This window comes from Burkholderia sp. AU33423 (assembly GCF_002223135.1).
Classification (GTDB): Bacteria; Pseudomonadota; Gammaproteobacteria; order Burkholderiales; family Burkholderiaceae; genus Burkholderia; species Burkholderia lata_D.
The window spans coordinates 281035-336838 of record NZ_NKFH01000005.1; the positions used below are offsets into that span (position 1 = coordinate 281035).

The 55804-nt window shown below is 65.6% G+C and carries 58 protein-coding genes (2 of these 58 running past the window's edge); 25 read left to right on the plus strand and 33 right to left on the minus strand.

The window, feature by feature from the left end:
• The 3 genes in view from tnpC to tnpA are tightly spaced (at most 29 nt apart) and all read right to left on the minus strand, a layout consistent with a single transcriptional unit that may run on beyond the window.
• Positions 1–744 carry the beginning of an IS66 family transposase gene (tnpC, locus tag CFB50_RS13795; RefSeq protein ID WP_089445533.1) on the minus strand. The gene continues 819 nt to the left of window position 1, outside the view, so 744 of the gene's 1563 nt are visible here — the first part of the coding sequence; its start codon is at positions 742–744; its stop codon lies off the left edge, out of view.
• Positions 745–773: 29 nt separating this feature from the next.
• On the minus strand, positions 774–1121 hold the full coding sequence (tnpB, locus tag CFB50_RS13800) for an IS66 family insertion sequence element accessory protein TnpB (protein ID WP_089445532.1): 348 nt from the start codon (positions 1119–1121) through the stop codon (positions 774–776).
• On the minus strand, positions 1118–1513 hold the full coding sequence (gene tnpA, locus CFB50_RS13805; protein ID WP_089445531.1) for an IS66-like element accessory protein TnpA: 396 nt from the start codon (positions 1511–1513) through the stop codon (positions 1118–1120). Before tnpA ends, tnpB begins: the two co-directional genes overlap by 4 nt.
• 112 nt (positions 1514–1625) lie before the next feature.
• On the opposite strand from tnpA, the gene CFB50_RS40620 reads away from it, so the two are divergent.
• Entirely contained in the window at positions 1626–1943 is a 318-nt protein-coding gene (locus CFB50_RS40620) for a DUF4760 domain-containing protein (protein WP_089446249.1), read from the plus strand.
• A 102-nt stretch (positions 1944–2045) separates the two neighbouring features.
• Here CFB50_RS40620 and CFB50_RS13815 read toward each other — a convergent pair whose 3' ends face one another.
• Positions 2046–2954: an AbiTii domain-containing protein gene (locus CFB50_RS13815; RefSeq protein WP_089446250.1), complete on the minus strand. Its 909-nt coding sequence runs from the start codon at positions 2952–2954 to the stop codon at positions 2046–2048.
• A gap of 488 nt (positions 2955–3442) precedes the next feature.
• On the opposite strand from CFB50_RS13815, the gene CFB50_RS13820 reads away from it, so the two are divergent.
• Positions 3443–4018: a recombinase family protein gene (locus CFB50_RS13820; RefSeq protein WP_013699112.1), complete on the plus strand. Its 576-nt coding sequence runs from the start codon at positions 3443–3445 to the stop codon at positions 4016–4018.
• Between the two features lie 583 nt (positions 4019–4601).
• Complete coding sequence (locus tag CFB50_RS39505) at positions 4602–4769, plus strand: hypothetical protein (RefSeq protein WP_166893520.1); 168 nt, start codon at positions 4602–4604, stop codon at positions 4767–4769.
• A gap of 42 nt (positions 4770–4811) precedes the next feature.
• On the opposite strand, the gene CFB50_RS13825 is transcribed toward CFB50_RS39505, so the two are convergent.
• Complete coding sequence (locus tag CFB50_RS13825; protein ID WP_089446251.1) at positions 4812–5714, minus strand: LysR family transcriptional regulator; 903 nt, start codon at positions 5712–5714, stop codon at positions 4812–4814.
• Between the two features lie 119 nt (positions 5715–5833).
• On the opposite strand from CFB50_RS13825, the gene CFB50_RS13830 reads away from it, so the two are divergent.
• Both CFB50_RS13830 and CFB50_RS13835 read left to right on the plus strand, forming a co-directional pair.
• A complete protein-coding gene (locus CFB50_RS13830) occupies positions 5834–6571 on the plus strand; it encodes an SDR family oxidoreductase (protein WP_089446252.1) in 738 nt (245 codons plus the stop codon).
• A gap of 45 nt (positions 6572–6616) precedes the next feature.
• A complete protein-coding gene (locus tag CFB50_RS13835; protein WP_089446253.1) occupies positions 6617–7516 on the plus strand; it encodes an SDR family oxidoreductase in 900 nt (299 codons plus the stop codon).
• 30 nt (positions 7517–7546) lie between these two features.
• Here CFB50_RS13835 and CFB50_RS13840 read toward each other — a convergent pair whose 3' ends face one another.
• Complete coding sequence (locus CFB50_RS13840; RefSeq protein WP_089446254.1) at positions 7547–8437, minus strand: alpha/beta fold hydrolase; 891 nt, start codon at positions 8435–8437, stop codon at positions 7547–7549.
• Positions 8438–8543: 106 nt separating this feature from the next.
• Here CFB50_RS13840 and CFB50_RS13845 point away from each other — a divergent pair, with 106 nt between their 5' ends.
• Positions 8544–9440: a LysR family transcriptional regulator gene (locus CFB50_RS13845; RefSeq protein WP_089446255.1), complete on the plus strand. Its 897-nt coding sequence runs from the start codon at positions 8544–8546 to the stop codon at positions 9438–9440.
• 40 nt (positions 9441–9480) lie between these two features.
• On the opposite strand, the gene CFB50_RS13850 is transcribed toward CFB50_RS13845, so the two are convergent.
• The 4 genes from CFB50_RS13850 to copC form a co-directional block, all read right to left on the minus strand.
• Positions 9481–10410: a LysR family transcriptional regulator gene (locus CFB50_RS13850; protein WP_089446256.1), complete on the minus strand. Its 930-nt coding sequence runs from the start codon at positions 10408–10410 to the stop codon at positions 9481–9483.
• Positions 10411–10576: 166 nt separating this feature from the next.
• The gene (locus tag CFB50_RS13855; protein ID WP_039368119.1) at positions 10577–11350 is read right to left on the minus strand and encodes an SDR family oxidoreductase; all 774 of its coding nucleotides are present in this window, start codon (positions 11348–11350) and stop codon (positions 10577–10579) included.
• Between the two features lie 186 nt (positions 11351–11536).
• Positions 11537–12037 (minus strand): DinB family protein, encoded by a 501-nt coding sequence (locus CFB50_RS13860; RefSeq protein ID WP_089446257.1) that lies wholly within the window; start codon positions 12035–12037, stop codon positions 11537–11539.
• Between the two features lie 63 nt (positions 12038–12100).
• On the minus strand, positions 12101–12475 hold the full coding sequence (gene copC / locus CFB50_RS13865) for a copper homeostasis periplasmic binding protein CopC (protein WP_089446258.1): 375 nt from the start codon (positions 12473–12475) through the stop codon (positions 12101–12103).
• A 114-nt stretch (positions 12476–12589) separates the two neighbouring features.
• On the opposite strand from copC, the gene CFB50_RS13870 reads away from it, so the two are divergent.
• Positions 12590–13306, plus strand: a complete 717-nt coding sequence (locus CFB50_RS13870; RefSeq protein WP_089446259.1) for a pseudouridine synthase — start codon at positions 12590–12592, stop codon at positions 13304–13306.
• 106 nt (positions 13307–13412) lie between these two features.
• Positions 13413–13601, plus strand: coding sequence for a hypothetical protein (locus CFB50_RS13875; protein WP_089446260.1), 189 nt, complete (start codon positions 13413–13415; stop codon positions 13599–13601).
• On the opposite strand, the gene CFB50_RS13880 is transcribed toward CFB50_RS13875, so the two are convergent.
• Entirely contained in the window at positions 13584–14621 is a 1038-nt protein-coding gene (locus CFB50_RS13880) for an NAD-dependent epimerase/dehydratase family protein (RefSeq protein WP_089446261.1), read from the minus strand. The genes CFB50_RS13875 and CFB50_RS13880 overlap by 18 nt on opposite strands.
• Before the next feature lie 107 nt (positions 14622–14728).
• On the opposite strand from CFB50_RS13880, the gene CFB50_RS13885 reads away from it, so the two are divergent.
• The 3 genes from CFB50_RS13885 to CFB50_RS13895 all read left to right on the plus strand — a co-directional run bounded on the left by CFB50_RS13885 (position 14729) and on the right by CFB50_RS13895 (position 17707).
• Positions 14729–15760, plus strand: coding sequence for a CDP-6-deoxy-delta-3,4-glucoseen reductase (locus CFB50_RS13885; RefSeq protein WP_039368138.1), 1032 nt, complete (start codon positions 14729–14731; stop codon positions 15758–15760).
• A 293-nt stretch (positions 15761–16053) separates the two neighbouring features.
• Complete coding sequence (locus tag CFB50_RS13890) at positions 16054–17238, plus strand: acetylornithine transaminase (RefSeq protein ID WP_069248649.1); 1185 nt, start codon at positions 16054–16056, stop codon at positions 17236–17238.
• A 13-nt stretch (positions 17239–17251) separates the two neighbouring features.
• A complete protein-coding gene (locus CFB50_RS13895) occupies positions 17252–17707 on the plus strand; it encodes a GNAT family acetyltransferase (RefSeq protein ID WP_046544599.1) in 456 nt (151 codons plus the stop codon).
• Between the two features lie 24 nt (positions 17708–17731).
• Here the strand turns inward: CFB50_RS13895 and CFB50_RS13900 are convergent, their stop codons facing one another.
• The 9 genes from CFB50_RS13900 to CFB50_RS39985 all read right to left on the minus strand — a co-directional run bounded on the left by CFB50_RS13900 (position 17732) and on the right by CFB50_RS39985 (position 25065).
• Entirely contained in the window at positions 17732–18403 is a 672-nt protein-coding gene (locus tag CFB50_RS13900) for a DUF2278 family protein (protein ID WP_089446262.1), read from the minus strand.
• A 273-nt stretch (positions 18404–18676) separates the two neighbouring features.
• Complete coding sequence (locus CFB50_RS13905) at positions 18677–19393, minus strand: ABC transporter ATP-binding protein (RefSeq protein WP_069248651.1); 717 nt, start codon at positions 19391–19393, stop codon at positions 18677–18679.
• Positions 19393–20169: an ABC transporter ATP-binding protein gene (locus CFB50_RS13910; RefSeq protein ID WP_069248652.1), complete on the minus strand. Its 777-nt coding sequence runs from the start codon at positions 20167–20169 to the stop codon at positions 19393–19395. The genes CFB50_RS13905 and CFB50_RS13910 overlap by 1 nt, the downstream gene beginning before the upstream one ends.
• Before the next feature lie 23 nt (positions 20170–20192).
• On the minus strand, positions 20193–21362 hold the full coding sequence (locus CFB50_RS13915; protein ID WP_069248653.1) for an ABC transporter permease subunit: 1170 nt from the start codon (positions 21360–21362) through the stop codon (positions 20193–20195).
• Positions 21363–21380: 18 nt separating this feature from the next.
• Positions 21381–22331, minus strand: coding sequence for a branched-chain amino acid ABC transporter permease (locus CFB50_RS13920; protein WP_006488946.1), 951 nt, complete (start codon positions 22329–22331; stop codon positions 21381–21383).
• A gap of 211 nt (positions 22332–22542) precedes the next feature.
• Positions 22543–23286: an amino acid-binding protein gene (locus CFB50_RS13925; RefSeq protein ID WP_179254191.1), complete on the minus strand. Its 744-nt coding sequence runs from the start codon at positions 23284–23286 to the stop codon at positions 22543–22545.
• A 203-nt stretch (positions 23287–23489) separates the two neighbouring features.
• Positions 23490–24470 (minus strand): 4-hydroxy-3-methylbut-2-enyl diphosphate reductase, encoded by a 981-nt coding sequence (gene ispH / locus CFB50_RS13930; protein ID WP_011352949.1) that lies wholly within the window; start codon positions 24468–24470, stop codon positions 23490–23492.
• A 2-nt stretch (positions 24471–24472) separates the two neighbouring features.
• Entirely contained in the window at positions 24473–24928 is a 456-nt protein-coding gene (locus CFB50_RS13935) for an FKBP-type peptidyl-prolyl cis-trans isomerase (RefSeq protein WP_046544593.1), read from the minus strand.
• Between the two features lie 11 nt (positions 24929–24939).
• Positions 24940–25065: a hypothetical protein gene (locus CFB50_RS39985; RefSeq protein ID WP_256979042.1), complete on the minus strand. Its 126-nt coding sequence runs from the start codon at positions 25063–25065 to the stop codon at positions 24940–24942.
• Between CFB50_RS39985 and radC the strand changes: the two genes are divergently transcribed.
• From radC to nadB, 4 genes are all read left to right on the plus strand, one after another.
• On the plus strand, positions 25064–25837 hold the full coding sequence (radC, locus tag CFB50_RS13940) for a RadC family protein (RefSeq protein WP_069248655.1): 774 nt from the start codon (positions 25064–25066) through the stop codon (positions 25835–25837). The two genes, CFB50_RS39985 and radC, sit on opposite strands and share 2 nt — an antisense overlap.
• A 237-nt stretch (positions 25838–26074) precedes the next feature.
• Positions 26075–26308, plus strand: coding sequence for a 50S ribosomal protein L28 (rpmB, locus tag CFB50_RS13945; RefSeq protein ID WP_004186391.1), 234 nt, complete (start codon positions 26075–26077; stop codon positions 26306–26308).
• Positions 26309–26325: 17 nt separating this feature from the next.
• Positions 26326–26493, plus strand: a complete 168-nt coding sequence (rpmG, locus tag CFB50_RS13950) for a 50S ribosomal protein L33 (RefSeq protein ID WP_006478046.1) — start codon at positions 26326–26328, stop codon at positions 26491–26493.
• Positions 26494–26653: 160 nt separating this feature from the next.
• Positions 26654–28240: an L-aspartate oxidase gene (gene nadB / locus CFB50_RS13955; protein WP_046544591.1), complete on the plus strand. Its 1587-nt coding sequence runs from the start codon at positions 26654–26656 to the stop codon at positions 28238–28240.
• Positions 28241–28331: 91 nt separating this feature from the next.
• Here nadB and nadC read toward each other — a convergent pair whose 3' ends face one another.
• The 6 genes from nadC to purN form a co-directional block, all read right to left on the minus strand.
• Positions 28332–29216: a carboxylating nicotinate-nucleotide diphosphorylase gene (nadC, locus tag CFB50_RS13960; RefSeq protein WP_089446264.1), complete on the minus strand. Its 885-nt coding sequence runs from the start codon at positions 29214–29216 to the stop codon at positions 28332–28334.
• Positions 29213–30349, minus strand: a complete 1137-nt coding sequence (gene nadA / locus CFB50_RS13965; protein WP_059816346.1) for a quinolinate synthase NadA — start codon at positions 30347–30349, stop codon at positions 29213–29215. Before nadA ends, nadC begins: the two co-directional genes overlap by 4 nt.
• Positions 30350–30690: 341 nt before the next feature.
• A complete protein-coding gene (locus tag CFB50_RS13970) occupies positions 30691–31884 on the minus strand; it encodes a DesA family fatty acid desaturase (protein ID WP_069248656.1) in 1194 nt (397 codons plus the stop codon).
• Positions 31885–32099: 215 nt separating this feature from the next.
• Positions 32100–33464, minus strand: a complete 1365-nt coding sequence (locus CFB50_RS13975; RefSeq protein ID WP_089446265.1) for a mechanosensitive ion channel family protein — start codon at positions 33462–33464, stop codon at positions 32100–32102.
• 18 nt (positions 33465–33482) lie between these two features.
• Positions 33483–34748, minus strand: coding sequence for an RsmB/NOP family class I SAM-dependent RNA methyltransferase (locus tag CFB50_RS13980; RefSeq protein WP_089446266.1), 1266 nt, complete (start codon positions 34746–34748; stop codon positions 33483–33485).
• Positions 34745–35407 carry a phosphoribosylglycinamide formyltransferase gene (gene purN / locus CFB50_RS13985; protein WP_089446267.1) on the minus strand — a complete coding sequence of 221 codons (663 nt, stop codon included), beginning with the start codon at positions 35405–35407 and terminating at the stop codon, positions 34745–34747. The genes CFB50_RS13980 and purN overlap by 4 nt, the downstream gene beginning before the upstream one ends.
• Before the next feature lie 123 nt (positions 35408–35530).
• Here purN and CFB50_RS13990 point away from each other — a divergent pair, with 123 nt between their 5' ends.
• The 5 genes from CFB50_RS13990 (at position 35531) to dut (ending at position 41749) form a co-directional block, all read left to right on the plus strand.
• Positions 35531–36523: a bifunctional riboflavin kinase/FAD synthetase gene (locus tag CFB50_RS13990; protein ID WP_089446268.1), complete on the plus strand. Its 993-nt coding sequence runs from the start codon at positions 35531–35533 to the stop codon at positions 36521–36523.
• A gap of 104 nt (positions 36524–36627) precedes the next feature.
• Complete coding sequence (gene ileS, locus CFB50_RS13995; RefSeq protein ID WP_089446269.1) at positions 36628–39465, plus strand: isoleucine--tRNA ligase; 2838 nt, start codon at positions 36628–36630, stop codon at positions 39463–39465.
• 2 nt (positions 39466–39467) lie between these two features.
• A complete protein-coding gene (gene lspA / locus CFB50_RS14000; protein WP_069248662.1) occupies positions 39468–39968 on the plus strand; it encodes a signal peptidase II in 501 nt (166 codons plus the stop codon).
• Positions 39969–40035: 67 nt separating this feature from the next.
• Positions 40036–41247 carry a bifunctional phosphopantothenoylcysteine decarboxylase/phosphopantothenate--cysteine ligase CoaBC gene (gene coaBC / locus CFB50_RS14005; RefSeq protein WP_069248663.1) on the plus strand — a complete coding sequence of 404 codons (1212 nt, stop codon included), beginning with the start codon at positions 40036–40038 and terminating at the stop codon, positions 41245–41247.
• Positions 41248–41302: 55 nt separating this feature from the next.
• Complete coding sequence (gene dut / locus CFB50_RS14010) at positions 41303–41749, plus strand: dUTP diphosphatase (protein ID WP_021160741.1); 447 nt, start codon at positions 41303–41305, stop codon at positions 41747–41749.
• A 53-nt stretch (positions 41750–41802) separates the two neighbouring features.
• Here dut and CFB50_RS14015 read toward each other — a convergent pair whose 3' ends face one another.
• The 4 genes from CFB50_RS14015 to clpS all read right to left on the minus strand — a co-directional run bounded on the left by CFB50_RS14015 (position 41803) and on the right by clpS (position 46806).
• A complete protein-coding gene (locus CFB50_RS14015; protein WP_089440848.1) occupies positions 41803–42573 on the minus strand; it encodes a COG4705 family protein in 771 nt (256 codons plus the stop codon).
• A 137-nt stretch (positions 42574–42710) separates the two neighbouring features.
• Positions 42711–44090, minus strand: coding sequence for an amino acid permease (locus tag CFB50_RS14020; RefSeq protein WP_059709661.1), 1380 nt, complete (start codon positions 44088–44090; stop codon positions 42711–42713).
• A 104-nt stretch (positions 44091–44194) separates the two neighbouring features.
• Entirely contained in the window at positions 44195–46495 is a 2301-nt protein-coding gene (gene clpA, locus CFB50_RS14025; protein ID WP_069248665.1) for an ATP-dependent Clp protease ATP-binding subunit ClpA, read from the minus strand.
• Entirely contained in the window at positions 46492–46806 is a 315-nt protein-coding gene (gene clpS, locus CFB50_RS14030) for an ATP-dependent Clp protease adapter ClpS (RefSeq protein WP_006398529.1), read from the minus strand. The genes clpA and clpS overlap by 4 nt, the downstream gene beginning before the upstream one ends.
• 544 nt (positions 46807–47350) lie before the next feature.
• On the opposite strand from clpS, the gene CFB50_RS14040 reads away from it, so the two are divergent.
• Complete coding sequence (locus tag CFB50_RS14040; protein ID WP_006478030.1) at positions 47351–47554, plus strand: cold-shock protein; 204 nt, start codon at positions 47351–47353, stop codon at positions 47552–47554.
• A gap of 183 nt (positions 47555–47737) precedes the next feature.
• On the opposite strand, the gene CFB50_RS14045 is transcribed toward CFB50_RS14040, so the two are convergent.
• Positions 47738–49345 (minus strand): multicopper oxidase family protein, encoded by a 1608-nt coding sequence (locus CFB50_RS14045; protein ID WP_089446270.1) that lies wholly within the window; start codon positions 49343–49345, stop codon positions 47738–47740.
• 677 nt (positions 49346–50022) lie between these two features.
• Here CFB50_RS14045 and CFB50_RS14050 point away from each other — a divergent pair.
• Positions 50023–50247 carry a hypothetical protein gene (locus CFB50_RS14050; protein WP_069248666.1) on the plus strand — a complete coding sequence of 75 codons (225 nt, stop codon included), beginning with the start codon at positions 50023–50025 and terminating at the stop codon, positions 50245–50247.
• A 123-nt stretch (positions 50248–50370) separates the two neighbouring features.
• Here CFB50_RS14050 and CFB50_RS14055 read toward each other — a convergent pair whose 3' ends face one another.
• Both CFB50_RS14055 and icd read right to left on the minus strand, forming a co-directional pair.
• The gene (locus CFB50_RS14055) at positions 50371–52599 is read right to left on the minus strand and encodes an NADP-dependent isocitrate dehydrogenase (RefSeq protein WP_089446271.1); all 2229 of its coding nucleotides are present in this window, start codon (positions 52597–52599) and stop codon (positions 50371–50373) included.
• 279 nt (positions 52600–52878) lie between these two features.
• Entirely contained in the window at positions 52879–54135 is a 1257-nt protein-coding gene (icd, locus tag CFB50_RS14060) for an NADP-dependent isocitrate dehydrogenase (protein WP_006478026.1), read from the minus strand.
• Between the two features lie 277 nt (positions 54136–54412).
• Between icd and CFB50_RS14070 the strand changes: the two genes are divergently transcribed.
• The 3 genes from CFB50_RS14070 to CFB50_RS14080 all read left to right on the plus strand — a co-directional run.
• Complete coding sequence (locus tag CFB50_RS14070; RefSeq protein WP_089446272.1) at positions 54413–54991, plus strand: pseudouridine synthase; 579 nt, start codon at positions 54413–54415, stop codon at positions 54989–54991.
• 281 nt (positions 54992–55272) lie between these two features.
• Positions 55273–55488: a hypothetical protein gene (locus CFB50_RS14075; RefSeq protein ID WP_011352970.1), complete on the plus strand. Its 216-nt coding sequence runs from the start codon at positions 55273–55275 to the stop codon at positions 55486–55488.
• A gap of 163 nt (positions 55489–55651) precedes the next feature.
• A protein-coding gene (locus CFB50_RS14080) for a DUF192 domain-containing protein (protein WP_069248670.1) crosses the window boundary here: on the plus strand, positions 55652–55804 show its beginning. Its footprint extends 348 nt past the window's final position; only the first 153 of its 501 coding nucleotides appear in the window; the start codon lies at positions 55652–55654; the stop codon falls past the right edge of the window.

Below are 55804 nucleotides of genomic sequence, written 5' to 3' on the forward strand. Positions count from 1 at the left end.
TGCCATCACATGCAGGCGCAGCGCATTGACCAGCGGTTGCAGTAGCTTGGCACTGTGCCCCACCCATTTCGCCAGCAACGAGCGATCCAGTTCCACGCCTTCTCGGGCGTAGATCGCCGACTGGCGGTACAACGGCAGGTGATCGTTGAACTTCGCCACGAGCACATGCGCAAGTAGTCCCGGGCCGGCCTGACCCCGTTCGATGGGGCGGCTTGGCGCTGCCGCCTGTGCGATCTGATCGCAACAGGTGCAGGCCAGTTTCGGTCGAACATGGCGAATCACACGGAAGCTGGCCGCCACGTATTCCAGTTGCTCGGACACGTCTTCGCCGAGCGGCTTCATCTCGCCACCGCACGCCGTGCAGGTTTCGTCGGACTCCGGCAGGTACATTCGTATGTCGCGCGGCAGATACTCCGGCAGCGGCTTGCGTTGTATCTGTTCCGGTACCGTGCGCGGTGCCTTGGGAATCTCGATGGGCGCAGCGCCTTCGTCGGCTTCGAGATCTTCCAGTTTCAGTTCGAGCTGCTCGATCTGGCGATCCAGTTTCTCGGAACTGCGCCCGAATGCCATACGGCGCAGCTTCGCGATCAACAGCTTCAGGTGCTCGATCTCGGCCTTGCCCGTGGCCACCACGGCTTCGTGTGATTCGACCAGATCTTCCAGATGACCGATGCGCGCATCGCGCTCAAGCAACAAGGCTTTGAGCGCTTCGATGTCATCCGGATAGGCGTTGGCCGTGGTCATGCCCACAGTTTACGCGGGCGCCGGTAGGTTTACAACGCCGAACTCGGCTCGGTCGTACGCACCGGCTGCCGCCAGTCGATGCCTTCGAGCAGCATCGATAACTGGGCCTGACTCAGGCAGACCACGCCGCCATCGGCGCGCGGCCAGATGAAGCGCCCACGCTCCAGGCGTTTCATCAGCACACACATGCCGTCGCCGCTCCACCATAGCACTTTGACCAGATCGCCCCGCCGGCCACGAAACACGAACACGTGCCCGCTGAACGGATCTCGCTCCAGCACGGTCTGGACCTTAGCCGCCAGGGTGTTGAACCCGCAGCGCATGTCGGTCACGCCTGCAGCCAACCAGACGCGAGTTCGACTCGGCAAACCGATCACGCTGCCATCCCCGGCATGCCGCGCAACATGTGCAGCACCAGCGTCAACGTACTCTCGTCCGGAGCGCCTTCGATGCGGACATGGGCGTTGCCTACGTTGATCTCAATCGCGCCGGTCGGTATCGTGGTCGGCGCCGACACCGGCACCAGCGGCGTAGTCTCGGCAAGCGGCGTCTCCACTTTCACCGGTAGCAGTCCAGCCGAATCGTATTCGCCGGCCCGCAACGAACGGCGCCATTTGAACACCAGATTCGCATTCAGGCCGTGCTCCATTGCCAGGCGCGCGACCGACACGCCGGGCTCGCATGCCAGCCTGGCCATCTCGCGCCGGAATTCGAGTGGGTGATTCGGGATGCCTTTGCGGCCAATCCTCTTTGGTGCTTCTGTTGTCAAAGTAGTCCCCGCTACTTGAAGTGGTGGGCACTACTCTGGCAACTTCCGGTCACGCCGTCGAGACGGTGCTGGAGACTCGCTTACGGCTAAACGGGCGCGTGCTGCCAAAGCGTTGCAAACCCAACCTCGCGAAGGGACCGCGGATATCGACGCAATACTGGATTTCTTCGAGGGGGTCGCGCTTTATGAGCGGAGCGGTGCAATCGAAACCGAATTCGTGTGGCACGGGTTTTACATGTGGTTTTCCTACTACTACCACCTGACGAAGTCGTACCGTACGGAAGTCCGTCAAGACGACTCAGAGACATGGGCTGATCTGGAAAGCCTGTACCAGCGGCTAAGCGCGTTCGAAGGCACTGCTCAACCACAGTACCCTACGCCCGCAGAGATGGCAGAATTTCTTAACGATGAGACTGCGCTGGCAGATTGAGGCAAGGCACTCCCGCAAACAACTGAGGCAACAAAGGAGACAGAAAAAGACCGCGCGTGCTGAGCAGAGCTTCCGCTAGACGTACTCATTAAGTGCTTTCTATCACTTGATACCGTAATGTGCGCCAAGAGCATCCGCAAGCAGCTTGCCCCCTGCTGACAGGCCGATACTCCATGTGCCGTCAATGGCCTTGCCGGTCATCTTCGCCATCCACGCCCTGACCTTTGGCCCGAACTGGCTATCCTTGGCAACGGTGGCGACGTCGTCGTGCTGTATAGCTGTCTTCAATTCATCCACGTCTGCATCATCAACCCCAGCTTTCTTCAGTGTATCCGCCAGTGAGTTGAAATCGCCTTTGGTGACCTTGTTGACGACAGTGGCTACGTTGTGCTGACCTACTATAACCGTAGTGTTGTCCCCGAAAACTGCCGACGCGAACATCCCTTCGGCGTCGACCCCCTTTGCAGCTTCCTTCATTTGATCCTCCGGAACATCACCGAGCTTTTCCTGAAGGCTCAGCACAAAATCCAGCAACCGCGAGCGCACCTGAGCAAGTCCGTTCATGATCTGGGTGGGCTCCATTTGAGTCCATGCGTTATCGACCCAGAATCCGTCGAGCGCTTCGCCAAGCTTTGCGTACAGTTCCGGAGCCACGGGATGAATCAAATGCCCGTCGGACCGCGACGCAAGTTCTTCGAGCACATGGATGGACTGCCGCAGTTCGTCACGCGAAAATTCCTTTTGGAGCTTTTCCGACAGATGAGCGGTGGGAAGCGTTTGATTCGAATAAACGTAAGCGATATTTCGCAGATTGCCGACAAGACGCACCGGAATCACGCGATACTCGGGAACGGTCTTCTCTTTGCTGTATCCATCCAGTTCGTCGTTCAGCCAGGCCGCCACCTCTTTGTGGCCGATCTTATGCATAAGGACTTTGGTCTTCAGCATAGCATCGGTAAGCGAACCGGCCTTGTCGCTGAGTAGATCAACGATGTCGTTGAATAGCATCATGCTTCCCCCGCAAATACTTTTGATGATGTGCCCCGGACCAATTCTAGGGGATTACGCGGGCCGACACCGAAAACTGAGGATTTCCCCCGACCACGCCAGAAACCCTTCGGAGCTTCGGCGACCTCTGGCTACGGTCGGGTTCAGGCAACGTAGCAACGCCACCCTGAGCCCTGGCTGTCTAATGACAGCAATGGCCGATGACTTGCCGACTAACCCGGCGCAGCGAGCTTCCGCTGCACCCATAAAGCTGTCATAGCGGCATCCGGAGTCTGAACGGCAACTCAGGGTCGGTTGTCGTCGTTCGAATAGGCACCTTCTGGTCTGTCCCTGCGACCGACCAGAAGGCAATCGGCCTCCAATCAAATGCGCCTGTCCAAAACCGATCCCTTTCGGACAACCCCTTTCCCCCTGTCCAAAAATAAGGGTTGAAGTATTTTGGACAGGCGTCTATATTCGGACATCTATTTCGTACAGATCGAGTGCCCGATATGTCCCGAACCTTCGCTTATGCCCGCGTCAGCACGTCCGACCAGACCACCGCGAACCAGTTACGCGAGATCGAGGCGGCCGGCTTCTCCGTCGACAAGCGCCGCGTCGTATCGGAAAGCATCTCAGGTAGCGTGAGCGCCGATCAGCGGCCGGGCTTCGCAAAGTTACTTGACCGGATGGAAGAAGGCGATGTGCTGATCGTGACGAAGCTCGATCGGCTCGGCCGCAATGCAATGGACGTGCGGGCCACGGTCGAGGGTTTGGCCGAGCGCGGTATCCGGGTTCATTGTCTCGCCTTGGGCGGCGTCGATCTGACGAGTGCGGCCGGCCGGATGACGATGCAGGTGTTGAACGCGGTGGCCGAGTTCGAACGCGATCTGCTGATCGAACGAACGCATGCCGGCATCGCTCGCGCTAAAGCAGAAGGCAAGGCGATGGGACGGCCGTCCGCCCTGTCGGACCAACAGCGGGCGGAGGTGCTGCGCGAGCTGGACGCGGGGGCGAGCGTGGCCGCGCTCGCCCGACAATTCGGCACGAGCCGCCAGACAATCATGCGGGTACGCGACGCGGCGTAACGCCTCTCCTACCAAATTCACTTTTCACGGGCCGCAAGGCCCGTTTCTGTTTCTGCGCGCGGAGGAGTGGCGGCACGGGAGATTCTTTGCGCGCAGCGTCCCAGACGGCGGGGCAATTCCCGAGCTGGTCGACGTGGCTCGATGCATTCGACGCTTATCTCCAAACTTATCTCCAGAAAAATAGGTGTCTTGGAGATACACTTGGAGATGACCAAAGCCCCGCCAGATAAGGCAGACAAGCCGAGTTGAGCCGTTATCTCCAACTCTCCAGAAAATTTCGCGTCTGGCGAGGCAAGAATGGACCTTGATCTCTTCGTATAGTGGCTGCGCCGGCAGCGCGGGGGCAACTCCGGGGGCAACTCCACAACGCCCTCCAAGCAATCCCCTTACAATACGGGCCTCACAACGAATAATTTCATTCCGGCCCTGGCACCAGCATTCTCGCAGCGTGACGCGCTGCGCCTCCCGAAACCCGCGCAAGCTCGCCGCTTCGCGGGTTTTTTGTTTTTGCCGTGCGCGCCGCAACGCGTGCCCCCGCGCAACAGTCCAAGCATCATGAGGATGCGCGGCACGGAGGCACGCCATGTCCATGCGCACGATTTCATCTCCGCTCTGCCGCCGCGCGCTCGCCGTGGCGCTGTCGCTCATGCTGGCCGGCTGCGACATACTGACCGCGCCGCCGGTGCCTGACTGGCCGGGCCCGCACGCGCCCTACCCGTTCCCGGACAGCATTCCGCATCGCACCGAATGAATGGACGGGAGGGCCGCCGGCGGCACGTCGTCGAGCTCAGGCTCAGGCCATCAACGCCCGCACGAAATCGAGAAACACTCGCACCTTCGCGGAAACGAGGTTGGACGCGTGGTGATACGCGTAGAGCGGAAACGTCTCGTCCGCCCATTCCGGCAGCAGCAGCACCAGCCGCCCGTCGGCGAGGATGTCGCGCGCATAGAGTTCCAGCAGCTGGGCAATCCCCGCGCCGCCCAGGCACGCGCCGAGCAGCATGCCCGTGTCGTTGACCATCAGCCGGCCGGCGGCATCGAACGGCACCACCTCCTTGCCGCGATGAAACTCCCATTCGAACGGCCGCCCCGTCACCGGATCGCGGATCAGCACGCAGCGATGCCCGCTCGCGAGATCCCGCGGGTGCCGCGGTTCGCCGTGACGCGCGACATAGGCCGCCGACGCGCAGGTGAGCACGCGCGTTTCCAGCAGCAGGCGCGCACGGTATGACGACGATTCCGGGATGCCGAACCGCACCGCCACGTCGAACCCGTCGGCAACGAGGTCGCCCATCCGGTCGCGCACGCTGATCTCGACAGACAGATCGGGAAAGCGGTCGAGAAACTCCGCCAACTTCGGCGCCAGCACGTAGTGGCCGAAAGTCGCGTCGACATTGACGCGCAGCCGCCCCCTGACACGCGCCTTCGACTGTCCGGCGTCGATCGCCGCGTCCTCGATGCCGGCCAGCAGCGGCGCGACCGCTTCATAGAAACGCCGCCCTTCGTCGGTCAACGTGATCGCACGGGCCGTGCGGTTGAAGATCCGGATGCCGACGCGCTCTTCCAGCCGGGCGACGGCACGGCTCACCGCGGGCTGCGTCAACCCCATCGCCTCGCCGGCGCGCGCGAAGGTACCGGCCTCGATCACCGCCGAGAGCACGCCGATCCCGCTCAAAAGCCTGCTGTCGAATGCCATGAGACATACTTTTAGTCATTCTTGAGCTGATCATTATTCATTATTTTTATTGATCGAGGAAGCCTACATTAGTCCTGTCGCCGGATCGCACGGCACTCAACCCCTACCAGGAGCAGGACATGAACACATCTGAACAGGTCGCACTCGTCACGGGTTCGTCGCGCGGCATTGGCGCGGAAATCGCCCGCCATCTCGCCCGGGACGGCTTCCGGGTCGTCGTCAACTATGCCGGCGGCGCCGGGCCGGCGCGCGAAGTCGTCGATGCGATCATCGGCGACGGAGGCCACGCCGTCGCAGTGCAAGCGAACGTCGCCGATCCCGTCGCCGTGGCCGCGCTGTTCGATACGGCGCGCGACACGTTCGGCGGACTCGACGTGGTGGTCAATTCAGCGGGCGTCATGAAGCTCGCCGCGATCGCCGAGTTCGATGACGCGGTGCTCGACGAAACGCTCGCCATCAACGTGAAAGGCACGTTCAACGTCTGTCGCGAAGCGGCGAAGCACGTGCGCGACGGCGGATGCATCATCAATCTGTCGACCAGCGTGATCGGCATGCGCATGCCGTCTTACGGCCTGTACGTCGCGAGCAAGGCGGCGGTCGAAAGCCTGACGCAGGTGCTCGCGCAGGAAATGCGCGGGCGAGGCGTCCGCGTGAATGCCGTCGCGCCGGGACCGGTCGCGACCGAGCTGTTCCTCGCGGGCAAGAGCCCCGAACTCGTTGACCGGCTCGCGAAGCTCAATCCGCTCGAGCGGCTCGGCCAGCCCGACGATATTGCGCGCGTCGTCGCCTTCCTCGCCGGCCCGGACGGCGCGTGGATCAACGGCCAGATCCTGCGCGCCAACGGCGGCATGTGCTGACGGACCGCTCGCTGCCGCCCCCATCTTTCCGCCAGGAGATCGATCATGAAGGAAGTCATTCTCGTCACGGGCGCGTCCAGCGGCTTCGGCCTGCTGACGGCCCAGGCGCTCGCCCGCGCCGGTCATACCGTCTACGCGTCGATGCGCGAAAGTACCGGCCGCAACGCGCCGCGCGTCGCCGCCATCGCCGCCTACGCGCAGGAACACGGCGTCGACCTGCGCACCGTCGAGCTCGACGTAGGCGACGACGCGTCCGTCGGTGCCGCCATCGATCGCGTGATCGCGGACAACGGCCGCCTCGACGTCATCGTCCACAACGCCGGCCACATGGTGTTCGGCCCGGCCGAAGCGTTCACGCCCGAGCAGATCGCCCAGCTCTACGACATCAACGTCGTGTCGACCCAGCGCGTCAACCGCGCGGCGCTGCCGCACTTGCGCCGCCAGGGGCGCGGGCTGCTCGTCTGGGTGTCGTCGTCGTCCGCGCGCGGCGGTACGCCGCCGTTCCTCGCGCCCTACTTCGCCGCGAAAGCTGCGATGGATTCGCTCGCGGTGTCCTATGCGGCCGAACTGACCCGCTGGGGGATCGAGACGTCGATCGTCGTGCCGGGCGCCTTCACCCAGCGCACGAATCACTTCGCCCACGCAGGCAAGCCGGCCGACACGGCCATTCAGGCCGCCTACGTCGACGGCCCCTATGCGGGTGTCGCCGAGCAGGCGCTTCAAGGCCTCGCCGCGCTCGAACCGGCGGACGCCAATGCCGGCACCGTCGCGACGGCGATTGCCGACATCGTCGCCGCCCCAGCCGGCAAGCGCCCGTACCGCGTGTTCGTCGATCCGTCGCAGGACGGCGCGGAGGAGGTGTTCCGCGTCGGCGATCGGATTCGCCGCGAGATGTTCAGGAACATCGGCCTCGCCGACCTGCTCGCGGCCCGCATCGGCGGCTGATCCACCGTGCGCCGGCCACGCCGGCGCGCCTCAGCCTGGCTCGCAGAACCCGAGGATCGCGTCGGCGACCGCCGCCGGCGCCTCACGCTGCGGAAAGTGGCCGACGCCGTCCAGCACCTGCCGCGCGTAGCGCCCTGCAAAGAACCGCTCGCGCCCGGCCGAGCTGTCCGGATGATTGCAGGTGTCCGCGCCGCCGTGCAGCACGAGCGTCGGCAACGCCAGCACCGGCGCGGGATTCAGCCGCGCATCGTCGTCGGCATAGGCCGGCGTGCCCGGTACGAATCCCCATCGATGCCGGTACGAATGCAGCACGACGTCGATCCAGTCGGGCCCGTCGAACGCGGCGGCGGCCGCCTCGAAATCGCTGTCGCGATACCAGCCCGGCGGCGACCACGTGTCCCACATCAAGCGGGCAAACGCGCGGCGATCGTCGCGCAACGCCTGTTCGCCACGCGGCGTCGCCATGAACCAGTGATACCAGTAGTTGCGTGCCTGCTGCAGCGACAGCGGCTGCCCCGGATCGTTGGTGCCGTACCCGACCGACAGCATCACGAGATGCGATGCGGCGCCGTCGCGCAGCCCGCACGCGTTCGCGGCCGCCCGCGCACCCCAGTCGTGCCCGACCAGCACGGGCCGCTCGATGCCGAGCGCATCGACGAAGTCGAGCAGGTCGCGCCCGAGCGCCGCGAGCTGGCCGCTGCGCGGCACGGACGCATCGCGAAAGCGGGTCGGCGCAAAACCGCGCAGCGCGGGCGCGAGCACGCGGTAGCCGCGCGCGGCGAGCATCGCCGCCACCGCGTCCCAGCCGACCGGGCTGTCCGGCCAGCCGTGCAGCAGCACGGCCACGCGCTCGCCGCGCGGGTTCCACTCGAGATAGGCAATGTCGAGCGACGCGGTCGTCGCATGCGCATAGGTCGTCATCGTGCACTCCGTCAGATCGATCCGAATGCACGATGGTAGGCCGGCCTTTCATCACGATTCACGGAGTATCATTGTTCATTCTTCGAGTATCGCGTTGAATTAATCCATGGAACCGCTGACCGATCCCGCGTCGACCTCGCTCGACATCACGCTGCTGCGCACCTTCCTCGAAGTCGTCGACAGCCGTGGGTTCGCGCCGGCCGCGGAACGGCTCGCGCTGACGCCGTCCGCCGTCAGCGGCCACATCAAGCGGCTCGAACAGGCGGCCGGCACGGTGCTGCTCGCGCGCACCACCCGTCGCATCGCGCTCACGCCGGCCGGCGACACGCTGTACGCGTACGCGCGCAACATCGTCGACATGGAGCGCGAAGTGCGTGCGAGGCTGCGCGGCGCGCCGGCGCACGGGCCGCTGCGGGTCGGCGCATCGGAAGATTTCGCGGGTGCGTGGCTGCCGCACGTGCTGCGCACGTTCCGCGATCGCCACCCGCGCACGTCGATCGAGTTGAAGGTGGGGATCACCGCGTCGCTGCTGCGCGAGCAGACGCTCGGCCGGCTCGACGTCGTGTTCGGCAAGCAGTGCCGGCAGGTCGACACGCCGGGCGAACTGCTGTGGGAAGAACCGCTCGTGTGGGCGTTCGCGTCGGATCGCACGCTCGACGCCGGCGGCGACGTGCCGCTCGCGCTGTTTCCGCAGCCATGCGTCTATCGCGAAGCCGCCGTCGCGGCACTCGCCGCTGCGCTGCGGCCGTTTCGCGTGCTGTTCGAGAGCAGCAGCATGGCCGGCTGCGTGTCAGCCGCGCTCGCGGGCTTCGCGGTCACCGCGCTGGCGCGCAGCCAGCTGCGCGACGGCCTGCGCGAATGCGGCCCGCAGGACGGCCTGCCGGCGCTGCCGGCCGCGCGTTTCTACGCGTTCACGGCGAAACCGGACGGCGCCGGCGCGGCGCTGATCGATGCGGTGCGGGAAACCGGCCGCAGCCGCCAGTTCGCGGTGCTGCCCGGCTGAAACAGGCACGACGGCACGTGACGCGATCCGGCCGTGGCGGTCAGTCGCCCTCCGCCCCCTCCGTGCCATGCGTCAGCGCGCTCGCCATCAGTTCGCCGAACCATTCGATGAAGGCATTGAGCCGGCGCGAACGATGGCGCCGGTGCGGGTACACGGCCGACACGTCCATCGGCGCGGCGCGGTGGCCGGGCATCACGTCGACGAGCGCGCCGCTGTCGAGCAGATGCTGGACGTCGAAGCGCGGAATCTGGATCAGCCCCATCCCGGCGATGCAGCTGGCGATATAGGCTTCGGCATTGTTGACGATCACCCGGCTCGGCAGCATGAGCGTGTGCCGCTGGCCGTCCACGCAGTATTCCCAGTCGAGTTCGCGCCCGGTCGTCGGCGACGCATAGCCGATCGCCCAGTGTCCGTGTGCGAGCGCATCCGGATGCTCGGGCACGCCGCATGCGCGCAGGTAGTCGGGGCTCGCGCAGTTGATCAGCGTGAACTGCCCGAGCGGCCGCACGACGAGGCTGCTGTCCGCGAGCCGCCCCACGCGGATCGCGCAGTCGACGCCCTCCTGCACCAGGTCGATCGAACGATCGGTCGAGCCGAGCGACAGTTGCAGCTTCGGGTAACGGTGAAACAGCGACGGCAGCGCGGGCGCCACCATGCGGCGCGCGATCCGGCTCGGCACGTCGACGTTCAGCCGGCCGATCACGTCGCGGTCGCGCCGGCGGAACAGGCGGTCGAGTTCGTCGGCCTCCGCGAGCAGGCGCCGGCCGCGTTCGAGCAGCAGCGCGCCGTCGGCGGTCAGCTGCACCTGGCGTGTGGTGCGGTGCAGGAGACGCGTGCCGAGCCCCGTCTCCAGTTGCTGGACGGCCGCCGACACGGTCGCGCGCGGCACGTCGAGCGCATGTGCGGCCTTGATGAAGCTGCCCATCTCGGCAACCTGCAGGAAGATTCTGACCTGATCCAGCTTGTCCATCGGCAGGGAACGTGGGTTCGGACGAACGCCGCCGCCGGCCGTCGCGCGTCACGGCCAGGTCCGGCGGCACAGAAAAAACGGGCACGCAGCCGCGAGGCCGCGCGCCCGTCCATTGTCCACGCAAACGCGCCATTGCAGTGCGCCGCGCGGCCCGTTGCCGGGTCGGTTACTTGGTCGTGTAGCCGCCGTTGATCAGGATCGTCTGGCCCGTGATCCACCAGCCGTCGGTGACGAGATGGCGGATGAACGGCACGACGTCCTCGATGTCGGTCAGGCCCGTCTTGCTGAACGGCGACAGCGCGGCCGCCGTCTTGTGATACGCGACCGCATCGGCGCCTTCGGCCGGATAGAAGAACGGCGTGTCCATCGGGCCCGGCCCGACGGCCGTCACCGAGATCCCGCGCGCGCCGTATTCCTTCGACGCCGCGCGCGTGAAATGCTCGACCGGCGCCTTCGACCCTTCGTACGCCGCATAGAACGGCGTGAACGCGCCGAGCAGCGACGTCACGAGCGTGACGAGCTTGCCGTGATCCTCGAGGTGCCGCCCCGCTTCCTTGATGAAGAAGAACGCCGACTTGCTGTTGACCGCGAACATCTCGTCGTACTCGGCCTCGCTGATCTCGGTGAACGGCTTCTTCAGCACCTTGCCGACCGTGTTGATCGCGATGTCGATCTTGCCGAAGCGCTGCTTCGCGTCGTCGAACAGCTTCTCGACCGCAGCGGCCGTCGTCAGGTCGCCCTGGAACGTAGCCGCTTCCGCGCCGGCCGCACGCACCGCGGCGGCCGTCTCCTCGGCCTGCGCCTGCGATGCGGCGCTGTTGTAGTGAATCGCCACGGCCTTCGCACCGTGGCTCGCCAGATCCCGCGCGATCAGGCCGCCGAGATTCTTTGCGCCGCCTGCGATCAGGACGACCTTGTCTGCGAGCGTATGAGTTGCCACGGTTGACTCCTTGTCTCGTTGAACGAAGCTTGGAGTGTAGGCACGCGCGACGCACCGGTCAGCCGGGCGGAGCTGGATGGATTATCCAGAAAAACGATCCAATCGAAGCGCGGCAGTGCTGCCTGCCGCACCGACAACCGCGCCGGAATCTGTCCTCGATTGATGGGCGCCGATGCCGGCGCCGGCTCAGCGCGCGTACAGCGTCGCGTCGATCCTGCCGAGCAGCCACTGCATGCCGGCCAGATGCTGCTGGTCGTGGCTGCACAGGTAGTGGACGAGCCCGCGCACGGTCAGCGACCCGTAGCCGTCGAAATCCCCGGTGCGCGCGAACTGTTCGGGCGTGAGGCGCGACACGAGGTCCAGCGTCTCGCGCCGCGCGTCGCGGATCGCCGCGAGCACGTCGGACGCATACGCGTCGTTGTAGCGGCGCTCGATCGCGAGCGCGTCGCCGTCGATCGACACGAGCAGCGGCCGGTCTTCGTCGAGCATCCGCCGCAGCCGCACGTGATAGCCGTCGATCTCGATGTCACGCACGTGGCAGAGCTGCCCGAGCGGCGAAAAGTGCTCGCTCGGCATCCCGGCCCAGTCGTCGGGCGTCCAGCGCGCGTAGCCGTCGGGGACGGCCGCGAAATGGGCTTCGAGCTGACGGGGGAAATCGGCGAGTGCGTCGAGCGTCGTCGGATTCATGCGGTACTCCCTGTCGGATAAGAGCGGCGGCAGCCCTGGCACGGGCCTGCCGCCGCCGTTGCGTCACTTCACGCTGAAGCCGTACGCGCCCTGCGTGCGGTGCCCGTCGGTCGCGACGGCCACCCATTTCACCGTATAGGCGCCGGTGCCGACCGCCATGAGCGGCACCGACATCCGCTTGCGGTTCGACGCGTCGATGCGCGCACGGCCGTCCGACACCGTCTTGCCGTCGCCGTCGACGACGACGATCGAGCTGAACGCCGGCTCCAGCGGCTCGGTGAAGTCGATCGTGACGGCGGCCGGGGCGGCAGCCACCGCCGCGCCCGCCGCCGGATCGCTCTTCGCGAGGTGCGCGTGCGCGAACGCCGCCGACGAGACGGTCGCGGCAACAATGACGGCAGCGGCGTTGCGGCCGAACGGGAACGAAGCAAAAGGCATGGACTTTCCGTGAAGAATGAACGGGCGCCGCGCCCCGCGCGGCGTACCGGCAGCTTACCAGCGCATGCGCGTTCATGCCGGTCGCGCGCCATCGCTTGATAGAATGCGCGCGCTATGGATCTCGAAAGCATTCTCTACACCCAGGGCTTCGGCTCGCGCCGCCAGTGCCGCGGCCTGATCGAAGCGGGCCGCGTCAGCGTGGCGGGCGCACGCGCGACCGACCCCGACGCCGCGTTCGATACCGACGGCCTCGTGTTCTCGGTCGACGATACGGCGTGGCCGTTCCACGCACGCGCCTATCTCGCGCTCAACAAGCCGGCCGGCTACGAGTGTTCGCGCGATCCGCAACACCACGCGAGCGTGTTCAGCCTGCTGCCTGCGCCGCTCGTCGCACGCGGCGTGCAGTGCGTCGGGCGTCTCGACCAGGACACGACGGGCCTGCTGCTGCTGTCCGACGACGGCCAGTTCGTGCACGCGTACACGTCGCCGAAGCGCAAGGTGCCGAAGACCTACGTGGCAACCGTGCGCCACCCGCTCGACGACACGCAGCTGAACGCGCTGCGCACCGGCGTGCAGTTGCACGGCGAGCCGAAGCCGATCGCGGCGGTGGCCGCCGACGCGCGCGACCCGCACACACTCGCGCTGACCGTCCTCGAAGGCAAGTATCACCAGGTCAAGCGCATGGTCGCGGCGGCGAGCAATCGCGTCGAAGCGCTGCATCGCGAAAGCATCGGCGGCTTCGCGCTGCCGGCCGACCTCGCGCCGGGCGCGTGGCGCTGGCTCGATGACGCCGACCTTTCAGCGCTGCGCAATCCGGTCAAAACCCTGTAGGGGAAAATCCGCACGACCGTTCGACGTCCAGCCGCATCTCGACCCCATCTTCCCCCGCTATACTGAAATCACAAGCTGTACGAGCAGCGATGCAGGGGGAGACATCATGAACATCAACCATACTTTCGAACTGTCGTCCGTGATGATCGCGTTCGCGGTCATCGGTGTCATCGTGATCGGCGGGCTGCTGGCCGCGATGCACATGAAGCACAAATATCATCCGAACCTGATTGGTGCGCTGATCGGCGCGTTGCTGTGTTTCCTGCTGATCGAGGCGTTACCGGCGCTCACCTGACGCGCTGCCCGGCGCGAGCGTTTGAAGGAAATCATCTACGGTCGGATAGCGCAACGTCACGCACAATTCGGCCTTGAGCCGTGCGTTGGACAGGCGCCGCGACTCGCGCATGAACGACAGCAGCGTCGGTTCGAGCTGACGCTCGGCGTCCGCGCGGCTCACGCGTGGCGGCTTCGGCAGGCCGAGCACCTGCGCGACCCGGTCGAAATATTCCCCCATCCGCAGTTCGCTGTCGTCCGACGCATGCACGGCGCGCGCCGGCTTGCCACGCTCGGCCGCACGGCGCAGGATCGCCGCGAGATCGTCCGCGTGGATGTGGTTCGTGTAGACGTCGTCGGCCGGTTCGAGCGCCGGCGTGCCGCGCTCGAGCCGTGCGACCGGCAGACGGTTCGCCGCGTAGATCCCGGGAATCCGCACGATGCGCGCGGACAGCACGCCGCGCACCGTCGCCGCACGCAGTTGCCGCTCGGCCGACACGCGCCGGAACGCGCGCGGATTCGCGGGGCGCAGCGGGTGCGTTTCGTCGATGCGCGCGCCGCCGCAATCGCCGTAAACGCCCGTCGTACTGGCGTAGACGAGCCTCGGCGCACGAAGGCCGTCGGGTACAATACGCGCTGCCCGAACGGGCGCGCCGGCCTGTCGGGTCGCGGTGCGCAGGGTTCGGAGCCGGCCCACCGCCGATGCCGGCGGCACCGGTGGCCGTCGCGCAGGCACGGTCGTTGCGGCGATCAGCGCACGCGTGCGCCGGTCGTCGCGGCCATCGGACTGCGGCGGTGCGAGATGCAGGATCGTGCGGGCCAGACCCGCGAGGCGGCCGAGTGTCGCCCGGCGATCGAGGTCGCCGACGATCGGCGTTGCACCCGCGGCGCGCAGTTCGTCGCGGCGGCCCGGATGGCTCGTCAGCGCGAAGATCCGCAGGTTGCGGCGCGTGTCGCGCCATTGCGCGACGCAGCGCATGCCGACGTCGCCGCAGCCGACGATCAGTGCGCGCGGCCGGCGCAGGATTCGAGTCGCGATCATGTTGGTTGCGAAATCAGTAGCCACCGTTGCGCGACGCGCAACGGGTTTGCATTGTAGCTGCCGTGCCCGACATGCACGGTCCCCACATTTTGTTCTAGTTTGGTTCTATGGCATTCAACGTCACTCTCAAGCAAAGCGGCCGGCAATTCCAGGTCGAGTCGGATGAAACCGTGCTGGCGGCCGCGCTGCGCCAGAATGTCCATCTGCCGTACGGCTGCAAGAACGGCGCGTGCGGCTCCTGCAAGGGCCAGATCGTGTCGGGCCAGATCGAACAGGGCCCGCACGCCGCGTCGGCGCTGTCCAACGACGAGCGCACGCGCGGCCTCGCGCTGCTGTGCTGCTCGAAGGCGCAGTGCGACCTCGAAATCGACGTGCGTGAAATCGCCGGCGTCGACGGCGTGCAGGTCAAGAAGCTACCGTGCCGCATCGCCGCGCTCGAGCGCAAGGCCGACGACGTGATGGTCGTGAAGCTCCAGTTGCCTGCCAACGAACGCCTGCAGTATCTCGCGGGCCAGTACGTCGAGTTCATCCTGAAGGACGGCTCGCGCCGCAGCTACTCGATGGCGAACGCGCCGCACGAGGAAGGCCCGATCGAGCTGCACATCCGCCACATGCCGGGCGGCAAGTTCACCGACCACGTGTTCGGCGCGATGAAGGAGCGCGACATCCTGCGCTTCGAAGGCCCGCTCGGCACGTTCTTCCTGCGTGAAGATTCCGACAAGCCGATCGTGCTGCTCGCATCGGGCACCGGCTTCGCGCCGATCAAGGCGATCATCGAGCACGTGAAGCACACGGGCATCACGCGCCCGATGACGCTCTACTGGGGCGCGCGCCGCAAGAAGGACATCTACCTCGGCGAACTCGCCGAGCAGTGGGCACGCGAGATCCCGAACTTCAAGTACGTGCCGGTGCTCTCCGAGCCGGACGCCGGCGATCAGTGGACGGGCCGCACCGGCTTCGTCCACCGCGCGGTGATCGAGGATCTGCCCGATCTGTCGGGCCATCAGGTGTATGCATGCGGCGCGCCGGTGATGGTCGAGTCCGCGCAGCGCGACTTCACGCAGCACCACGCGCTGCCGGCCGACGAGTTCTACGCGGACTCGTTCACGAGCGCCGCCGATCTCGCGCATCCGGTCTGAGGCCGGCGCACCCGCGTACGGCACTGCGCGCCGCGATGTCACATCCGTGGCATCGCGGCGGTTTACAGTGTGGCGCGGGATGCCTTATGCTTGCGCACATGAACTGCTTCCTGTCCGCCCTTCGACGTCGCCGCTCGCCGCTCCGCCCGGATGCCGCAGGCTCGTCACGGACTCGCGCGTAACCCCCGCACTGCTTCACCGGTTACGCACAAGCTGTTCGACCCACCAGCCACGGCCTTCCGTGGCTTTTTTATTGCCTGTTTCCCTTTCAACGTCCGCTGGAGTCTGCTGCCATGCCCCTGAACGATTATCCGATCGACTCGCTGATGTACATCACGAACCGCCCCGACATCGTGTTTACGCACGGCAAGGGTTCGTGGCTCTACGATCACACGGGCAAGCGCTATCTGGACTTCATCCAGGGCTGGGCCGTCAACAGCCTCGGCCATTGCAACGAAGGCATCGTCGACGCGCTGAAGACGCAGGCGGAAAAGCTGCTGAACCCGTCGCCCGCGTTCTACAACGAACCGATGGCGAAGCTCGCGGGCCTGCTCACGCAGCACAGCGTGTTCGACAAGGTGTTCTTCACGAACAGCGGCGCGGAAGCGAACGAAGGCGCGATCAAGCTCGCGCGCAAGTGGGGCCGCAAGTTCAAGAACGGCGCGTACGAGATCATCACGTTCGACCACAGCTTCCACGGCCGCACGCTCGCGACGATGTCGGCCAGCGGCAAGCCGGGCTGGGACACGATCTACGCACCGCAGGTGCCGGGCTTCCCGAAGGCCGAGCTGAACGACATCAACTCGGTCGAGAAGCTGATCACCGACAAGACCGTCGCGGTGATGCTCGAACCGATCCAGGGCGAAGGCGGCGTGATTCCGGCCACGCGTGAATTCATGCAGGCGCTGCGCGCGCTGACGAAGCAGCACGACCTGCTGCTGATCGTCGACGAAGTGCAAAGCGGCTGCGGCCGCGCGGGCACGCTGTTCGCGTACGAGCTGTCCGGGATCGAGCCGGACGTCATGACGCTCGCGAAAGGCATCGGCGGCGGCGCCCCGCTCGGCGCGCTGCTGTCGAAGGCCGAGTTCGCGGTGTTCGAGGCCGGCGACCAGGGCGGCACGTACAACGGCAACCCGCTGATGACGGCGGTCGGCTATTCGGTGATCTCGCAGCTCGTCGCACCGGGCTTCCTCGAAGGTGTGCGTGCGCGCAGCGAATACCTGAAGCGCAAGCTGCTCGAGCTGTCGGAAGAGCGCGGCTTCGAAGGCGAACGCGGCGAAGGCCTGCTGCGCGCATTGCTGCTCGGCAAGGACATCGGCCCGCAGATCGTCGAGAAGGCCCGCGACATGCAGCCCGACGGCCTGCTGCTGAACGCCGCGCGGCCGAACCTGCTGCGCTTCATGCCCGCACTGAACGTGACGACCGAGGAAATCGACCAGATGATGGCGATGCTGCGGTCGGTGCTCGACACGCTCTAAGGAGAACCCGCCGATGGATGCCGCCGCCGATGCTGTTGCAATCCGCCCGTTCGAACGCGCCGACACCGATGCCGTGCTCGCGGTATGGCGCGACGCGTTCCCGCAGTATGAAGACGCGGATGCGCCGCCGCACCGAGATCCGCTGCGATCGATCGAGCTGAAGCTCGCGACGCAGCCGGAACTGTTCTTCGTCGCGACCAGCGGCGCGCGCGTGGTCGGCACGCTGATGGCGGGTTTCGACGGGCATCGCGGCTGGCTCTACTCGTTCGGCGTATCGAACGACGCACGCCGGCTCGGCATCGGCCGCGCGCTGATCGCGCATGCGGAACGCGCGCTCGCCGCGCGCGGCTGCCTGAAGATCAACCTGCAGGTGCTGCCTGGCAACGACGATGCGTGCCGCTTCTACGCGGCGCTCGGCTATCGCGTCGAGGAACGCATCTCGTTCGGCAAGACGCTGCCGGCCGCGTGAAGCAGAGGCCGGCAGCCCGCCACGTCAGCGCGTGATCGGCCCCGCGCCCGGCAGCGGATTGCCGAGCGCGTCGGTCGGCACGGCCTGCTGCTCGAACGCGGCGAAATACGCGGCCCACTGGGTATCGCTCACGCGCACGATCAGCGCGCCGTCCTGCCAGATGTCGTTGTGATCGTTGTGGTCGTCGCCCGCGCGGTGCAGGTAGTTCGAGCCGGTCGAGCCCTGGTTCATGTGCGTGTCGTGGATGCCGTTGCCTTCCGAATACGAACGGCCGAACACGACGACGTCGAGCCCCTGCGACTGCGCGGCGTTCACCAGCCGCAGCAGCGACGGGATCGGCTCCTGATTCTCCGTGCCGTCCATCACGGCGCTCGGGCGCCATGCGCCCGTTTCGTTCAGGATGTCGCTGCGCAGATAGTCGAGCGCGGGCAATGCCGCCTGCCCCGTCAGGTCCGTATAGCCTTCGGCGGCGGCCTCGAGCGTCTGCGTGATCGGGTGGTGGAAATCGTAGACGAGCTTGTAGTTCAGCAGGTCGTCCGCGTCGTTGGTGCCGACGTTGATCGCGACGTCCCAGTCGCCGCCGGGCAACGCCAGCGTCAGGTGGATGTGATACTGGATCTCGCTGCCGTGCGGCGAGCCTTTCAGCTTCGCCACCGATGTCACCTTCGCCTTCACGAAACCGTAGTCCAGACTCATGCGTGCTCTCCGTGTCCCGATGGGCCGCCGATGCTACGCGACCCGTGTGACGGTTGGCAGGCGACCGGCAACGGGCGGCCGCCCCATCGTTCCCGCGCCGCGTGCGCGGCGCAACAGTCGAATGGAGTCGCGCCCGCACGAACAAGTTCGACCGGAATCGCATGACACGAAAAAAAAGGCTGTCACGGCATCCCGTGACAGCCTTTCGAAAGCCCGTGTGCGACGCGGCCGGCCTCTGCCGTCGCGCGCCACCGGGCCCGCTCATTCACTCACTCATTCACCCAGGTACGCGGCACGCACCTTCGGATCGTCGAGCATCTGCTTCGCATCGCCTTCCATCGTGACCGTGCCCGAGTCCATCACGTAGCCACGGTCGGCCGCCTGCAGCGCGAGGCGCGCGTTCTGCTCGACGAGCAGCACCGTGATGCCCTCCTTCGAGATTTCACGCACCACTTCGAAGATCTTCTCGACCATGATCGGCGACAGGCCCATCGACGGTTCGTCGAGCAGCAGCAACTTCGGCTTCGAGAGAATCGCGCGCGACATCGCCAGCATCTGCTGCTCGCCGCCCGACAGCGTGCCCGCGAGCTGCGTCGCCCGCTCCTTCAGGCGCGGGAAGAAGCCGAACATGCGGTCGACGTCCTTCTTGATCTGCTCGTTGTCGTTGCGCAGGTACGCGCCCATCTGCATGTTCTCGACGATCGACATCCGCGCGAAGATCCCGCGGCCTTCCGGCACCATCGCGAGGCCGCGCTTGAGCAGCTCGTGCGACGGGATGCCCTTGATCGACTTGCCTTCGTACTCGATGTCGCCTGCCGAATACGCCTTGAGACCCGTGATCGCCTTCATCGTCGTGGTCTTGCCTGCGCCGTTCGCGCCGATCAGCGTCACGAGCTCGCCCTGACGGACTTCCATGTCAACGCCCTTGACGGCCTGGATGCCGCCGTAGTTGACCTGCAAGCCCTTGATTTTCAACATTGCCGCTGCCATCAGTGCACCCCTGCGCCGAGATATGCCTCAATCACCTTCGGATTCTTCTGCACGTCCTGCGGCAGACCTTCGGCGATCACCTTGCCGTAATCGAGCACCGTCATCCGGTTGCACAGCCCCATCACGAGCTTCACGTCGTGCTCGATCAGGAGAATCGTGCGGCCGTCCGAGCGGATCTTGTCGAGCAGGCGCGTGAGTTCGACCTTCTCGGTCGCGTTCATCCCGGCCGCCGGCTCGTCGAGCGCGAGCAGCTTCGGGTCGGTGGCCAGCGCGCGCGCGATCTCGAGACGGCGCTGGTGGCCGTACGACAGGTTGCGCGACGTATAGTCCGCGTACTGCAGCACGCCGACGTATTCGAGCAGCTCGATCGCGCGTTCCTTGATCTCGCGCTCCTCCTGGCGTTCGGCCGGCGTCTGGAACACCGCGCCGAGCAGCCCGTGCTTGGTACGCACGTGGCGGCCCACCATCACGTTCTCGAGGGCCGTCATCCCGCCGAACAGGCGGATGTTCTGGAACGTGCGCGCGATGCCCGTCTTCGCGACCTGATGCACCGCGGTCGGCTTGTATTCCGTGCCGTCGAGCTTGAACTCGCCGGAGTCCGGCGTGTAGAGGCCCGTGATCACGTTGAAGAACGTCGTCTTGCCGGCGCCGTTCGGGCCGATCAGGCCGTAGATCTCGCCTTCCCTGATCTGCAGACCGACGTCGGACAGCGCCTGCAGGCCGCCGAAGCGTTTGTTCACGCCCTGCACGGACAGTCGGATTTGTTTGTCGCTCATGTGTGTATCCCCTCGTCCGTAGGTTAAGCGCGCACCGGCTTCTTGCTGGCGCGCTTCGCCAGTTTCGCGATCTTGTCCTCATGCTTCGGCGCGGGCCACAGGCCTTCCGAGCGATACAGCATGATGACGACCATCGCGAGGCCGTACAGCGCCTGACGGATCACTTCCGTATCGACGATGTCATGACCGAACAGCGCGTGCTGCAGCGGGCTCATCGTCGAGCGCAGGAATTCCGGGAAGATCGCGAGCAGCACCGCGCCCAGGATCACGCCCGGGATGTGGCCCATGCCGCCAAGCACCACGCAGGCCAGCACGACGATCGATTCCCAGAACGTGAACGATTCCGGCGACACGAAGCCCTGGAACGAACCGAACATCGCACCCGACAGGCCGCCGAACGACGCGCCCATCGCGAATGCGAGCAGCTTCACGTTGCGGGTGTTGATGCCCATCGCCTTCGCCGCGATCTCGTCTTCACGGATCGCTGCCCATGCGCGGCCGATACGCGAGTGCTGCAGGCGCGTACACACCCAGATCACCAGCAGCGAGCACAGCACGAACAGGTAGTAGTACATGTAGACCGACGGCAGCTGGATCCCGAACAGCGAGTGCGTCTGCGCGAGGCTGAAGTCGCCGACGTGCACCGGATCGATGCCCGTGATCCCCTTCGGGCCGTTGGTGATGTTCACCGGACGGTCGAGGTTGTTCATGAAGATCCGGACGATTTCACCGAAACCGAGCGTCACGATCGCCAGGTAGTCGCCGCGCAGGCGCAGCGTCGGCGCGCCGAGCAGGATCCCGAAGGTCGCCGCCAGCGCCATCGCGATCGGCACGATGATCAGGAACGGGATGTGCAACCCGTTCGGCGCGAGCGCCGCGATCCACTCGAACTGCGAGGTCAGGTGCGGCGAGCTCAACAATGCCGCGGTGTACGCGCCCACCGCGTAGAACGCGATGTAACCCAGGTCGAGCAGGCCGGCGAAGCCGACCACCACGTTCAGGCCCAGCGCGAGCATCACGTACAGCATCGCGAAGTCGAGCACGCGGACCCAGTAGTTGCCGCCGGCCGAGCCGATGATGATCGGCGCCGCGATCACGAAGACCGCGGTCAGGAGGCCGATGATGACGGTCTTGGTGGTGTTGCGCTCTTCGACGAGCGACGTCGAGGATTCGATCGGTTGAATGGATGTCATGTTGTTTGCTCCCTTCCGTTACGCGCGATCCGCGACACGTTCACCCAGCAGGCCGGACGGACGGAACACCAGCACGATGATCAGCACGATGAAGGCGAACACGTCCTGGTAGTTACTGCCGAATACGCCGCCCGTGAGGTTGCCGATGTAGCCGGCCCCGAGCTGCTCGATCAGGCCGAGCAGCACGCCGCCGACCATCGCACCGCCGAGGTTGCCGATCCCGCCCAGCACCGCAGCGGTGAATGCCTTCATGCCGGGGATGAAGCCCATGTAGAAGTGCACGTTGCCGTATTCGGATGCGATCATCACGCCGGCCAGTGCGGCGAGCGCGGAGCCGATCATGAACGTCGCGGAGATCACGAAGTTCGGGTTCACGCCCATCAGGCTCGCGGTGTTCGGGCTTTCGGCGATCGCGCGCATCGCGCGGCCGAGCTTGGTCTTGTGCACGAGCAGCAGCAGGCCGCCCATCACGATGAACGCGACCGCGATGATCACGATTTCAGTCACCGAGATCACGGCGCCGGGCGTCGTATCGGTGGCCTTGATCACGTTGATCGGATCGGTCGGCAGCAATTGCGGGAACGGCAGCGGGTTGCGCGACCAGATGATCATCGCGGCGGTCTGCAGCAGGATCGACACGCCGATCGCGGTAATCAGCGGGGCGAGGCGCGGTGCGCGACGCAGCGGCCGGTAGGCGACCCGTTCGATCGTGAAGCCGACGAATGCACAGACGACTGCGGCGATGCCCAGGCCGATCGTCAGCGTCGCGACGTTGCCGAGTCCGGGGAAATGGTTCTGCAGCACGGTGATGGCCGACAGGGCGACCATCGCGCCGATCATCAGCACGTCGCCATGCGCGAAGTTGATGATGCCGAGAATGCCGTACACCATCGTGTAGCCCAACGCGATGATGGCGTAGACACTGCCGAGCACCAGCCCGTTGAGAACCTGCTGGACGAAAATATCCATTTAAAGCTCCTTGGCCCGTGCTGCCGGAGGACGTTGCGCCCCGCGGGTAAGCGAGGAATCGCGCCTTCTCGGCGACACTGCGGGTACTAGTCGATACCGGTAAGGGTGGATCGTCCCGGCGCGCGCCGCCCGGCCTGTACGGCCGGACCTGCCGCCGGAGCGGATACAAAAACGGCACCGCACTGTTCCGGTGCCGTCATGAGTCCCGTCGCTAAATCGTCACGACATCGAGGACGGTGTTCGTGGCCTCCTTGAAGTCGTAGGGCAGCATGCCGAGACGGCCATCGTCCGGTTGCCCGGCATCCGTGCCTTTTCCCGTCCGGTGCGAGGCAAGCCCCGCACCCGGGCGGATCGGATTCCGTGCCACGCTGCCTCGCAAGGCACCGCGAACGCCGCGCCCGACATTCGTCAGGACTGCGTCGGAATCCATCGTACGAACCAGACCGCGCGCCGCGACATCATTGCTCGCGGCAACGCGCTGTTTCGTCGAATCGAAATGAAAGGGGACCGGCGACATCGGCACGCTGCCCGCATCGCCGGGCACCCTGGCCGGCCTGCGTCGATCGGCGCGCACGGTCGCTGTCACGCCACGACCGGCGGCCTGCTGTGCTGCAACCTGCGTGCCCGCTGCCTGGCCGTTCGCCAGGCCAAGCGCGTTGATTTCCTCGATCGCCAAACGTGCCCCGTTTTCCTTGTCCTTGCCCAATTGCGCGGTGCGGCCCACGATCGGTGCCGCACGACCGGTTCCGGCGACGCGCACGCCGCTGGCCGGCGGTGCCGCGAACGCCGCAGCCTCCCTCCCCGCCTCGTCGTCGCTCTTTTTGCTGCAGCCGGCAAGCATTGCAACCGGTGCGGCGACGGACATGGCGTAAGCCAACTTCACATGCATTGAGTGGTCTCCCGCGCCTTGCCAAAATCCGATTTCAAAGCCATTCAGGCCTGAAAACGGGCGCATTGTAACTCCATTTATAGGACGCCAATAATCCTGATTCGATGGGGTTTTCCTGCATTGCAACCAATTTTGAGAGACGCTTGGAAGCGCGCAGAGCAACCTGGTTGCACAATTGATCCGAATAATGGTTGCGATTGCGATTTCGACAGGCAAAAAAAAGCGCGCCGCAAGGCGCGCTTCGGTGTTCCGCAGGTGCGATGCGGCAATCAGGCAGCGGGCGGCAGGTTCAACCCGCGCGGCAGCGGAAACGACACGTTTTCCTCGATGCCGTCGAGCGCGCGCACATTGCGCACACCGAGTTCGCGCAGTCGCGCGATCACGGCCTGGGCGAGCACTTCGGGGGCCGACGCGCCGGCCGTCACGCCGATGCGACGCTTGCCTGCGACCCATGCCGGATCGATCTGGTCGGGTGCATCGACCATGTACGCGTCCACGCCGCGCTTCTCGGCCACTTCACGCAGGCGGCTCGAATTCGAGCTGTTCGGGCTGCCGACGACGATCACGACATCGCACTGCGGCGCCATGAACTTCACGGCGTCCTGGCGGTTCTGCGTCGCGTAGCAGATGTCCTGCTTCTTCGGCTCGCGGATCTTCGGATACTTGGCCTTCAACGCGCCGATGATCTCCGCTGCGTCGTCGACGGACAGCGTCGTCTGCGTGACGAGCGCGATGCGTTCGGGATCGGCGAGCTCGAGCTTCTGCACGTCCTCGACGCTCTCGACGAGATGCATGCCGCGCTCGACCTGCCCCATCGTGCCTTCGACTTCCGGATGGCCCTTGTGCCCGATCATGACGATGTCGACGCCGTCCTGGCGCATCTTCGCCACTTCGACGTGCACCTTCGTGACGAGCGGGCAGGTTGCGTCGTAAATGCGCAACCCGCGCACGTCGGCCTCGTCGCGCACGGCCTTCGACACGCCGTGCGCGCTGAAGATCACGGTATTGCCGGCCGGCACTTCCTCGAGTTCCTCGACGAAGATCGCGCCTTTCTTCTTCAGATCCTCGACCACGTACTTGTTGTGGACGATCTCGTGACGGACGTAGATCGGCGCACCGTGCATCGCGATGGCGCGCTCGACGATCTCGATCGCGCGATCAACGCCCGCGCAGAAACCGCGCGGCTGGGCCAGCAGGATTTCGGCATCGGCGGCGACGGTCTGCCCGGACAGTGTATCGGTGGTGCTCATGATTACAGGATTCCGATGATTTTCACTTCGAACGTGAGCGCTTGGCCCGCGAGCGGATGATTGAAGTCGAACAGTGCCGAGGTTTCGCTGACTTCCTTCAGCACCCCCGCGTATCGGCCGCCGTCCGGTGCGTTGAACTCGATCAGTTCGCCCGGCGTGAAATCGTCGCCGACCATCCCGTTCTCGCGCAGCGTCGACAGCGTCACGCGCTGGAGCATGTCGGGATTGCGGGGACCGAACCCCTGCTCGGGGGCTAGCTGAAAAGTCGAATGGTCGCCGACCCTGAGGCCGATCAGAATCTGTTCCAGCGACGGCGCCAGTTGCCCCGCGCCGAGCAGCAGCGTGGCCGGCTTGTCGGTGAAGGTGTTGACGATATCGGCGCCGTCGGCCAGTGCCAGCCGGTAATGCAACGTGACGTGGGAACCGGGCTTCACTTCGGATAGATCGATGAGGCTCATGAATTACTCGTTCAGTCGGCGCCCGATACGGCCGAACGGCCCGGCGCAAAACCAATATTGTAAGTCACCTGAGCGCGCAAGGCGGAAAGTGCGACGACGTCGCGCACACCGCCCGCCGCCAATGGAGTTTCAAGCATGCTGTCACCCTGCCCAGCCTTGCCGTCCGTCGAATGCCGCGACAGCACCGATCTGCCGGCCGATCCGCCCGGCCGCGTCATCCCGATCCACCGGCGCAAGCGCCGCCTGCGCGGCTGGCGGCCCGAGCGGCCACGCGAGCGATTGCTGGAGCGCGGGCCGGCGGCGCTGACCGACGACGAACTGGTCGCCCTGCTGCTCGGCACGGGCAAGCCCGGGCACGACGTGTTCACCACCGCCCGCGCACTGGTCAAGCAGTTCAAGTCGTTGCACGGACTGCTCGAGGCGACCACCGACGATTTCGAGGCGCACCCCGGCATCGGCCCCGCGCGCTCCGCGCGGCTGGTTGCCGTCATCGAGATCGCGCGTCGCATGCTGAAGGAGAAAGCGCACGAGAAGAAGCCGATCGATTCACCCAGCGCGGTCGAGGACTATCTGCGGCTGAAGATCGGCGCGCGTCCGTACGAAGTGTTCGCCGCGGTCTACCTCGACGCGCGCCACGGCCTGATCGACATGGAGGAAATCACCCGCGGCTCGCTGACGCGCATGGCCGTCTACCCGCGCGAGATCGTGCGCCGCGCGATGGCATACAACGCCGCGGCCCTGATCGTCGCCCACAATCATCCGTCGGGCGCGGTGCAGCCGAGCGCGGAAGATCGCCGCCTGACCCGCGTGCTGCACGACGCGCTCGCGCTCGTCGATGTCAGGCTGCTCGATCACGTCGTGATCGGCACCAGTGATACTTTTTCGTTCGCACGGGCCGGTTGGATGTAGACTGTGCGGTTGCGGCCCGCCCAAGGGCGCCGCAACGGTGATGCGAAATTAGGTTTGATTTTTCTGAACTTTTTCTGCTAGAATCGCCGTCTGTCTTTTTTCCAACCAGTTCTAGCCATCGAAGGGCCTTGTCTGTAAGGGCTTCGGCGTTCTGAGTGCAGCCATGGATCACGTGGCGGTACGATGGAACCTTCATCGGCGATCGAACCCCGAATTTAGCGTATTAGGAGTGCTCTCATGGCACGCGTATGCCAAGTAACTGGGAAAGCGCCGATGAGCGGCAACAACGTTTCCCACGCCAACAACAAGACCAAGCGTCGCTTCCTGCCGAACCTGCAAAACCGCCGGTTCTGGGTTGAGAGCGAAAACCGCTGGGTGCGCCTGCGCGTCTCGAACGCCGGCCTGCGCCTGATCGACAAGAACGGCATCGATTCCGTGCTCGCTGACCTGCGCGCACGCGGCGAAGCCTAAGCCCAAGGAGCACAATCATGGCAAAAGGCGCACGCGACAAGATCAAGCTTGAGTCGACCGCTGGTACGGGTCACTTCTACACGACCACGAAGAACAAGCGCAACATGCCGGAAAAGATGGCGATCAAGAAGTTCGATCCCGTCGTCCGCAAGCATGTGGAATACAAAGAAACCAAGATCAAGTAATCTCCGGTTTCTGCCAGCCTGACGGCGACCGAAAAGCCCCGCACATGCGGGGCTTTTTGTTTTGCGCGCACGCTCCGGCGCGACGCGGTATGCTCTCCCCTTTCCGCGGCCACGGCCGCCGGAACGCACAAGATCAAAAGCGTAACGATGGAGATGCAGCATGAAATTCGACGTGGCGATCGTCGGCAGCGGCCTGGCAGGGCTGTCGGTCGCACTCAACCTGGCCAGCACGCGACGTGTCGCGCTGATCGCGAAACGGTCGATGATGGAGGGCGCGAGCGATAACGCGCAAGGCGGCATCGCGGCAGTCCTCGATTCGGCGGACAGCATCGAGAACCACGTCGACGACACGCTGGTCGCCGGTGGCGGCTTGTGCGACGAAGGCGCGACGCGCTATATCGTCGAGCACGGCCGCGAAGCAATCGAATGGCTGATCTCGCAGGGCGTGCCGTTCACGAAGGACGACGCGGCCGAGCTCGGCTTCCATCTCACGCGTGAAGGCGGCCACAGCCACCGCCGGATCATCCACGCGGCCGACGCGACCGGCCATGCGGTGCTCGCCACGCTGTCGGCGCGTGCGCGCCAGCATCCGAACATCACGTTCTTCGAAAACCACCACGCGATCGACCTGATCACGTCGGACCGGCTCGGCCTGCCCGGCCGCCGCTGTCACGGCCTGTACGCGCTCGACGTCGACAACGACCGCACGATCACGATCGAGGCGCCGCATACGGTGCTCGCAACGGGCGGCGCCGGCAAGGTCTACCTGTACACGACGAACCCCGACACCGCGACCGGCGACGGCATCGCGATGGCGTGGCGTGCGGGCTGCCGCGTGTCGAACATGGAATTCATCCAGTTCCACCCGACCTGCCTGTTCCATCCGTACGCGAAGTCGTTCCTGATTTCCGAAGCCGTGCGCGGCGAAGGCGGCCTGTTGAAGCTGCCCGACGGCACGCGCTTCATGCCCGCACACGATCCGCGCGCCGAACTCGCGCCGCGCGACATCGTTGCGCGCGCGATCGACTTCGAGATCAAGAAGCGCGGGATCGACTGCGTGTATCTCGACATCAGCCACCAGCCGGAAGCGTTCCTGCGCGAACACTTCCCGACGATCCACGCGCGCTGCCTCGAATTCGGCATCGACATCGCGAAAGAGCCGATTCCCGTCGTGCCAGCCGCACACTACACGTGCGGCGGCGTCGTCACCGATCTCGCCGGGCGCACCGATCTCGCGGGCCTGTATGCGGTCGGCGAAACGTCGTACACGGGGCTTCACGGCGCGAACCGGCTCGCGAGCAACTCGCTGCTCGAATGTCTCGTGATCGGTCGTGCCGCGGCCGAAGCGATCGAGGCAGCCGGCTTCGATGCCGAAACGCCGGCCACGCTACCCGCATGGGATGAAAGCCGCGTATCGGATGCGGACGAGGAAGTCGTCGTTGCGCACAACTGGGACGAGCTGCGCCGCCTGATGTGGAACTACGTCGGCATCGTGCGCACCGACAAGCGCCTCGAACGCGCGAAGCACCGGCTGTCGCTGCTGCGTGACGAGATCCAGGAGTACTACGCGAACTTCCGCGTGACGCGCGACCTGCTCGAACTGCGCAACCTCGTCGACGTGGCGACGCTGATCGTGAAGAGCGCGCACTCGCGCCGCGAAAGCCGCGGGCTGCACTACAGCCGCGACTGGCCGAACTCGCTGCCGAAGGCGCTGCCGAGCGTGCTCACGCCGCGCGCGCGTCGCTGAGCGGCACGCCCTTCCCGGCTGCGGTCGCACAGGAAAAAAGCCGTTGGCGTTTGCGCGCCAACGGCTTTTTTGTCTGATCGAACGCGTTCGGTCAGTCGACGATCCGCATCGAATAGTCCGTCGCGCGCACGTCCTTCGTCAGCGCGCCGATCGAGATACGGTCGACCCCCGTTTCCGCGAACGCACGCACTGTCTCGAAATTGACGCCGCCCGACACTTCGAGCACGGCCTTGCCGTTCGCCACACGCACCGCTTCACGCATCATGTCGAGCGTGAAGTTGTCGAGCAGCACCGACTGCGCGCGATGTGCGAGCGCCGTATCGAGTTGTGCAAGCGTCTCGACTTCGACCTGCACGGGCACGCCCGACTCCAGCGCAAATGCCGCGTCGAGCGCCTCGCCGACACCGCCTGCCGCCGCGATGTGGTTTTCCTTGATCAGGATACCGTCGTACAACGCGAGACGCTGGTTCTCGCCGCCGCCGACACGCACCGCGTACTTCTGCGCGAGCCGCAGGCCCGGCAGCGTCTTGCGCGTATCGAGGATCTTCGCGCGCGTGCCTTCGACGCGATCGACGTAACGACGCGTCGCGGTCGCGACGCCCGACAGCAACTGCAGGAAGTTCAGCCCGTTGCGCTCGGCCGTCAGCAGCGCGCGCGCCGGCCCTTGGAGTTCGCAGACGGTCGAATCGGGCGACATCCGGTCACCTTCGCGATAGCGCCATTGCACGACGATCGACGGATCGATCCGGGCAATCACGGCCTCGAACCACGGCACGCCGCACAGCACGGCTTCCTCGCGCACGATGATGCGTGCACGGCGACGTCCGCCGGCCGGTACGAGCCGCCCGGTCTGGTCGCCGGTGCCGACGTCTTCCGCGATCGCATCGGCCACGTTGCGCGCGATCGCATCGTCGAATGCCGTGCCGTATTGCTCGCGGACGATGTTGAACAGCGGGGATACTGCGGAACTGGTCATGCAGCCCCCACGTTCGCGAACAGTTGCTGGTCACGCTGCAGATCGCCGCTCGCCTGCACGCGCTTCTTGTGCGCGGCCGCGAAATCGAGCATCCGGTCGATCGGAAGGCGTGCGCGCTCGCCGATCGCGGGATCGACGAAGATCTCGTTGTGACCGCGCTCGAGCACGTCGGCGAGGTTCGCGAGGCCGTTCATTGCCATCCACGGGCAGTGAGCGCAACTCTTGCAGGTAGCGCTGTTGCCGGCCGTCGGCGCGGCGATGAAGGTCTTGCCGGGCGCCGCAAGCTGCATCTTGTGCAGGATGCCGAGATCGGTCGCGACGATGAAGTGCGTCGCGTCGAACTTGACCGCCGCATCGATCAGCTGCGTGGTCGAGCCGACCACATCGGCCTGCGCGACGACGTTTTCCGGCGATTCGGGGTGGACGAGCACCTTCGCGTCCGGATACTCGGCGCGCAGCAGGTCGAGCTCGATGCCCTTGAATTCGTCGTGAACGAGGCACGAGCCTTGCCACAGCAGCATGTCCGCGCCGGTTTTCTTCTGGATGTAGCTGCCAAGATGGCGATCCGGCGCCCAGATGATCTTCTCGCCGCGTGCATGCAGGTCGGCCACGATCTCGAGGCCGATCGACGACGTGACCATCCAGTCCGCGCGCGCCTTCACGGCAGCGCTGGTATTTGCGTAGACGACGACGGTACGGTCGGGATGTGCATCGCAGAACGCCGAGAATTCGTCGACGGGGCAGCCGAGGTCAAGCGAGCAGGTCGCATCGAGATCGGGCATCAGGATGCGTTTGTTCGGGCTCAGGATCTTCGCGGTCTCGCCCATGAAGCGCACGCCGGCGACGACCAGCGTCTGCGCGTCGTGGTCACGGCCGAAGCGGGCCATTTCGAGCGAATCGGCGACACAGCCGCCGGTTTCGTCGGCGAGCTCCTGCAGCTCGGCGTCGACGTAGTAGTGCGCGACCAGCACGGCCTTTTCACGCACGAGCAATGCCTTGATGCGCGCTTTCAGCGCGGCCCGCTCTTCGGCGGACGGTGCATCGGGCACCTTGGCCCATGCCTGCCCCACGCCGCATACGGTCCCTGCTGCAACGGGCCGGTCGTACTCGACGGGTTTGATCGTCGATTGCATCTCCATATCTCCTGTCGATCAGAGTTAGCGCTTTAGCGCTTACTCTGATCCCATGCTTCGCGGTCGACCAGCGTTAGCGCTTCAGCACTTACGCTGATCCTATGCTTCGCGGTCAACCAGCGTTAGCGCTTCAGCACTTACGCTGATCCCATGCTTTGCGGTCGATCAGCGTTAGCGCTTCGGCGCCCACTCCGATCCTAGCCCTGGAACAACACTTCCACGCTGCCCCAAGCCTCATACCAATCCGGCCCTGCCGAACACCGTTCAAAAACTGCCGGACCAAATAAAAAACCCCGCCAACGCGGGGTTTTTGACGTCCTTAGATTCTAATCGATTTCGAATCAGGCGTAGCGGCGCAGGCGCGTCGCGAATTCCTGCAGCGCCTTGATGCCGCTTTGTTCTGCGCGATGGCACCAATCCTGCAATTGCGCGAGAAGCTGTTCGCGCGATGCGGTCGAACGATCCCAGATCGCAGCGAGATCCTGGCGCAGCTGGAAATAGGTTTGCAGCTTCTGGCTGTTCGCGAAGATTTCCGGCAGCAGCTTCTTCTGCGGCTCGTCGAGGCCGTCGGCGTCCTTGTGGAACCACTTGCGCGCGCCGCGCATCATCTGGTACTTCTCGCCGCCGATTTCCTTCAGGTGCGCGAGCTCCTGGCGGTACGCACGCTTCACGGCCTTGCCGTAGCGCGCCATCACCTCGTAGCGGTTCGACAGCACGGCCTGCAGCGTTTCCTGGTCGAGCACCGTCTTCGGCTTGTTCAGGCGCGGCGTCGGCGCGACCTTCTTCACCTTCGCGAGACCGAATGCCGACATGATGCGGATGTACATCCAGCCGATGTCGAACTCGTACCACTTGTTCGACAGCTTCGCCGACGTCGCGAACGTGTGGTGGTTGTTATGCAGCTCTTCGCCGCCGATCACGATGCCCCACGGGAACAGGTTCGTGCTCGCGTCGGCCGAGTTGAAGTTGCGATAGCCCCAGAAGTGACCGAAGCCGTTGACGACGCCAGCCGCCCAGAACGGAATCCAGACCATCTGCACGGCCCACACGGTCAGGCCGAGCACGCCGAACAGCGCGACGTCGATCACCATCATCATGCTGATGCCGAGGATCGGGTACTTCGAGTAGACGTTGCGCTCGAGCCAGTCGTTCGGCGTGCCGTGGCTGAACTTGCGCATCGTCTCTTCGTTCTTCGCTTCCGCGCGATACAGCTCGGCGCCCTCGAGGAATACCTTCCAGATGCCGCGCGTCTGCGGGCTGTGCGGATCTTCCTCGGTCTCGCACTTCGCGTGGTGCTTGCGGTGAATCGCCGCCCACTGGCCGGTCAGCATGCCGGTGGTCATCCACAGCCAGAAGCGGAAGAAGTGGCTCGCGATCGGATGCAGCTCCAGTGCGCGGTGCGCCTGGCAGCGGTGCAGGTAGACGGTCACGCCGATGATCGTGACGTGCGTGACGGCGAGCGCGAACAATGCGACTTGCCACCACGAAAAATGCAGGAGCCCGTGGGAAAGAAAATCGAGCACAGAATTCAACAAGGCAGTTACCCGTGATGAGAGCGACGCCACGCTGGCGTCAGAAGAATGAAAGCATACCGCGTGTAGACCAGAATTTTACTTCAACCGTTCCAAGTCTTTGTAAAAAATGAATATTTTCTTGCCCTGACGCAATCCGCGCGGTCCATGCGCGGACTGGGAAAGGCCCGCGATCCGGTTTCGACCGCGGGATCGGTACGAATGACCGCCCGCGCCCGCTACGCCGCCGGCGCGTGCCCGTCCAGCGCACCGTTGGCCGCTGCCGCGTCCGCCGCGGGAAACCCGTCCGGCAACCCGACCACGCGCACTTCGCGCTGCGGGAACGGAATCGAGATCCCGTGCTCACTGAACAGGCGCCAGATGTTGCGGTTCACGCTCGAACGCACGCCGGACGTGCCTTTCGCCGAATCCTCGATCCAGAAGCCGAGCTCCAGGTCGATCCCGTCCGCGCCGAAACTCACGAGGTACGGAGTCGGCGCGGGCTCGGCCAGCACGCGCGGCACACCCTTGGCCGCATCGGCGAGCAGCGCGAGCGCCTGCTCGACATCACTCGTGTAGGCGACCTGCACGGCGACCTTCGCATAGCCGCGCGTCAGGTACGACGACTGGTTCTGCACGACGTCGGTGATCAGCTTTTCGTTCGGGATCAGCGTCTCGTTGCCGTCGAGGCCGCGCACGACCGTGTAGCGCGTGCGGATCTGCGTGACGACGCCTTGCAGGCCGCCGACGCTGATCGCATCGCCGAGCCGCAGCGAGCGGTCGAGCAGGATGATGAAGCCCGACACGTAGTTGCTGGCGATCTTCTGCAGCCCGAAACCGAGGCCGACACCCACCGCGCCGCCGAACACGCCGAGCACGGTCACGTCGATGCCGACCAGCGACAGCCCGATCAGGATCGCCGCGAACACGAGCAACGCGCGGCCGACCCGCGACAGCACGACCTTCAGGTTCGCGTCGAGCGCGGTCGCGCGCGTGAGGCGATCCTCGAGCACCGAGCCGAGCCACATCGCGACCATCAGCGTCACGCACACCCACAGCGCGCCGGAGATCACCGACAGCAGCGTGAGATGCGCATTGGCGACACGGAACTGCACGCTGTCGAGCCAGCCGAGCACGTCACGCTGAATGCCGAGCACGGTCAGCACCATCGCGGCCCACACGACGGTCGACACGATTTTCTCGACGATCGACAGCCATGCATGCGTGTGGCCGTCGCGCGCAAATACGCGCCGCGCAAAGAAGAACAGCACGTAGATCAGCCCGATGCCGAACAGCGGCACGAGCGCGAGCGACAGCAGCGACGTCGACATGAACGGGTCGAACGCGAGCTGCGCGCCGCCCACGAACACGCTGCCGAACAACGGGAACAACGCGCGCTTCAGGCTTTGCGCGCCCGCGCCGGGCGCACGTCCGGCCGCCCGGCGGCGCGCGTCGATCCGGCCGTGCACGACGCGCGCGGCCACCCATGCGAAGCACAGCGCGCCGATGAGGATCGCCGCCTGCCAGATCATCACCGGCTGGTGGAAATCGTCGATGACCGATGCCAGCCGGTGCGACAGCAAGCGGCTCTGCAGATTCTCCATCGTCCGTCCGGCCCGCCGTTACTGCGCAGCGCGCCGTTCGAGCACCGCGGCGAAGAAGCCGTCGGTCGCGTGACGGTGCGGCCACAGCGACAGGTAGTCGCCCGTCTCGAGCTCGATGCGCTGGTCGTCCAGCACCTTCTGCGCCGGGACCAGCACGAAGTCGGGATGGTCGGCCAGGAACTGTTCGACGATGCGTTCGTTCTCGGCGTCGAGCACGCTGCAGGTCGCGTAGACGAGCCGGCCGCCCTTCTTCACCAGGCGCGCGGCGCTCGCGAGGATTGACGCCTGCTTCGGCGTCAGCTCGTCGATCGCGGTACGCGTCTGGCGCCACTTCAGGTCCGGATTGCGGCGCAGCGTGCCGAGGCCGCTGCACGGCGCATCGACCAGCACGCGGTCGATCTTGCCGGCGAGCCGCTTGATCTTCGCGTCGTGTTCGCTGTCGATCAGCACGGGGTTCACGTTCGACAGCCCGCTGCGCGCGAGGCGCGGCTTCAGCTTCGCCAGGCGCTTTTCCGACACGTCGAACGCGTAGAGGCGCCCGGTCGAGCGCATCATCGCGCCCAGCGCGAGCGTCTTGCCGCCCGCGCCCGCGCAGAAATCGACGACCATCTCGCCGCGGCGCGGCGCGACCAGCGAGCACAGCAGCTGGCTGCCTTCGTCCTGCACCTCGATCGCGCCTTCCTCGAACAGCTTCAGGCGCGTCAGCGCCGGCTTGCCGACCACGCGCACGCCGAACGGCGCGAACGGCGTCGCGCCCGCATCGATGCCTTCCGCGCGCAACCCGTCGATGACCTGATCACGGCTGGCCTTCTGCGCATTGGCACGCAGGTCGAGCGGCGCCGGGTAGTTCAGCGCGGCCGCGAGCTGCGCGAGCTCGTCGGCGTCGAAACGGGCCGACAATGCCTGGTGGATCCAGTCGGGCAGGTTCGTGCGGATGCGCACCGGCAGGCTCGCCGGATCGATCTTCGACACGTGCTCGAGCCATGCGGACTCGGTGTCGGACAGGAACGGCTTCAGCGCATTGCGGCCAGCCGTCTGCATCAGGCCGAGCAGCGTGAGGCGCCGCGCAGGCGTGCCCGTGCCGCTCTCGGCGAGGTGCGAAAACTCCATCTTGCGGCGCAGCACCGCGAACACGGCCTCGGCGATCACGCCGCGCTCGGCATGCCCGAGCTTCGGATGCGCGCGGAAGAACCGGCTCGTCGTCGCATCGGCGGGGCCGGCGAACTTCAGCACCTCGGCCAGCAAAGTCTCGGTCTGGCCGATCAGGAATCCGTGCAGTTTCATACGCCCTCACTCGTTTCGGTATGCGGTTGATCCGCGAAAATCCAGCGCGCCTCTTCCGGCGCCACCACTGCACGGCCGTTCTCGAGGCGCAGGCGCCCCTCGATGAACCAGCGCACCGCGCGCGGATACAGCACATGCTCGACCGTCAGCACACGCTGCGCGAGCGCGGCCGCGTCGTCGCCCGCGCGCACGGGCACCGCACCCTGCGCGACGATCGCGCCGCTGTCCAGCTCGGGAATCACGAAGTGCACGCTCGCGCCATGCAGCGCGACACCCGCGTCGAGCGCCTGCTGGTGCGTGTGGATGCCCTTGAAGCTCGGCAGCAGCGACGGATGGATGTTCAGCAGCCGGCCTTCGTATCGTCTGACGAATGTGGGCGTGAGGATGCGCATGAAGCCGGCGAGGACCACGAGATCGGGCGCGAATCGGTCGATCTCGGCGGCGAGCGCCGCGTCGAAGCTGTCGCGGCCGTCGAACGACCGGTGGTCGACCACCGCCGTCGCCACCCCGTGCGACGCGGCAAATGCCAGGCCGGCCGCGTCGGGCCGGTTGGCGATCACGGCCGCAACTTCGGCCGGCCAGCGTTCCTGCGCGCACGCGCGGACGATGGCCTCCATGTTGCTGCCGCGACCGGAAATCAGGATCACGAGTTTTTTCATCCGCGAATTTTACCATTCGCCCCCGCGTTTCCCCCCCTTCTCGGCCGCCGGCCCGCCCGAACGTTTATAATCTTCTGCTTTGCGGCATCCCACCGCCCATTCCCCGACGCTGCATCCGCTATCGTGAAAGTCTTCCGCGGCCTGCCCAACGCCGAGAGCCGCGCCCCGTGCGCGCTGACGATCGGCAACTTCGACGGTGTCCATCGCGGCCACCAGGCCCTGCTCGCGCGCGTGCGCGCGGCAGCGGACGCGCGCGGCCTGCCCGTGTGCGTGATGACGTTCGAACCGCACCCGCGCGAATTCTTCAACCCGGCCGGCGCGCCGCCGCGCATCGCGATGCTGCGCGACAAGCTCGAGGCGCTGCGCGATCACGGCGTCGACCGCGTGGTCGTCGAGCACTTCAACCACACGTTCGCGAGCCAGTCGCCGCAGGCGTTCGTCGAACGCACGCTGGTGAACGGGCTGCACACGCGCTGGATGATGGTCGGCGACGATTTCTGCTACGGCGCGAAACGCGCGGGCACCTTCGACACGCTGCAGGCGGCCGGCGCGCAGTACGGCTTCGAGGTCGAGCAGATGGGTACCGTGGCCGGCAGCGACGGCACACGCATCTCGAGCTCGGGCGTGCGCGCCGCGCTCGCGGCCGGCGATCTCGATGCGGCCGCGCAAGCGCTCGGCCATGGCTATGCGATCAGCGGCCACGTCGCGCACGGGCTGAAGCTCGGCCGCGACCTCGGCTTCCCGACGCTGAACCTGCCGATCGCACACAAGCGGCCGGCGCTCGCGGGCATCTTCGTCGTGCAGGTGCACGGCCTCGGCCCCGCCCCGCTGCCGGGCGTCGCGAGCCTCGGCCTGCGCCCGACCGTCGACGATTCGGGCCGCGTGCTGCTCGAAGTCCACCTGCTCGACTGGCACGGCGACGCGTACGGCAAGCTCATCCGCGTCGAATTCCTGCAGAAGCTGCGCGACGAGGCGAAATTCGACGATCTCGAGGCGCTGTCGCGCGCGATCGCGCTGGACGTCGCGAATGCGCGTGCGTACTTCATCGAGCGCGACCGCGCGCCGGGCAGCCGCGCCACGGGCTTCGCGACGTCGGCCACCGACCGAATTAGCTGATCCGGACGGCGGCGCCCCGCGCCGCACCCTCGCGCCGCTCAGTCGCGCGCATACCCGATTCACGACGCTCGCGCGTCCCCCGAGATTTAGATAGCGATCCCATCATGAGCAACAAGAAAGCCGATTCGAAACCGCAGGCCAAGTATCCGGTCAACCTGCTCGACACGCCGTTCCCGATGCGCGGCGACCTGCCCAAGCGCGAGCCGCAGTGGGTCAAGGAATGGGAAGAGCGCGGCATCTACGAGAAGATCCGCGCGGCCAGCGCCGGCCGGCCGAAGTTCATCCTGCACGACGGCCCGCCGTACGCGAACGGCGACATCCACCTCGGCCACGCCGTCAACAAGATCCTGAAGGACATCGTCGTCAAGTCGCGCAACATGGCCGGCTTCGACGCGCCGTACGTGCCGGGCTGGGATTGCCACGGGATGCCGATCGAAATCCAGATCGAGAAGCAGTTCGGCAAGTCGCTGCCGGCGGCCGACGTGATGAGCAAGGCGCGCACGTACGCGACCGAGCAGATCGAGAAGCAGAAGGTCGGCTTCAAGCGCCTCGGCGTGCTCGGCGACTGGGCCAACCCGTACAAGACGATGAACTTCGTCAACGAGGCGGAAGAGATCCGCGCGCTCGGCAAGATCATCGAGAAGGGCTACGTGTATCGCGGGCTGAAGCCGGTGAACTGGTGCTTCGACTGCGGCTCGGCGCTCGCGGAAGCGGAAGTCGAGTACAAGGACCGCACCGATCCGACGATCGACGTGATGTTCGCGTTCGCGGAACCGGAAAAGACCGCGCAGGCGTTCGGCCTGCCGGCCCTGCCGCGCGCGGAAGGCGGCATCGTGATCTGGACCACCACGCCGTGGACGATCCCCGCGAACCAGGCGCTGAACCTCCATCCGGAAATCGTCTACGCGCTGGTCGACACCGAGCGCGGGCTGCTGATCATCGCGGAAGAGCGCGTCGAAGCCTGCATGACCGACTTCAAGCTGACCGGCCGCGTCGTGGCGACCGCGCCGGGCGTGAAGCTCGCGGGCCTGCGCTTCCACCACCCGCTCGCGTCGGCTCACCCCGGCTACAAGCGCACCGCACCCGTGTACCTCGGCGACTACGTGACGACCGACACGGGTACCGGCGTCGTGCACTCGTCACCCGCGTACGGTATCGAGGACTTCGTGTCGTGCAAGGCGCACGGGATGACCGACTCGGACATCATCAACCCGGTGATGGGCGACGGCCGCTACATCGAATCGCTGCCGCTGTTCGGCGGCCTGTCGATCTGGGACGCAAACCCGAAGGTCGTCGACGCGCTGAACGCGGCCGGCTCGCTGCTGCGCAGCGAGCACTACAAGCACAGCTACATGCACTGCTGGCGCCACAAGACGGCGATCATCTACCGCGCGACGTCGCAGTGGTTCGCCGGCATGGACGTGACGCCGCGCGACGGCGGCAAGACGCTGCGCGAAACCGCGCTAGAAGGCATCGACGCCACCGCGTTCTACCCGTCGTGGGGCAAGCAGCGCCTGTTCAGCATGATCGCGAACCGTCCCGACTGGACGCTGTCGCGCCAGCGCCAGTGGGGCGTGCCGATGGCGTTCTTCGTGCACAAGGAAACCGGCGAGCTGCATCCGCGCACGCTCGAGCTGCTCGAGGAAGTCGCGAAACGCGTCGAGCAGTCGGGCATCGAGGCGTGGCAGACGCTCGATCCGCGCGAGCTGATCGGCGACGACGCGAACCTGTACGAAAAGAACCGCGACACGCTCGACGTGTGGTTCGATTCGGGCACGACGCACTGGCACGTGCTGCGCGGCTCGCACAAGGATCAGCTGCAGTTCCCGGCCGACCTCTACCTCGAAGGCTCGGACCAGCACCGCGGCTGGTTCCACTCGTCGCTGCTCACGGCGTCGATGATCGACGGCCGCGCGCCGTACAAGGGCCTGCTCACGCACGGCTTCACGGTCGACGGCGAAGGCCGCAAGATGAGCAAGTCGCTCGGCAACGGCATCGACCCGCACGAAGTCGCGAACCGTCTCGGCGCGGAAATCATCCGTCTGTGGATCGCCTCGACCGACTACTCGGGCGAGCTCGCGATCTCCGAGGAAATCCTGAAGCGCGTGACCGAAGGCTATCGCCGCATCCGCAACACGCTGCGCTTCCTGCTCGCGAACCTGTCAGACTTCGACTTCGCGCAGCACGCCGTGCCGGTCGACGAATGGCTCGAGATCGACCGCTATGCGGTCGCGTTCTCGCAGCAGCTGCAGACGGAGCTGCTCGGCCACTACGAGAAGTACGAATTCCACCCGGTCGTCGCGAAGCTGCAGACGTACTGCTCGGAAGATCTCGGCGGCTTCTACCTCGACGTGCTGAAGGACCGCCTGTACACGAGCGCGGCCGATTCGCGCGCACGCCGCTCCGCGCAGACGGCGCTGTACCACCTGACGCACGGCCTGCTGCGCGTGCTCGCACCGTTCCTGTCGTTCACGGCGGAAGAAGCGTGGAAGGTGTTCCAGCCGGCCAGCGACACGATCTTCACGGAAACCTACTACGCGTATCCGGAAGTCGACGGCTCGGCCGCGCTGATCGAGAAGTGGGCGCTGCTGCGCGAGGTGCGCGGCAACGTGACGAAGGCGCTCGAGGAGGCACGCACCGCGAACCGCATCGGTTCGTCGCTGCAGGCCGAAGTCGCGGTGCACGCGAGCGGCGCGCGCTACGACGCGCTCACGAGCCTCGGCGACGATCTGAAGTTCGTGCTGATCACGTCGGCCGCGACGGTCGTCAAGGTCGACGACGAAGCGCAGGAAAGCGTCGACGTGGCTGCGTCGAAGTACCAGAAGTGCGAGCGCTGCTGGCACTACCGTGAAGATGTCGGCGCGCATGCCGATCATCCGACGCTGTGCGGCCGCTGCTTCTCCAACCTGTTCGAAAACGGCGAAATCCGGAGCGCTGCTTAACTATGGCGAAAACCCTGTCGAAACCGGCCAGCGGCGCGCTCGCGCCCTGGCTCGGCATTTCGCTGATCGTGATCCTGTTCGACCAGCTGTCGAAGATCGCGATCCTGAAGACGTTCGCGTACGGCGCGCAGCACGAGCTGACGTCGTTCTTCAACCTCGTGCTGGTGTACAACCGCGGCGCCGCGTTCGGCTTCCTGTCGACCGCCGGCGGCTGGCAGCGCTGGGCGTTCACCGCGCTCGGCATCGCCGCGACGCTCGTGATCTGCTTCCTGCTGAAGCGTCACGGCCAGCAGCGGCTGTTCAGCCTGTCGCTCGCCATGATCCTCGGCGGCGCACTCGGCAACGTGATCGACCGGCTCGTCTACGGCCACGTGATCGACTTCCTCGATTTCCATCTCGGCGCCTGGCACTTCCCGGCGTTCAACCTCGCCGATTCCGCGATCACGGTCGGCGCGGTGCTGCTGATCTACGACGAACTGCGTCGCGTGCGCGGCTCGCGCTAAGCGCGCATACTCGGCGTCGACGGCCGGCTTCGCGCCGGCCGTTCCGTTTGACCCTTGGAGGCCTGAGTTGGCACACGCAGAACTCGCAGGAAAACACCTCGTTCTCGGCCTGACGGGCGGCATCGCCTGCTACAAGATCGCCGAGCTCACGCGGCTGCTCGTGAAGGCCGGCGCGACCGTGCAGGTCGCGATGACCGAAGCCGCCACCCAGTTCATCACGCCCGTCACGATGCAGGCGCTGTCAGGCCGGCCCGTCTACACGAGCCAGTGGGACGCGCGCGTCGACAACAACATGGCGCACATCGACCTGTCGCGCGAAGCCGATGCGATCGTGATCGCACCCGCGTCGACGGACTTCCTCGCGAAGCTCGCACACGGGTTCGCGGACGACCTGCTGTCGACGCTGTGCGTCGCGCGCGATTGCCCGCTGCTCGTCGTGCCCGCCATGAACCGCCAGATGTGGCAGAACCCGGCCACGCAGCGCAACGCCGCGCAACTGCGCGCGGACGGCGTGTCGGTGCTCGGCCCGGATTCGGGTGCGCAGGCGTGCGGCGAAGTCGGCGACGGCCGCATGCTCGAGCCCGAGGCGATCTACGAAGCGATCGTCGCGCACTTCGCGCCGAAGGTGCTCGCGCACCGGCGCGTGCTGATCACGGCCGGCCCGACGTTCGAACCGCTCGACCCGGTGCGCGGCCTCACGAACCGCTCGAGCGGCAAGATGGGCTTCGCGCTCGCGCGCGCCGCGCAGCAGGCCGGCGCCGACGTGCATCTCGTCGCGGGGCCGGTGGCGCTCGACACGCCGTGGGGCGTCTACCGTCAGGACGTGCAGACTGCGCAGCAGATGTACGACGCGGTCATGCATGCGGTCGCCGATGCCGACATCTTCATCGCGGTCGCTGCGGTCGCCGACTGGCGCGTCGCCCAGCCTGCCGAGCACAAGATGAAGAAGACGGCCGACCACAAGGTGCCCGCGCTCGCGTTCGTCGAGAACCCCGACATCCTCGCGTCGGTCGCGGCGCTGCCCGATCCGCCGTTCTGCGTCGGCTTCGCGGCCGAAAGCGGCGACCTCGACGTGCACGGCGACGAGAAGCGCAAGCGCAAGAACGTGCCGCTGCTGGTCGGCAACCTCGGCCCGCTGACGTTCGGTCGCGACGACAACGAAGTCGTGCTGTTCGAGGCCGCCGGCCTCACGCGGCTGCCGCGCGCACCGAAGGACGAACTCGCGCACACGCTCGTCGCGGAAATCGCGAAGCGCCTGCCCGACAATCGCCTGATCTGATCTCCCGCGCGGCGGCCATCGCTGCTGCGCCCTTCCCGACCCATCCGACGACCGCATGAAACTCGACCTGAAGATTCTCGACGCGCGCATGCGCGACTACCTGCCCGCCTACGCGACCACCGGCAGCGCGGGCCTCGACCTGCGTGCGTGCCTCGATGCACCGGTCACGCTGCAGCCGGGCGAAACGACGCTCGTGCCGACCGGCCTCGCGATCCATCTCGCCGATCCCGGCTACGCGGCACTGATCCTGCCGCGCTCGGGCCTCGGCCACAAGCACGGCATCGTGCTCGGCAACCTCGTCGGCCTGATCGATTCCGACTACCAGGGCCAGCTGATGGTCTCGACTTGGAACCGCGGCCAGACCGAGTTCGTGCTGAATCCGTTCGAGCGGCTCGCCCAGCTCGTGATCGTGCCGGTCGTGCAGGCGCAGTTCAACATCGTCGACGACTTCGCCGAAAGCGATCGTGGCGAGGGCGGCTTCGGCAGCACCGGCCGTCACTGAACGACGCAACGAAAAAAGGGGCCTCGCGGCCCCTTTTTTTCATTCCTTCGCCGTCACTCCTCGACGGCTTGCGCGATCCGCGCGGGCGCCAGGTCGCGCTGCCGCGATTGAGCCACGATCGCGTAGATCACCATCGCGACCAGCACGCCGAGCAGCACCGCCGACGAGCCGATCGTGCCGAGCGCGAGGCCGCCCTTCGCAACCGGCTTCGTCAGCAGGTCGCCGACCGTCGCACCGAACGGACGCGTGAGCACGAACGCGGCCCAGAACAGCAGCACGCCGGAGATACGCGTGAAATAGTGCGCCAGCACGATCACCGCGAGCAGCCCGCCGATCAGCAGCGCACCGCCACCGAAGCCGAGCCCCGAGCTGTCCGCGAGGAAATCACCGAGCGCGGTGCCGAGCGTGTTGGAGAACAGGATCGCGATCCAGTACAGCAGCTCGACCTTGCGCGTGCGGATCAGGTCGACCGACAGCGATTCGCCGCTGAGTCGCCACACCGCGAAGATCGCCAGCAGGATCGCGACGAGAATCGACGAGCCGGCCGCATAGCCGAGGCCGAGCGTGCGGTCCATGAAGTCGGACATCGTCGTGCCGGCCGTGCTCGTCGCGACGATCACGGCCCAGTAGATTGCCGGGCGATAGCGCGTCGTCCTGAGCTGCGCGCCCAACGTCACGAGAAAGAAGCCGAACAGCAGGATGGAGCTTACCGCGTAGCCGACGTTCAGCGTCATCGACAGCAGGTCGCCACCGGTTTCTCCGAGCGTCGTCGCGCAGATCTTCATGATCCAGAACGCGAGCGTGATTTCGGGAAGTTTGTTCATTCGAACCCCTTTTTGCAGGAAAGCGGCGGGCCAGCGCATGCCGGCCTGCCTTGCAGACAGGATCGAATGTAGTCGCCGCAGGCTTAACGGAACCTTAGCGAGCGGCGAATCGGCGCGTGCGGGCCGCGCCGTGACCCTCAACGTGCGTGTTGGTGCCGGTAATGCAGCGCGTATGCGAGGGTGAGCAGCACGACGAACACGACGCCGACCACCATCGTCATCCGGAATTCGCGCGTGAACGCGGTCGTGAACAGGATCGCCGCGACGAGGCCCGCACCGAGCAGGCTGCCGAACGGGTGCCCCCACATCCGGAATGCGAGCGCGGGGCCGCGATAGCGCGAACGGAAGCGCAGGTGCGTGACGAAGATCATCAGCCACGTGAACAGGGCACCGAACATCGCGATCGCCATCATCACGGTGAACGCGGTGTCGGGCGCCAGCGCGACCAGCACGGCCGCAACCGCGACACCGCTCGTCGAGATCCACAGCGCCGCGCGCGGCACGCCGTTCGTGCCGAGCCGGCCGAACACCGCGGGCGCGAGCCGCGCACGCGACAGGCTGAACATCATCCGCGTCGTCACGTAAAGCTGGCTGTTCATCGCCGACAGCGCCGCGATCAACAGCACGAAGTTGATCACGCCTGCCGCGTACGGCACATGCGTCGCGGCCATCACCTTCACGAACGGGCTTTCGTCGGTGCCGGCCTGCGTCCACGGCACGATTGCGAGCATCAGCGACAGCGTCAGCAGGTAGAACAGCACGAGCCGGAACACCGTCGAGCGGAACGCGCGCGTGACCGCGTGCTGCGGATCGCGCGCCTCGCCGGCCGCAATTGCGACAGCTTCGATGCTCATGTAGCTGAAGATCGCGACGATCACCGCGACCCAGGTGCCCCACGGCCCCTTCGGCATGAAGCCGCCGTGCGCGGTGTAGTTCGCGAAACCGATGCCCGACGCGGCCGGCGCCGACCACACGAGATAGGCGCCGAGCACGATGAACACGACGATCGCCGCGATCTTCAGCAGCGAGAACGCGTATTCGACCGTGCCGTACAGCGTGACGCTCGCGAGATTCACGGCGATCAGCAGCGCGGAGAAGCCGATCACCCAGTACCAGCCGGGCACCGCCGGGAACCAGTACTTCATGAACACGGCGATCGCGCTGATCTCGGTGCCGATCGCGAACACGACCGCGAACCAGTACGCATAGCGCACCAGGAAACCCGCCAGCGGGCCGACATAGTGCTCGGCGTACGCGCCGAACGAGCCGGCCGTCGGATGGGCGACCGTCATTTCCGCGAGCGCGCCCATCAGCAGCAGCGCGATCAGCGCGCCGATCGCATACGAGACCAGCACGCTCGGGCCGGCGAGCCCGATCGCGAACCCGCTGCCGAGGAACAGCCCCGTACCGATCGCGCCGCCGATCGCGATCATCGCCATCTGCCCAGACGTCAGCGCATGGCGCAAACCCTGTTCGCGCGCGACGATGTCGTCGAACGTCCGTTGTTGTTGTGTCACTGCGTTGCCACTCCCCTGCACCACCATCGCGCCGCCGGCGCCAGATAAAACGAAACGGCGCGGAAAACATCCCGCGCCGTTCGCATGAACTACCCGATTATCGCTTACTCGACTTCGACCGCCTCTTCGTTCGGCTTGTGCGGCGGGTTCCCGAGCTTGTCGAACGACAACTGCACCTTGTCGCCTTCGTCGACGTCGACCGTCACGTGACCGCCGTTCAGCAGCTTGCCGAACAGCAGTTCGTCGGCCAGCGCACGGCGGATCGTGTCCTGGATCAGCCGCTGCATCGGCCGCGCGCCCATCAGCGGGTCGAAGCCGTGCTTCGCGAGATGCTTGCGCAACGCGTCGGTGAAGAGCGCGTCGACCTTCTTCTCGTGCAGCTGTTCCTCGAGCTGGATCAGGAACTTGTCGACCACACGCATGATGATTTCCTCATCGAGCGAGCGGAAGCTGATGATCGAATCCAGACGGTTGCGGAACTCCGGCGTGAACAGGCGCTTGATGTCGGTCATCTCGTCGCCCGTTTCACGGCGCGTCGTGAAGCCGATCGTCGCCTTCTGCATCGACTCGGCGCCCGCGTTCGTCGTCATGATGATGATGACGTTGCGGAAATCCGCCTTGCGGCCGTTGTTGTCCGTCAGCGTGCCGTGGTCCATCACCTGCAGCAGCACGTTGAAGATGTCCGGATGCGCCTTCTCGATTTCGTCGAGCAGCAGCACGCAGTGCGGCTTCTTCGTGACGGCTTCGGTCAGCAGGCCGCCCTGGTCGAACCCGACGTAGCCCGGCGGCGCGCCGATCAGGCGGCTCACCGCGTGACGCTCCATGTATTCCGACATGTCGAAGCGGATCAGCTCGATGCCGAGCGTGAACGCGAGCTGGCGCGCCACTTCGGTCTTGCCGACGCCCGTCGGGCCGGAGAACAGGAACGCGCCGATCGGCTTGTCCATCTTGCCGAGGCCCGCGCGCGCCATCTTGATCGACGCAGCCAGCGCGTCGATCGCCGGATCCTGGCCGAACACGACGCTCTTCAGGTCGCGGTCGAGCGTCTGCAGCTTGCTGCGGTCGTCCTGCGATACGCTCTGCGGCGGCACGCGTGCGATCTTCGAGATGATTTCCTCGATCTCGCTCTTGCCGATCGTCTTCTTCTGCTTCGACTTCGGCAGGATGCGCTGGGCGGCACCCGCTTCGTCGATCACGTCGATCGCCTTGTCCGGCAGGTGACGGTCGGTGATGAAGCGCGCCGACAGTTCGGCCGCGGCCGACAGCGCACCCGACGAATACTTGACGCCGTGATGCTCCTCGAAGCGCGACTTCAGCCCGCGCAGGATCGCGACCGTCTGCTCGACGGTCGGCTCTGTCACGTCGACCTTCTGGAAGCGCCGCGACAGGGCCGCGTCCTTCTCGAAGATGCCGCGATATTCGGTGAACGTGGTCGCGCCGATGCACTTGAGCACGCCCGACGACAACGCCGGCTTCAGCAGGTTCGACGCATCGAGCGTGCCGCCCGACGCGGCGCCCGCGCCGATCAGCGTGTGGATCTCGTCGATGAACAGGATCGCGTGCGGACGCTCCTTCAGCTCCTTCAGCACCGTCTTCAGACGCTGCTCGAAGTCGCCGCGGTACTTGGTGCCCGCGAGCAACGCGCCCATGTCGAGCGAATAGACCTGCGCGTTCGCGAGGATGTCCGGCACTTCGCCGCGCGTGATGCGATAGGCGAGCCCTTCCGCGATCGCGGTCTTGCCGACGCCGGCCTCGCCGACGAGCAGCGGATTGTTCTTGCGGCGGCGGCACAGCACCTGGACCACGCGCTCGACCTCGGGCTCGCGACCGATCAGCGGATCGATGCGGCCGTCCTTCGCCATCTGGTTCAGGTTCTGCGTGAATTGCGCGAGCGGCGTTTCCTTCTGCGCATTCGCGTCTTCGCTTTCCGCGTTCGCGTCAGCCGACTTCGCGGCTTCGCCGCTGCTCGTCTTCGCGATGCCGTGCGAAATGAAGTTCACGACGTCGAGGCGCGTGACGCCCTGCTGCTGCAGGTAGTACACGGCGTGCGAATCCTTCTCGCCGAAGATCGCGACCAGCACGTTCGCGCCGGTCACTTCCTTCTTGCCGTTCGACGTCGACTGGACGTGCATGATCGCGCGCTGGATCACGCGCTGGAAACCGAGCGTCGGCTGGGTATCGACATCGTCGGTACCCGGGACGGTAGGTGTGTTGTCGTGGATGAAATTGCGCAGGTTCTGACGCAAGTCCTCGATGTTTGCCGCGCACGCGCGCAACACCTCGGCTGCCGTCGGATTATCCAGCAGAGCCAGCAGCAAATGCTCGACCGTAATGAACTCATGGCGCGCCTGGCGTGCTTCCATGAACGCCATGTGCAGGCTGACTTCCAATTCCTGGGCAATCATGCTTCCTCCATCACGCACTGCAGCGGATGCCCGGCCTGCCGCGCATGGGTAACGACTTGCTCAACCTTGGTCGACGCGATGTCCCGCGTATAGACCCCACATACCCCTCGCCCTTCGCGATGGACCTTCAGCATGATCTGCGTGGCCGTCTCGCGATCCTTCTTGAAATACTCCTGGACCACCATCACGACGAATTCCATCGGCGTGAAGTCGTCGTTGAGCAGCACCACCTTGTACATCGAAGGCGGCTTGAGCTTCTGCTGCTTGCGTTCCAGGACGGTGCTGTCCTGCTTGTCCGGGATAATCGCCATACACCCATTCTAAACAACTCGGACAGGCCCGCAATCCTGCCATTACCCGACCGACCGGCCGGCGCCCTCCCCGGAATCCCGGAACACGCGATCTTCTTCGCGCCATACGAAAGCCGGCTGCGGTGCCGGCTTTCACGCGTGGCGCGGAACACGAACCGTCAGGGGAACCGCACCGGAACGTCGTGTCCGCACCCAGTATCCCACAAGCCGGGACGACTCGAACGCGTGTCACTCGAGCCTGGTATATGAGCCGATTATGCGGCTTTTCAAGACCTCGCGCTCGGCCGCGTGCTGCTAAGCAAAGCCGGAAAAACCCTGAAAATGGGTTCTTTACAACGTCCCTCTAAACGTCTAAAAATTCCACTTGACACTCCAATAAAGAGCGCCAACAATCAAGCTGGCACTTTTTTCAATTTGCCGGTTGGCAAAATGAAAGAGGCCGAGGTGAGCTTGTGAGGGGGGAACGGCTGCGTTTTCAGGTCGTTTAGCTTTTCGAGCGTGCTCGTGGTAAGTAGCAGCGACTGTGTGACAGGGGAAGTAGGAAATGGCAACTGGTATCGTTAAGTGGTTCAACGACGCGAAGGGCTTCGGTTTCATCACTCCCGATGAGGGCGGTGAGGATCTGTTTGCGCACTTCTCGGCTATCACCATGAATGGCTTCAAGACGCTGAAGGAAGGCCAGAAGGTGAGCTTTGACGTCGTTCAAGGACCGAAGGGCAAGCAAGCGTCGAACATCCAGGCCGCATAAGGCACCGGATATCAGACGAAGAAACCCGGCGCATGTATTGCGCCGGGTTTCTTTATTTGAGGCCGGCCAATCGATTATCGATTGGCCGGCCTTTTCGTTCAATCCCGATAATTGAACACACATTGTCTTGTCACACGCGCAGATCGGATACTCATCCCGCGCGTGAAACATAATCACCACTCGTTACACGACCTTCAGCGTGCCCATCATGCCGAGATCCTCGTGTTCGAGAATGTGGCAATGAAACATGCGCTCTCCGGGCATGTCTTGCGTGACGAGAATCGTCACGGTTTCGCCGCTGCGCACGTTCACCGTATCGCGCCACGCGCGGAACGGTTCGCTCGTGCGTGAACCGCCCGACGCGCGCTCGATCACCTGGAACTGCGTGCCGTGCAGGTGGAACGGGTGATCCATGTCGGTGCCGTTGCGGATCGTCCAGCGCTCGACGTCGCCACGGCGGCTCGTCAGCGTCGCGCGGTGCGGCGCGTAGATGTCGCCGTTGATCGTGAAGCGCATGCCCGCCGGGCGGCCGTGCGCCGCGCCCTTCATCATCGCGTCCATGTCCATCTCTTCGCCGAACGCGACCGCCTTGTGCGCGACCGGCTCGCCCAGCGGCGGCACCGCGCGCAGGGTCGTCGGCAGCGCGCGTGCGGCGGCCGGCGCGAATGCGACGTCGGCCAGGGCCAGCGCCGGATCGGGCGGCAGGCTGCCGTGCCCGTCATCATGCGACATCGACATCTTGCGGCGGTCGTATTCGGCCGCCTGCAGCACGGCGCGCGACGCCCGGTCGCCGGCGCGGACCAGCAGCTCTGCACGCTCACCCGGTGCAATCAGCAGCGACGTGACGCGGCGCGGCGCGTCGAACAGCCCGCCGTCGGTGCCCGCGTGCTCGAACGCGCGGCCGTCGTCGAACGCGACGCGCAGGTAGCGCGCGCTGCACGCGTTCCACACGCGCCAGCGCTCGTCGCCCGCGACATCGATCCGCGGCCGGCGGGCGCCGTTGACCAGCACGAACTGGCCCTCGCGGCCGTTCATCCAGTCCATCATGTCGTTCGGTGCAATCGTGCCGTCGCGCGCAAGCTTGAGGTCCGACACGAACAGGTTGCGCTCGGGCCAGCCCGCCAGCGGATCGTCCGCGGCGCGCACGACGAACGGGCCGGCCAGCCCGCGGAAGACCTGCTCGGCCGTCATCATGTGCGGATGCGGGTGGTACCAGTAGGTGCCGGCACTCCCCTTCGGCAGCGTGAAGCGGTACACGCGCGACGCGCCGGGCGCGACGGGATCGGAAGGATTGCCGTCCTGGTCTGGCGGCACCGGCAGGCCGTGCCAGTGAATCGTCGACGGCTGCGGCAGCTTGTTCACGAACTTGATCTCGACCGTGTCGCCCTCACGCACGTCGATCAGCGGACCGACCACGGGGCCCTGCGTGCCCGCGCCGAACTGCCAGAACGTGGTCGGCCGTGCACCGTGCAGCATCGGGCGCGCCACGGGCTGCGCCACCAGCGTGGCCCGGAACATGCCGGGCTCGCGGCTTTCGTTCGCGAGCGTGCGCAGCGCCGCGAGCGGCGCGCCGGCCGGCAGCGCGTCGGCGGCCGCGAGCGCGGCCGGTGCGGACTTGCCGTGCTGCCCGTGACTCGCCATCCCTGACATGCCCGACATGCCGGGCATGTCGTCCATCGAGTCCATGCCGGCCATGCCAGCGTGACCGGCATGCTGCGCCCACGCGGCGCGCCCAAACAGCGACGCGGCCGCGACACCGATGGCGCGCGACAGGAAGGTTCTCCGTATCATCAATCGTTCCTCGTTATCCATGCTGGGTCGCGCGGCCGCGGCCGCCGCGACGCCCGCGCCGGCCGGCCGAAGCGCCGATACGCGACGCAAACCCTGATGCCCGCGTCATCATAACCGCAGGCCCGAATCGAGACGCGCCGCGGCCGGCCGGGCGGCGATACGCCGCAGGGTTCGACAACCCCGCACCCGATTCGGCATGCACCGGCCCGCATCGTCGATCGGCGATGCACGGCGCTTCGCTCACGGCCGAAGTGCCACGCCACCCTACCCCGGGCAGTTCCCAGGCGGTCGCCTCGCGCCTGCCGTTCGGCCCCACCACGGCGCCGGTCACTTCACCGATTCGCAAATCAGCCAATATTTCACGATGTGGAACAAGTCTCTGCGTTATAAAAATTCGTGGTGCAGGGCACAAAATCCCCGTTTCGCGATGCCAAAAAACGTTCCGCAATACAAAACGACAGAAATAATTATTTGTTTTTAAAAGAGAATTTTTGTTTAGTGAAGCCGTTCTACCTGCACCATCCGATCGGGCCGCGGACGTAGACTTTGTTCCATGCACTGACGCTTCGCCACGACGTTCGATACGGAACCCGGCGCAAGCAGCCAGTCGGGCCACAGCCGGCCAAGCCGGCAGGCGGCACACCAGAATCGCTTGAGATCAGAAAGGGAGAACGGAAATGAAGGGATTTCGCTTTGGTTCAGCGCTCGGGTCGTTCTACATCCTGCCGGCAAACGGCGGCTGGGAAGCGACGTTCGGCAACGCCTCGCTCGGCGCATTCTCGTGCCCTGAAGTGGCAGCCGACCACATCTCCCGCGGCGACTGCGCGCAACCGTCCGAACTGGACACGGCGACGCTCGAAGTGCCGGACGAAATCGCCGAATGGGAAATCGTTCACGTCTGAATGGTACATCTGCAACGAAAAACGCCCCGGGCGTCCGGGGCGTTTTTCTTTTGCGGCCGGCGTCAGGCGGCAATGCCCGCCGCACCGGCACACGCATCGGCCCGCGCGATCGCGCGGCCTGCGTCAGGCAACCGCGTCGACGATGCCGTTCAGCGTCGCGCTCGGGCGCATGGCCTGGCTCGTCAGGTCGACGTTCGGACGGTAGTAGCCGCCGATAGCTTGCGCGTTGCCCTGCGCGGCCGCCAGCTCTTCCAGGATGCGCGCTTCGCTGTCGGACAGCGCCTTCGCCACGCCTTCGAACTGTGCCTTCAGCGCCGCGTCCTCGGTCTGCTCGGCCAGCGCCTGCGCCCAGTACAGGCACAGATAGAAGTGGCTGCCGCGGTTGTCGAGGCCGCCGACCTTGCGCGCCGGCGACTTGTTCTCGTCCAGGAACTTGCCGGTCGCCTGGTCGAGCGTCTTCGCGAGCACGACCGCCTTCGGGTTCTGGTACGCGTTGCCGAGGTGTTCGAGCGACGCGGCCAGCGCGAGGAATTCGCCGAGCGAATCCCAGCGCAGGAAGCCTTCCTCGACGAACTGCTGCACGTGCTTCGGCGCGGAACCGCCGGCACCCGTCTCGAACATCCCGCCGCCGGCCATCAGCGGCACGATCGACAGCATCTTCGCGCTGGTGCCGAGTTCCATGATCGGGAACAGGTCGGTCAGGTAGTCGCGCAGCACGTTGCCGGTGACCGAAATCGTGTCCTTGCCCGCGCGGATGCGCTCGAGCGAGAAACGCGTGGCTTCGACCGGCGTCATGATGCGGATGTCGAGGCCGTTCGTGTCGTGATCCTTCAGGTAGCGTTCGACCTTCGCGATGATCTGCGCGTCGTGCGCACGCGCCGGATCGAGCCAGAACACGGCCGGGGCGCCGGTCGCGCGTGCGCGGTTGACCGCGAGCTTGACCCAGTCCTGCACCGGTGCGTCCTTCGTCTGGCACATGCGCCAGATGTCGCCCGCTTCCACGGCATGCTCGAGCAGCACGTTGCCCGCTTCGTCGGTGACGCGCACGACGCCGTCCGCCGGGATCTGGAACGTCTTGTCGTGCGAACCGTATTCTTCAGCCGCCTGCGCCATCAGGCCGACGTTCGGCACGCTGCCCATCGTGACCGGATCGAACGCGCCATGCTGCTTGCAATCCTCGATCACGGCCTGGTAGACCCCTGCGTAGCAGCGGTCCGGAATCACGGCCTTCGCGTCGTACAGCTGGCCGTCCGGGCCCCACATGCCGCCCGAATCGCGGATCATCGCCGGCATCGATGCGTCGACGATCACGTCGCTCGGCACGTGCAGGTTCGTGATGCCCTTGTCCGAGTTGACCATCGCCAGGCGCGGACGCACTGCGTACTCAGCCTTGACGTCGGCTTCGATCGCTTCGCGCGTATCGGCCGGCAGGTCCTTCAGGCGCGCGTACAGGTCGCCGATGCCGTTGTTCGGGTTGAAGCCGACCTTCGCCAGCACGTCCGCGTGCTTCGCGAGCGCGTCGCGGTAGAACACCGACACGAAGTGACCGAACAGGATCGGGTCCGAGACCTTCATCATGGTCGCCTTCAGGTGCACCGAGAACAGCACGTCCTGTGCCTTCGCGTCGGCGATCTGCGCTTCGATGAAGCTGCGCAGCGCGTTGCGGCTCATCACCGACGCGTCGATCACTTCACCGGCCTTCACGGCCGTCTTTTCCTTCAGCACCTTCTTCGCGCCGTCGGTCGTCATGAGTTCGATCTTCACGCTGCCGGCATCGGCGATCAGCGCCGACTTCTCGCTGCCGTAGAAATCGCCTTCGCTCATGTGCGCGACGTGAGCCTTCGACGTCGCCTTCCACGCGCCCATCTTGTGCGGATGCTTGCGTGCGTAGTTCTTGACCGACAGCGGCGCGCGGCGGTCGGAATTGCCTTCGCGCAGCACCGGGTTCACCGCGCTGCCCTTGATCTTGTCGTAGCGGGCCTTGACCGCCTTCTCTTCGTCCGTCGACGGATCTTCCGGGTAGGCCGGCAGCTTGTAGCCCTGCGCCTGCAGTTCGGCGATCGCGGCCTTGAGCTGCGGCACCGATGCGCTGATGTTCGGCAGCTTGATGATGTTCGCTTCCGGCTTCAGCGTGAGCTGGCCCAGTTCGGCCAGATCGTCGGAACCCTTCTGCTCGGGCGGCAGGACGTCCGCGAATGCGGCGATGATGCGGCCGGCGAGCGAGATGTCGCGCGTTTCGACGGCGACGCCGGACGAGCGCGTGAAGGCCTTGACGATCGGCAGCAGCGAATAGGTCGCGAGCGCGGGCGCTTCGTCGGTGAGGGTGTAGATGATCTTGGGCGAAGTGGACATGGTCGATGCGTTGCTACGTGATTGTTGAACAGGGAGCGCCGGCGGGTAACCGGCGGGGAGCGACCGGGTCGGTCGCGAAAGGGGCGCGCCGGCTCAGCCGGGCGGTGGTGTTGCGAGGGCCGTCATGTTCTACCTTGCAGGGGCTCCGGGCCGCATCGCGGCGCCGCGGCCCGCATGCCGGACCGCCCTGCCAACAAACCTGCCATCCACGAAACGCTCCGGCGCCGGCAGTAGGCGCCGGGGCGGCCGGCAACCTGCCGGCCCACCCCGGAAGGGGTCTTACATGTTCTCGATCAGCACTTCACCGAAGCCCGAGCACGACACCTGCGTCGCCCCTTCCATCAGCCGCGCGAAGTCGTACGTGACGCGCTTCTGCAGGATCGACTTCTCCATCGCGGCGATGATCGTGTCGGCTGCTTCCGTCCAGCCGAGGTGGCGCAGCATCATTTCCGCCGACAGGATCTCGGAACCGGGGTTCACGTAATCCTTGCCCGCGTACTTCGGTGCGGTACCGTGCGTCGCTTCGAACATCGCGACCGAATCCGACAGGTTCGCGCCCGGCGCGATCCCGATGCCGCCGACCTGCGCGGCCAGCGCGTCGGAGATGTAGTCGCCGTTCAGGTTCAGCGTGGCGATCACGTCGTATTCGGCCGGGCGCAGCAGGATCTGCTGCAGAAACGCATCGGCGATCGAATCCTTGATCACGATCTCGTTGCCCGTCTTCGGGTTCTTCACGCGCATCCACGGGCCGCCGTCGATCAGCTCGCCGCCGAATTCCTTCTGCGCAAGCGCGTAGCCGGCGTCACGGAACAGGCCTTCCGTGAACTTCATGATGTTGCCCTTGTGCACCAGCGTGACCGACTTGCGATCGTTGTCGATCGCGTACTGGATCGCCTTGCGCACGAGACGCTCGGTGCCTTCCGTCGACACGGGCTTGACGCCGATCCCCGAGGTTTCCGGGAAGCGGATCTTCTTCACGCCCATCTCGTCCTGCAGGAACTTGATCACCTTCTTCGCCTGCTCGGAGCCCGCGGCCCATTCGATGCCTGCGTAGATGTCTTCCGAGTTCTCGCGGAAGATCACCATGTCGATCTTCTGCGGCTCGCGCACCGGCGACGGCACGCCCTTGAAGTACTGCACCGGGCGCAGGCACACGTACAGGTCGAGTTCCTGGCGCAGCGCGACGTTCAGCGAACGGATGCCGCCGCCGACCGGGGTCGTGAGCGGCCCCTTGATCGACACCACGTATTCCTTCAGCACCTGCAGCGTCTCGTCCGGGAGCCACACGTCCGGACCGTACACCTTCGTCGCCTTCTCGCCCGCGAAAATCTCCATCCAGTGGATCTTGCGCTTGCCCTTGTAGGCATGCGCGACCGCAGCGTCGACGACCTTGATCATGACCGGCGTGATATCGAAGCCCGTACCGTCGCCTTCGATATAGGGAATGATCGGCTGATCGGAAACGTTGAGCGAGAAGTCCTTGTTGACGGTGATCTTGTCACCGCCTTCCGGAACCTTGATGTGCTGATACGGCATGATCGACTCCAGTGACGTGGCTGAGCAGGTGATGCTGGTCGAAGCTGCGCGCGCGGCGGGGGCGCGGCATGGCCACCCCGTGACGGCAACAGCGAGCCGCTATTCTAGCGCCCCAACCGGGCACTTCGGCATGAAGCGCGGCACTGCGTATCAAGACCCCACTTATGTCTTATATAAGACAGAGGACTTGCCGTTCCGTATTATGCATTAAGATTCCGCCATTTGCCATAGACCGCCCGCCCCCGCTTCCCGCGGCGCGCCGGGCGGACGCCTCGCCATGAACCTGATCGCCCTCAACAAGCCGTTCGGCACGATTTGCCAGTTTTCCGCGCACGAGACGCGCCCGTCGCTCGGCGACTGGGTAAAAACGCCCGGCGTCTACGCGGCCGGCCGGCTGGACGCGGACAGCGAGGGGCTGCTGCTGCTCACCGACGACGGCGCGCTGCAGGCGCGCATCGCCGAGCCGCGCCACAAGCTCGTCAAGCGCTACTGGGCGCAGGTCGAGGGCGCGCCCGGCCCCGCCGACCTGAAGGCGCTCGCGCGCGGCGTCGACCTCGGCGACTACGTGACGCGTCCGTGCCGTGCCGAGTTCATCGAGCCGCCCGACACGCTGTGGCCGCGCAATCCGCCGATCCGCTACCGCGCCGCGATCCCGACGACGTGGATCGAGCTTGCGATCACCGAGGGCAAGAACCGGCAGGTGCGCCGGATGACGGCGGCTGTCGGCTTCCCGACGTTGCGCCTGGTGCGCGTCGGCATCGGCGCACTGGATATATTCGCGCTCGGCATTGCACCGGGAGAAACAATCGCGCTGCCGCCGCGCGCGCCGTGGGACGGTTTCGCGCCCGCCGGATGACGAATTCGGGACGCGCGAATTTTTCGTCATCTTTTTCGTCAACCGGCTGCGAAGATCGCGCGTTAAACCACGCAGATGCCAACCTTAGCTATCCGGCATTGGCAGCCGAACCCGTGTTTGCGTCACGAAAGCGACGTTTTTATCGAATACGATTCGGCGCCCGCAGCGCAATGAGAAATTTCTCGAAGCGTCTGTCAACCGAAAGGTGGATGGCACCGTTAGACGACATGACTCCTATTGCCGGGTCATTTGGTTAATTAACTAAAGCTGAGGAACACAACATGAACAAACTGATCGCTGCTCTGGTCGCTGGTCTCTTCGCAACGGCTGCATTCGCACAAGCATCGGCTCCGGAAGCTGCTCCGGCTGCTGCTGAAGCTGCTTCGGCACCGGCTAAGCACGCTGCCAAGAAGCACCACGCAGCTAAGAAGCACCACAAGGCATCGAAGAAGGCTGCAGCGAGCGACGCAGCAGCACCGGCAGCTGCTTCGAACTAAGTAAGCTTGCTGTAATAAATAACGCAGTCAAGAACACGCAGTCTTGCCGTTCTTACGGCGTTGAAAGGCAGATCACCGCAAGGCGATCTGCCTTTTTCTTTTTGTGCCCGACGACACGCATCGCGTACCATGCGGGTCTCGTTTTCCAGATAGGAGCCTTGCTGTGCAATTCTCCCTGCGCTCGTCGCTCGGCCGCCTTGCGCGCGCCGCCGTGTTTCCCGCCGCGCTCGCCGTCATGGCGTTCGGCATGCAGGCCGCCAGCGCGCAAGTGCCGCCCGGCGCCAAGCAGCCGAGCGAATTCCCGCGCGTGAAGCTG

What these genes read in the sequence shown, in the direction of transcription:
- CFB50_RS13860 (WP_089446257.1), bottom strand. Translation starts at nt 12,037, where the DNA reads ATGAATCCGACGACGCTCGACGCACTCGCCGATTTCCCCCGTCAGCTC.
- CFB50_RS13830 (WP_089446252.1), top strand. Translation starts at nt 5,834, where the DNA reads ATGAACACATCTGAACAGGTCGCACTCGTCACGGGTTCGTCGCGCGGC.
- nadB (WP_046544591.1), top strand. Translation starts at nt 26,654, where the DNA reads ATGAAATTCGACGTGGCGATCGTCGGCAGCGGCCTGGCAGGGCTGTCG.
- CFB50_RS13935 (WP_046544593.1), bottom strand. Translation starts at nt 24,928, where the DNA reads ATGAGCCTCATCGATCTATCCGAAGTGAAGCCCGGTTCCCACGTCACG.
- CFB50_RS13870 (WP_089446259.1), top strand. Translation starts at nt 12,590, where the DNA reads ATGGATCTCGAAAGCATTCTCTACACCCAGGGCTTCGGCTCGCGCCGC.
- CFB50_RS14055 (WP_089446271.1), bottom strand. Translation starts at nt 52,599, where the DNA reads ATGTCCACTTCGCCCAAGATCATCTACACCCTCACCGACGAAGCGCCC.
- CFB50_RS13825 (WP_089446251.1), bottom strand. Translation starts at nt 5,714, where the DNA reads ATGGCATTCGACAGCAGGCTTTTGAGCGGGATCGGCGTGCTCTCGGCG.
- clpS (WP_006398529.1), bottom strand. Translation starts at nt 46,806, where the DNA reads ATGGCGATTATCCCGGACAAGCAGGACAGCACCGTCCTGGAACGCAAG.
- CFB50_RS13815 (WP_089446250.1), bottom strand. Translation starts at nt 2,954, where the DNA reads ATGATGCTATTCAACGACATCGTTGATCTACTCAGCGACAAGGCCGGT.
- radC (WP_069248655.1), top strand. Translation starts at nt 25,064, where the DNA reads ATGCTGTCACCCTGCCCAGCCTTGCCGTCCGTCGAATGCCGCGACAGC.
- CFB50_RS14045 (WP_089446270.1), bottom strand. Translation starts at nt 49,345, where the DNA reads ATGATACGGAGAACCTTCCTGTCGCGCGCCATCGGTGTCGCGGCCGCG.
- CFB50_RS13980 (WP_089446266.1), bottom strand. Translation starts at nt 34,748, where the DNA reads ATGAAACTGCACGGATTCCTGATCGGCCAGACCGAGACTTTGCTGGCC.
- lspA (WP_069248662.1), top strand. Translation starts at nt 39,468, where the DNA reads ATGGCGAAAACCCTGTCGAAACCGGCCAGCGGCGCGCTCGCGCCCTGG.
- copC (WP_089446258.1), bottom strand. Translation starts at nt 12,475, where the DNA reads ATGCCTTTTGCTTCGTTCCCGTTCGGCCGCAACGCCGCTGCCGTCATT.
- CFB50_RS13880 (WP_089446261.1), bottom strand. Translation starts at nt 14,621, where the DNA reads ATGATCGCGACTCGAATCCTGCGCCGGCCGCGCGCACTGATCGTCGGC.
- icd (WP_006478026.1), bottom strand. Translation starts at nt 54,135, where the DNA reads ATGCCGTATCAGCACATCAAGGTTCCGGAAGGCGGTGACAAGATCACC.
- CFB50_RS13895 (WP_046544599.1), top strand. Translation starts at nt 17,252, where the DNA reads ATGGATGCCGCCGCCGATGCTGTTGCAATCCGCCCGTTCGAACGCGCC.
- rpmG (WP_006478046.1), top strand. Translation starts at nt 26,326, where the DNA reads ATGGCAAAAGGCGCACGCGACAAGATCAAGCTTGAGTCGACCGCTGGT.
- CFB50_RS39505 (WP_166893520.1), top strand. Translation starts at nt 4,602, where the DNA reads ATGTCCATGCGCACGATTTCATCTCCGCTCTGCCGCCGCGCGCTCGCC.
- CFB50_RS14050 (WP_069248666.1), top strand. Translation starts at nt 50,023, where the DNA reads ATGAAGGGATTTCGCTTTGGTTCAGCGCTCGGGTCGTTCTACATCCTG.
- CFB50_RS14070 (WP_089446272.1), top strand. Translation starts at nt 54,413, where the DNA reads ATGAACCTGATCGCCCTCAACAAGCCGTTCGGCACGATTTGCCAGTTT.
- CFB50_RS13840 (WP_089446254.1), bottom strand. Translation starts at nt 8,437, where the DNA reads ATGACGACCTATGCGCATGCGACGACCGCGTCGCTCGACATTGCCTAT.
- CFB50_RS13890 (WP_069248649.1), top strand. Translation starts at nt 16,054, where the DNA reads ATGCCCCTGAACGATTATCCGATCGACTCGCTGATGTACATCACGAAC.
- CFB50_RS14015 (WP_089440848.1), bottom strand. Translation starts at nt 42,573, where the DNA reads ATGAACAAACTTCCCGAAATCACGCTCGCGTTCTGGATCATGAAGATC.
- CFB50_RS13850 (WP_089446256.1), bottom strand. Translation starts at nt 10,410, where the DNA reads ATGGACAAGCTGGATCAGGTCAGAATCTTCCTGCAGGTTGCCGAGATG.
- CFB50_RS13920 (WP_006488946.1), bottom strand. Translation starts at nt 22,331, where the DNA reads ATGGATATTTTCGTCCAGCAGGTTCTCAACGGGCTGGTGCTCGGCAGT.
- CFB50_RS13910 (WP_069248652.1), bottom strand. Translation starts at nt 20,169, where the DNA reads ATGAGCGACAAACAAATCCGACTGTCCGTGCAGGGCGTGAACAAACGC.
- CFB50_RS13835 (WP_089446253.1), top strand. Translation starts at nt 6,617, where the DNA reads ATGAAGGAAGTCATTCTCGTCACGGGCGCGTCCAGCGGCTTCGGCCTG.
- purN (WP_089446267.1), bottom strand. Translation starts at nt 35,407, where the DNA reads ATGAAAAAACTCGTGATCCTGATTTCCGGTCGCGGCAGCAACATGGAG.
- CFB50_RS14040 (WP_006478030.1), top strand. Translation starts at nt 47,351, where the DNA reads ATGGCAACTGGTATCGTTAAGTGGTTCAACGACGCGAAGGGCTTCGGT.
- nadC (WP_089446264.1), bottom strand. Translation starts at nt 29,216, where the DNA reads ATGACCAGTTCCGCAGTATCCCCGCTGTTCAACATCGTCCGCGAGCAA.
- rpmB (WP_004186391.1), top strand. Translation starts at nt 26,075, where the DNA reads ATGGCACGCGTATGCCAAGTAACTGGGAAAGCGCCGATGAGCGGCAAC.
- ileS (WP_089446269.1), top strand. Translation starts at nt 36,628, where the DNA reads ATGAGCAACAAGAAAGCCGATTCGAAACCGCAGGCCAAGTATCCGGTC.
- CFB50_RS13975 (WP_089446265.1), bottom strand. Translation starts at nt 33,464, where the DNA reads ATGGAGAATCTGCAGAGCCGCTTGCTGTCGCACCGGCTGGCATCGGTC.
- CFB50_RS14075 (WP_011352970.1), top strand. Translation starts at nt 55,273, where the DNA reads ATGAACAAACTGATCGCTGCTCTGGTCGCTGGTCTCTTCGCAACGGCT.
- CFB50_RS13875 (WP_089446260.1), top strand. Translation starts at nt 13,413, where the DNA reads ATGAACATCAACCATACTTTCGAACTGTCGTCCGTGATGATCGCGTTC.
- CFB50_RS13925 (WP_179254191.1), bottom strand. Translation starts at nt 23,286, where the DNA reads ATGCGCCCGTTTTCAGGCCTGAATGGCTTTGAAATCGGATTTTGGCAA.
- CFB50_RS13915 (WP_069248653.1), bottom strand. Translation starts at nt 21,362, where the DNA reads ATGACATCCATTCAACCGATCGAATCCTCGACGTCGCTCGTCGAAGAG.
- nadA (WP_059816346.1), bottom strand. Translation starts at nt 30,349, where the DNA reads ATGCAATCGACGATCAAACCCGTCGAGTACGACCGGCCCGTTGCAGCA.
- CFB50_RS13845 (WP_089446255.1), top strand. Translation starts at nt 8,544, where the DNA reads ATGGAACCGCTGACCGATCCCGCGTCGACCTCGCTCGACATCACGCTG.
- dut (WP_021160741.1), top strand. Translation starts at nt 41,303, where the DNA reads ATGAAACTCGACCTGAAGATTCTCGACGCGCGCATGCGCGACTACCTG.
- CFB50_RS13900 (WP_089446262.1), bottom strand. Translation starts at nt 18,403, where the DNA reads ATGAGTCTGGACTACGGTTTCGTGAAGGCGAAGGTGACATCGGTGGCG.
- clpA (WP_069248665.1), bottom strand. Translation starts at nt 46,495, where the DNA reads ATGATTGCCCAGGAATTGGAAGTCAGCCTGCACATGGCGTTCATGGAA.
- CFB50_RS13905 (WP_069248651.1), bottom strand. Translation starts at nt 19,393, where the DNA reads ATGGCAGCGGCAATGTTGAAAATCAAGGGCTTGCAGGTCAACTACGGC.
- CFB50_RS13885 (WP_039368138.1), top strand. Translation starts at nt 14,729, where the DNA reads ATGGCATTCAACGTCACTCTCAAGCAAAGCGGCCGGCAATTCCAGGTC.
- ispH (WP_011352949.1), bottom strand. Translation starts at nt 24,470, where the DNA reads ATGAGCACCACCGATACACTGTCCGGGCAGACCGTCGCCGCCGATGCC.
- CFB50_RS39985 (WP_256979042.1), bottom strand. Translation starts at nt 25,065, where the DNA reads ATGCTTGAAACTCCATTGGCGGCGGGCGGTGTGCGCGACGTCGTCGCA.
- CFB50_RS13820 (WP_013699112.1), top strand. Translation starts at nt 3,443, where the DNA reads ATGTCCCGAACCTTCGCTTATGCCCGCGTCAGCACGTCCGACCAGACC.